A 55291-nucleotide genomic window follows, 5' to 3' on the forward strand; every position below is an offset into this window, starting at 1 on the left:
CCGAACCGCCGCACTGGGGGAGTTGGAAGCACCCGTGACCACCTGGACCGACGACACAGCCGACCGACCCATCTCGCTGACCGCCCCCGGCGGCATCGACCGCGCCGCCCACCACCGGCTGGACGAGGCCTGGCTCGCGGCGGCGTGGAGCCACCCCACGACCCGCTGTTTCGTGGTCTCCGGCGGCCAGGTCCTCATCGACGAGACGCCCGACGGCCGGACCGAACTCGTCATGACCCCCTCCTTCGAGGCCCCGCTCACCGAGGCGCACCGCTACTTCCTCGGCATCGACGAGGAGGGCGTGGCCTACTTCGCGCTCCAGAAGGACGCGCTGCCCGGCCGCATCGACCAGTCCGCGCGCCCGGCGGGCCTGCGCGAGGCGGGCCTGCTGCTGTCGGCGCGCGACACCGCGCTCATGGTGCACGCGGTCGGCCTGGAGAACTGGCAGCGCACCCACCGCTTCTGCTCCCGCTGCGGCGAGCGCACGGTGATCGCCGCCGCCGGTCACATCCGCCGCTGCCAGGCCTGCGGCGCGGAGCACTACCCGCGCACCGACCCGGCGGTGATCATGGCCGTCACCGACGCGGAGGACCGCATCCTGCTCGGCCGCCAGGTGCACTGGCCCGAGGGCCGCTTCTCCACGCTGGCCGGCTTCGTGGAGCCCGGCGAGTCCATCGAGCAGGCGGTGCGCCGCGAGGTCGCCGAGGAGGTCGGGGTCACCATCGGCGGCGTCGAGTACGTGGCGAGCCAGCCCTGGCCCTTCCCGTCCAGCCTGATGCTCGGCTTCATGGCCCGTGCCACCTCCACCGACATCCAGGTCGACGGCGACGAGATCTCCGAGGCCCGCTGGTTCTCCCGCCAGGAACTGCACGAGGCCTTCGAGTCCGGCCAGGTGCTGCCGCCCTACGGCATCTCCATCGCGGCCCGCCTGATCGAGATGTGGTACGGCAAGCCCCTCCCGACCCGGGCCTCCTTCTGAGGCACTCCCGGTGGCCCGGGACCCGTACTGGAACCACAACGTCCATTACCACCGGGCCGTGCTGGCCGCCGTCCCCCGCGGCTGCCGCACGGCCCTGGACGTCGGCTGCGGCGACGGCCTCCTCACCCGCAAGCTCGCCGGCCGCGCGGCCGAGGTCACGGGTGTGGACCGCGCGCCGGAGATGATCCGGCAGGCCCGCGCCGCCCGCCCGCCCGGGAACGTCACCTACCTGGAGGCCGACTACCTCGACGGCACCCCGCTGGGCGCCCACGACTTCGTGAGCGCGGTCGCCGTCGTCCACCACGCCCGCTTCGAGCAGGCCATCGCCGGCCTGACCCGGCTGGTGGCGCCCGGCGGCCGGCTGGTGATCGTCGGCCTGGCCCGCAACCACACCCCGCTGGACCGGGTGATCAGCGGATGCGGCGTGCCCGCGAGCCGGCTGTACGCCTGTCTGCGCGGCGGCAAGCGCGGCCCGGCCGGCATGCCGGTGCGGGACGCCTCCCTGTCCTGGGGCGAGGTCCGCGCGGCCGCCCGCCGTCTGCTGCCGGGCTGCCGCTTCCGGCGCCGGCTGCTGTGGCGGTACGTGCTGGTGTGGGACAAACCGGTGTCGTACGACACACGAAACGGCGGCCCCTGAGCCGCTTCGGACTCGGGAACCGCCGTTCGCGCAGCTCGGGCCGTTACGCGGCGAGCTTCTGCTTGACCTGGGCCAGCGACGGGTTCGTCATCGTGGTGCCGTCCGCGAAGAGCACGGTCGGGACCGTCTGGTTGCCGCCGTTCGCCTTCTCCACGAAGGCCGCGGACTCGGGGTCCTGCTCGATGTTGATCTCGGTGTAGGCGATGCCCTCCCGGTCCATCTGGCTCTTCAGCCGCCGGCAGTAGCCGCACCAAGTCGTGCTGTACATCGTCACAGTGCCCTGCATCTCTCGCGCTCCTCAGGCAGGTCGGGAAAACGTCGTCCGTGAAGTGAACGCGGGCGACCGGGCCGCCATTCCCGCGGGGGGTATGCCGCCGGGACCGGCCGCCTCCGCTGTGACACTCACCGCACCGGTACGACCATCCGACCCCGCCTGTGGACAACCGGCGCGGCCGTCCCGGGCGACCTGGCAGCATGGCTGGTGTGACAGCAGCAACGCACTCCCCTCTCTTCCCGCAGGTACCGGACGTCCCGGATTCCGCCGACGCGGTGCTCGAAGGGCTCGACCCCGAGCAGCGCGAGGTGGCCACCGCCCTGCGCGGCCCGGTGTGTGTGCTGGCCGGCGCGGGCACCGGCAAGACCCGGGCGATCACCCACCGCATCGCCTACGGGGTGCGCGCCGGAATCCTCCAGCCCACCACCGTCCTCGCCGTCACCTTCACCAACCGGGCCGCCGGAGAGATGCGCGGCCGGCTGCGCCAGCTCGGCGCCCAGGGCGTCCAGGCCCGCACCTTCCACTCCGCGGCGCTGCGCCAGCTCCAGTACTTCTGGCCGAAAGCCATCGGCGGCGCCATGCCCCGGCTGGTCGACCGCAAGATCCAGCTCGTCGCCGACGCGGCCGTCGGCCTCGGCACCCGGCTCGACCGCGGCGAGCTGCGCGACGTCACCAGCGAGATCGAGTGGTGCAAGGTCACCCAGACCATCCCCGCCGACTACCCGTACGCGGCAGCGAAGGCCGGCCGCGAGTCGCCCCGCGACCCCACCGAGATCTCCCACCTCTACGCGGCCTACGAGGACCTCAAACGCGACCGCGCGGTGATCGACTTCGAGGACGTGCTGCTGCTCACCGTCGCCATCCTCCAGGACCGGCACGACATCGCCGAACAGATCCGCGCCCAGTACCAGCACTTCGTGGTGGACGAGTACCAGGACGTCAGCCCCCTCCAGCAGCGGCTGCTGGACCTGTGGCTGGGCGAGCGCGACGACCTGTGCGTCGTCGGCGACGCCAGCCAGACCATCTACTCGTTCACCGGAGCAACGCCCGACCACCTCCTCGACTTCCGCGTCCGCCATCCCGGTGCCACCGTCGTCAAGCTCGTGCGCGACTACCGCTCCACCCCCCAGGTCGTCCGCCTGGCCAACGGCCTGCTCGCCCAGGCCCACGGCCGCGCCGCCGACCACCGGCTGGAACTCGTCTCCCAGCGCCCCTCCGGACCCGAACCCGTCTACACCGAGTACACCGACGAGCCGGCCGAGGCCGAGGGCGCGGCCCGCCGCATCCGCGAGCTGATCGACGCCGGTGTGCCGGCCGCCGAGATCGCCGTCCTGTTCCGCACCAACTCCCAGTCCGAGACCTACGAGCAGGCCCTCGCCGACGCCGGCGTCCCGTACCAGCTGCGCGGCGCCGAGCGCTTCTTCGACCGGCCCGAGGTGCGCAAGGCCGGCATCGCCCTGCGCGGCGCCGCCCGCTTCGGCGGCAACGACTCCCTGCTGGACGGCGCCGTGGACCTGCCCTCCCAGGTCCGCGCCGTGCTGTCCGGCGAGGGCGGCTGGACCCCCGTGCCCCCGGCCGGCTCCGGCGCCGTCAGGGAACGCTGGGAGTCCCTCGCCGCGCTGGTCAACCTCGCCCAGGACCTCGCCGTGGCCCGCCCCGGCGCCACCCTCGGCGACTTCGTGGCGGAACTGGACGAGCGGGCGAACGCCCAGCACGCCCCCACCGTCCAGGGCGTCACCCTCGCCTCCCTGCACGCCGCCAAGGGCCTGGAATGGGACGCCGTCTTCCTGGTGGGCGTCGCCGAGGGCATGCTGCCCATCACCTACGCGAAGACGGACGAGCAGATCGAGGAGGAGCGCCGTCTGCTCTACGTCGGCGTCACCCGCGCGCGTGAACGCCTCCACCTCTCCTGGTCCCTCTCCCGCTCGCCCGGCGGCCGCGCCACCCGCAGGCCCAGCCGCTTCCTCGACGGGCTGCGCCCCGGCACCACCCCCACCGTGGGCCGCGCCGCCGCGGGAGGAGCCGCCGGCGGTGTCGAGCGCGGCGTCCTGCCCGGGGCCGCGGCCGCGGTGCCCCGGCGCACCCAGCGCACCCCGGCCCGCTGCCGGGTCTGCGGCCGCACCCTCACCGACGCCGGCGAGATGAAGCTGATGCGCTGCGAGGACTGCCCCTCCGACATGGACGAGGGGCTCTACGAGCGGCTGCGCGAGTGGCGGGCGGCGCAGGCCGCGCACAGCGGGCAGCCGGACTTCTGCGTCTTCACCGACCGCACCCTGATGGCCATCGCGGAGGCCCGGCCGGACAGCGCCGCCGAACTCTCCCGCATCCCCGGCGTCCTCAGTCGCAAGCTGCGCAGCTACGGAGCCGATGTGCTGGCCATCTGCGCAGGTCAAGAGCTTGGGGGCGAGGGCACGGGCGGCTGATGCGAACTCGTCGAAAAAATAGTTTGCGCACGCGCCGCGAATCCCCATAGGTTCTAGGCACGGAAGCAGCGGCCTTCTCCAAGGCCCGGCCTCCGTGATGTACTTGCACATACGAAACGGACTGGTTCACCAGTCCCTGAGACGCCGAGAGGAGGCGAGTCCAGTGATCAGCATCAACTTCAGCACCACCAGCACGGCCAAACTGACCGATCGCTCGACCGTCTCCCTGTGCATGCTCGGCGCCTCCCACCAGGGCACCGGTCTGTCCGGCATTCGTGCCGTCCGTCCGGCCTCCGTCCTGGCTCCCGCGGGCCTCCCTGCCCGCGATGAGCGCAATGAGCGACCGACCAAGGCACTGGAAGCGGTAGTGGCACAGGCAGACGCCTATGCCTTTGCGGCGGCCGGTGCCGGATTCCGGAAGCAGACGACGCAGCACCACCAGATGTGGGCCTTCCGTGGGCCAAAACCCTGGAGCTATCCAGCCTGACCTGATCAGGCCGGCGCCTTCAGGGCCGCGGAACCCCATCCGGGATCCGCGGCCCTTCAGTTTTTCCCGAACGGGGAGGACACCGCGAAGGGGCCTCGGGACAAGAAAAGAACCCGGTACCAGCCGCCACCCGGTCAACCGGCCGGAACGACCAGACGAGGAAGACCAACCGTGCAACTCGAAGCGCACGCCCCGTCCGTACCGCCTTCGCAAACGATCCCCCCGCCCGGTCTCACGGAGGACCCCACCTTGATCCCGCTCACCACGCTCACCGCGCTCGACGACGCCATCGAGAACCTGGGCGTACCCGTCCCGTGCCGCTCCTACGACCCGGAGGTCTTCTTCGCCGAGTCGCCCGCGGACGTGGAGTACGCCAAGTCCCTGTGCCGCACCTGCCCGCTGATCGAGGCCTGCCTCGCCGGGGCCAAGGAGCGGCGCGAGCCCTGGGGCGTCTGGGGTGGCGAGCTGTTCGTGCAGGGTGTCGTCGTCGCCCGGAAGCGGCCGCGTGGCCGCCCGCGGAAGAACCCGGTCACGGCATGAACACCGCAGGAACAATCGACCGTCCCCTCACGCACGACCCCAAGAAGCAGGCCCCGATGAAGCCGTCCACCAGCGAGCCCGCAGGCTCCGCGACCCCAGACTCCCGCACCACCGGCGCCACCGAAGCGCGCCAGAACAGGACCCGAGAGATGCAACTCATGCAAGAAGCCTTGGCACGTGCGCATATGCACGACCGCCTGCATGACGCCCGCCGGGAACGCCAGGCCACGCGCCTGGCGGTCGCCCAGCGGATGCAGCGCCGCGCGGAGCGCGCCTCGCTGCGCGCCCGCCGGGCGCTCGCCATGGCGGTCATGCAGTAAGAGCCGCACCCGAACAGCGGTGGCCTCCCGGCGCGGACCGGGAGGCGAATGCTCCCCGCGGGGGCCGGTCCGGCCGAACGGACCGGCCCCCGCGGTGCGTTCTGCGCGCCGCCGGCCGCTCATGGAGTTATCGTCACCGGGTGACGAGTCTTCCCCCAGGAAGCGATCAGGGCGACTCCCCGGAGCACCCGGCACCCCTGCTGTGCGCCCGCTGCGGCATCCCCGCCCCCGGCCCCCACCCGGTCACCTGGACCTGCTCCGTGGAGAACGGCACCCCGGTCCACTTCTGCGACACCTGCTCCCGCGAGAACCTCCGCTCCATCGAGGGACGGCTGGACTCGGCGTGGTGGTGACGGCCGTCCCCCCAAGGTGCCCCGGCCGCTCCGGGGCGGCCCCGGGTCAGGCCTCCGCCGGCTCCTCCTCGGCCGGGTCGTCCTCCGGCAGGTCGTCGAGGGCGAAGCCCGGGAGCCAGGATTCGAGCTCGTCGCGCAGGCGGACCGTGGCGCCCAGCTGACACAGGACGCCGATCGTGCTCAGGGTCACCCGGTGGATCAGAAGGTACGCCGGGGGCAGGTTGAGCTGCTTGCCCAGCTGGTAGGCGGGTGAGCGGGGGTCGGCGATACGGGCGGCCTGGCTGCGCATCCAGGAGCGGGTGAAGGTGAACGCGTCGACACGGGCCGGCTCGATGATCGGCAGCAGGTAGTCGAGGACCGCGTCCGGGTCCAGCTCTATCGACTCCTTGACGAAGCCCTCCTCGCAGAGCAGCTCGTAGACCGTCTCGGCGTCGCCGTCCAGCGTCAGCCGCAGGGAGATCCCGATCGGGGCCGGCAGCCCCCCGGGGAGCCGGTCGACGGTGCCGAAGTCCAGAACCCCGAGGCGCCAGTCGTCCTCGCCGTCCGGGCCGCCGGGCAGCAGCCGGAAGTTGCCCGGATGCGGGTCCGCGTGCAGCAGCCCGGTGCGGGCGGGGCCCGAGAACAGGAAGCGGGCGAGCAGCTGGCCGGCCCGGTCCCGCTGCTCCGGGGTGCCGTCGGCGATGACCTCGGACAGCGGGACGCCGTCCATCCACTCCGTCACCAGCACCTGATCGCACTGGTGCACCACCGCCGGGACCACCACGTCCGGGTCGCCCGCGAACTCCTCCGCGTGGGCCGTCTGGGCCGCGGCCTCCAGCCCGTAGTCCAGCTCCTCGGAGACCCGGTCCCGCAACTCGGCGATCAGCGGCTTTATGTCCATGCCCGGGATGAGCGGCCCCAGCAACCGGGCGAACCTGCCCAGTTGGCCGAGGTCGGACAGCAGGGCCTCGCCGGCGCCCGGGTACTGCACCTTGACCGCCACCTCACGGCCGTCGTGCCACACCGCCCGGTGCACCTGGCCGATCGAGGCCGCGGCCGCCGGCTTGTCCTCGAACTCCTCGAACAGCTCGCGCCAGTCCGCGCCCAGCTGCTCCTCCAGCACCGCGTGCACGGTGCGGGTCGGCATCGGCGGTGCCGCCTCCTGGAGCTTGGTCAGGGCCGCCCGGTAGGGGCCCGCGACCTCCTCGGGCAGCGCGGACTCGAAGACGGACAGGGCCTGCCCGAACTTCATGGCCCCGCCCTTCAGCTCCCCGAGCACCTTGAAGAGCTGCTCCGCCGTGCGCTGTTGCAGCTCCCGGCCGACGATCTCCGCGGACTCGCCCACGATCCGCTTGCCCAGGCCCCAGGTCGCCCGGCCGGCGAAGCCGAGCGGGAGCGCGGCGAGCTTGGCGGTACGGGTGACCGCCTTGCGGGGAAGATCAGACATGCGCCCTCCAAGTCCCTGTCGGCCGTGCCGCGCCCGCTTCGCGTGCCCGCTCCGTCGACGGCCGTTGCACCGCCATTGTCGCGCGTGAGAGCCCGCGGGTCGGTGTGTGTTCCGCCTCTGCTTTCTTACCGGCCCGCTCCGCGGCGCCGCAGCGGCAGGCCGGATGCGGCCACAGAGGGCGGGCGTGCCAGGTCAGGCCGGGCAGGGACGCCTCCCAGCGGGCGCCAGTGCCGGACGGCGACGCGCCGTCGAGAAAGGCCAGGGCGTGGGCCGCGGCCAGCCCGGCGACCGCCGTGGCGAGAGCCAGGTCACAGGCCCCGGCGTGGCGGGGGCCGCCGGAGCGCCACTGGGCGAGCAGCCGGGGCCAGGCCGGGTCCCGGTCCGTGCGGTTCTCGTGCAGACAGCCGGCGCAGGCCGTCTCGCCGGGCAGCACCAGCGGGCCGACCACGCCCGTGCCCTCCACCACACCGGCGTACAGATGCGGGGTGCCCGAGGCCAGCAGCGGCTCGGCGGCGCGCGGGTCCGGGGCGTGCACGGCCACCTCGTCCCGCGGCGCGAGGATCACCAGGGAGAGCCCGGGCTCCGCGGCACCGGACCCGGGGGAGTGGGCGCGGCGGGGCGGGCGGTCCGGGGCGGCCCGGCGGACGGCGGCCGCCGCGGCCGTCCGGCGGGGCTCGCCGACCGATTCGGCGGGCAGCCCGCCGGGCGCCACGTCCTCCGGCCGCACCCGCCCCTCGTCGAGCACCTCCACCTCGCCGACGCCCGCGCCCGCGAGCACCGCCGCCAGCACCGCCCCGACCCGGCCCGCGCCGCGCACCCGGACCCGCAGCGCGCGCCGGGCGGCGAGCCGGGCGAGCGCGCCGCCCGGCTCGGTGGTGGTCAAGGAGAGCGAGGCCAGATCGGGGCGCAGCCGCCGCAGCACCTCCGTCTTCCCGCGCAGCGCGTCCGCGGCCTGCCCGCCGCCGCGCGCGTCGTCGACGAGGCCCGCGCGGGCCAGCCGGTCCACCAGGGCGTCGACCCGGCCGTCCGGAAGGTCGAGGCGGCGGGCCTCCGCGCGCAGCAGCGGCAGCCCCCGGGTGCCGTTGAGCAGGTCGAGGAGGCCGCCGGTGGCGGCGTCCATCGGACCCAGGGTCAGCGCGTGCGCGGGGGTCATCCCGAACTGCACCGTGCCGAGATCCCGCCAGCCGCGCCGCAGCGCGGGCTTCACCATCGGATGCATGACGGCCCCCGTATCCGTGTCTGTGTCCGTGTTTCTGGGCATTGGCCGAGACTCCGGCGGAATCGGTCGTGTTCCGCCGACATCTGCCAGCATGCCCGCCCGACCGACGAGGCGCGAAAAGTTATCCACAGGCGAGGGAATTCTTCATATGAACCGGCAGGGGTGACGGCGGGAGCGACGGCAAGTGGCGGGAGCGGAAGCGGAGATGATGGGAGCAAAGCTGTGTAAAAGGTGCAAATCGGATACTTGGGTCGTCGTGCAAATCAAACCCGCGGTGGGGGATCCGCACCGAACCGTCCTGGAGCCGGGACTTTGCCCGGGCCCAGCGGGTAACGTCGGGGCGTGCCCGCCGACCCACTGCACCGCGCCGGACAGACACAGCGCGGCACGACGAGCGCGATCGAGGTCCGCAGGAGCGCCCGGCGCCGCCGGACGGTCTCCGCGTACCGCGAGGGCGATCGCACTGTCGTGCTGATCCCCGCCCGGATGTCGAAGGCGGAGGAACAACGCTGGGTGACCGTCATGCTCGACAAACTCGCCGCCCAGGAGAGCCGGCGGGTGCTCGGCGACAGCGCGCTGACCGAGCGCGCCGAGCGGCTGTCGGCCCAGTTCTTCGACGGCCGCGCCCGCCCGGCCTCCGTGCGCTGGGTCACCAACCAGAACACCCGCTGGGGTTCGTGCACCCCCGCCGAGGGCAGCATCCGCCTCTCGCACCGGCTCCAGGGCATGCCCGAGTACGTCATCGACTACGTGCTCTGCCACGAACTGGCGCACCTTCTGGTACCCGGTCACGGGGCCGACTTCTGGCGGCTGCTGGAGGCCTATCCGCGCACCGAGCGAGCCCGGGGCTACCTGGAAGGGGTGGTCGCCGCCGAACGGCTGCCGCACGTCCCCGGCGCGCGGGGCGAGTGACGGGGTCCGCGGGTGTGTGACCGCCTCCCGAGGCCCTTCCGTGCGAGCGGCGGGCTCCGGTTGTGTACCGGGTCTGTACCGACGTGGACCGGCGGGGGCGGTTGTCGGTCACAGCCGTTAGCCTGGCGCGACGCACTCATATTCGGGATGGGGGACGGTCGTATCGCATGGCCAGGGACTTCCAACGCGGCCACAAGGCCAGGATCAGTGACCTCACCGCGGGCACCGATCTGTACGTAGGCGTGCAGATCGCCGGCCCCGGACTGACCTTCGACATCAGCTGCTTCGGGCTGGACGCCGACGAACGGCTTTCGGACGACCGGTATTTCATCTTCTTCAACCAGCCGAAGTCGCCGGAGGAGTCCCTCCAACTGCTCGGCGCCCAGGCGGGCGACACGGAGTCGTTCCGGGTCACGCTCGACCGGATCCCCCCGCACATCCGCAAGCTGTCCTTCACGGCGACCGTCGACGGCGCCGGGCAGATGTCGCAGATCGGCCCCGGCTATCTGCGGATCGTCGCGGGCGGCGAGGAGGTCGCCCGCTACTCCTTCGACGGTGCGGAGTTCTCCACCGAGCGTGCCGTCATGCTCGGTGACTTCTACTACAAGGACGGCTGGCGGTTCGCCGCGGTCGGACAGGGATTCGACGGCGGTCTGGAGGCGCTGCTGAGGAACTTCGGCGGCGAGGTGCTGGAGGAGCAGGAGGAGGCGCCCGCCGCCCCGCAGGGCGGCGCCGGAGTGGGGGCCGCGCTGCAGAAGTTCAAGGAGACGCCCACCGGGCAGCGCTGGACCCCGCAGAACAAGAAGCTCATGCGGGTCGACCTCGGCGTCGGCGGCCAGCCGGTGCTGGCCAAGCAGGGCAGCATGGTGCTCTACCAGGGCAAGGTCGACTTCGGTTACAAGGGCGCCGGTTTCGCCGGACGGATCGTCGGCAACGCCACCGGCCAGGAGATGCAGCTGATGCGCTGCAGCGGCCAGGGCCAGGTGTTCCTCGCCGAGAACGCCACCGACCTGCACCCCGTCGAACTGCAGGGCGACGCGATCTGTGTCTCCGCGGAGAACGTGCTCGCCTTCGACGAGGGCCTCCAGTACGAGGTCCGCCGCATCGAGGGCCACGGCATCCCGGGCGGCGCGCTGTTCACCATGCAGTTCCAGGGCACCGGCACCATCGTCGTCAAGACGCACGGCAAGCCCGTGGTGCTGCCGGTCACCCCGACCACCTTCGCCGACTGCAACGCGGTGGTGGCCTGGTCGGCGGCCTCCCAGGTGATCGTCTCCAGCCAGGTCCGCATGCGCCGCAACGCCTACCTGGGTGACACCGGCGAAAGCGTCAACCTGCAGTTCCGGGGCGCGCCCGGCAACTTCATCGTCGTCCAGCCGTACGAGGTCTGAGGGAGCCCGTCATGAACCAGCCGCTCGCGGGCTTCGCTCCCGCGCCCGTCACCGCCCGCATGGAGAACCACGGCGACCACATGCTCAAGGTCGCCATGCAGACCGGCAACGACCTCTTCGCGCGGGTCGGGTCGATGGTCGCCTACGAGGGCTTCGTCCAGTACGAGCCCAACCCGCCGGCCGTGCGCCAGATCGCCCGCGACTGGATCACCGGTGAGGGCGCTCCGCTGATGAAGTGCTCCGGGGACGGACTGCTCTACCTCGCCGACTACGGCGCCAACGTCGTCGTGATCAACCTCAACGGCGACGGCATCTCCGTCAACGCCACCAATCTGCTCGCCTTCGACGCCCACCTCAGCTGGGGCGTGGAGCGGGTCAAGGGGCTGGCCAAGTTCGCCGGGCAGGGCCTGTGGAACACGCGGATCACCGGGCAGGGCTGGGTCGCGCTGACCTCCCGGGGCACGCCGATCGTCGTCGACTGCGGCGGCGAGGACGAGACCTACGTCGACCCGGACGCGCTCGTCGCCTGGTCGCCGAACCTGAAGGTCAAGGGCAAGCGCAGCTTCAAGGCGCAGTCGCTGATCGGCCGGGGCAGCGGCGAGGCCTACCAGATGGCCTTCTCCGGACAGGGCATCGTCGTCGTCCAGCCCAGTGAGGACAGCACCGACCGCCTGCGGTTCCGGGGCTGAGGGGGAGTCAGAACACGCCATGCAGAGCCCGATCTTCGCCTACAACGACAACCAGACGCAGGAGCGCTGGAGCCTCCAGAACTCGCAGCTGCTCCGGGTCGTCCTGGAGGGCAACGACGACATCCTGGCCCGCAAGGGCACCATGGTCGCCTACCAGGGCCTGGTCGAGTTCGACGCCGAGTACCGCAGCGGCAACCAGCAGCGCGCGCGTGCGTACACCGGCGAGGGCCTGGACCTGATGCGCTGTCACGGACAGGGCACGGTCTACCTGGCCAACCTCGCCCAGCACGTGCACCTCATGGACGTCGAGCCGGAGGGGCTGACCGTCGACAGCTCCTACGTCCTCGCCATGGACTCCTCGCTGCACCACGAGGTCGTCGCCGTCGACAGCCTCTACGGCATCTCCGGCTCCGGGAAGTACCAGCTGAACATCACCGGGCGCGGCCGGGTCGCCCTGATGACCTCGGGCGCGCCGCTGCTGATGCAGGTCACCCCGGACCGGTACGTCAACTGCGACGCCGACGCGATCGTCGCCTGGTCGACCGGGCTGCGGGTGCAGATGCAGGCCCAGACGCACTCCTCCGGGGTGTGGCGCCGGCGCGGCAACACCGGGGAGGGCTGGGAGCTGAGCTTCATGGGCTCCGGGTTCGCCCTGGTGCAGCCCAGCGAGCTGCTGCCGCCGCAGAACGCGCAGATCCAGGGCATCGCCGGCCAGTGGGGGATGGGCCAGCAGGGCGCGCGGGGCCAGAACCGCGGCAACGTCTGGAGCTGACCGGGTGAACGGGTGAGGGGGCGACCGCCCGGCGGCCGCCCCTCCTCGCCTTCACCCGGTCACAGCCGTGCGCGGGTCGCTTCCAGCAGTTGGCGGACCGAGCCGTCGGCCACGCCCGCGACCTCCTCGTAGGAGAACCAGCGCAGGTCCAGGGACTCGTCGCTGATCGCCTCGACGGCGCCGGGCGGGGCCAGCGCCGCGTACTGGACGTCGTAGTGCGTGTGGCACGGCGGCGGGATGGGGTGCCGGTCCAGGCGCACCGGGCCGCCGGGCAGCAGGGTCAGCCCCGCCATGCCCGACTCCTCGGTCGCCTCGCGCAGCGCGGCCGCCGCCAGGGTGGCGTCGCCCGGCTCGCAGTGGCCGCCCATCTGCAGCCACATCCGCAGCTTCCGGTGCAGGGTGAGCAGCACCCGGCTGCGCTCCGGGTCGATCACCAGGGCGCTCGCCGTCACATGGCCCGAGTGGCAGGCCTTCCAGATGCCGTCCGGGTGGGCCGCCAGATGGTCCAGGTAGGACTGGCGCAGCTCGTCCTGGCCCTCGTGCCCCTTGAGGACGAGGACCGCGTCGTCGTACAGGCTCACTCGGCGTCGTCGCCCTTGGCCTCGCCGGGCTCGCCGTCGTCCTTCTTGCGCAGGTCGGGCTTGTCCGCCGCCTCGCCGAGGATCTTGTCCAGCTCGGAGAAGTCCAGCTGCTCGCGGTGGACGAAGCCGTCCGGGTCGTCCAGGTCGGTCGCCGTCGGCAGCATGTCCGGGTGGTGCCACAGGGCGTCCCGGCCGTCGGTGCCGCGCGCGTCCGCGAGCGAGGCCCACAGGCGCGAGGCGTCGCGCAGCCGGCGCGGGCGCAGCTCCAGGCCGATCAGCGTGGCGAACGTCTGCTCCGCCGGGCCGCCGGTCGCACGGCGGCGGCGCAGGGTCTCACGCAGCGCGTCGGCGGACGACAGACGCGGTTTCGCGGCCGCGTGGACCACCGCGTCCACCCAGCCCTCCACGAGCGCCAGAGCGGTCTCCAGGCGGGCCAGGGCGGCCTTCTGCTCGGGCGTGTCCTCGGGCTGGAACATGCCCTGCTGGAGCGCGTCCTGCAACTGCTCGGGGTTCTGCGGGTCGAACTGGCCGACCACGTCCTCCAGCTTCGCGGTGTCGACCTTGATGCCGCGGGCGTAGCCGTCGACCGCGCCGAACAGGTGCGAGCGCAGCCACGGCACGTGCGCGAACAGGCGCTGGTGGGCGGCCTCGCGCAGGGCCAGGTAGAGCCGTACCTCCTCCAGGGGCACGCTCAGGTCCTTGCCGAACGCCTCCACATTGGCCGGCAGCAGCGCGGCCTTGCGGGCCGGGCCGAGCGGCAGGCCGATGTCGGTGGAGCCGACGACCTCGCCCGCGAGCACGCCGACGGCCTGCCCGATCTGCGTGCCGAACATGGCGCCGCCCATGGAGCGCATCATGCCGATCAGCGGGCCCGCCATGGCCTGCATCTCCTCGGGCAGCACATCGCCCATGGCCGCGCCGACCCGCTCGGCGACCGGGTCGACCAGCTCCTGCCAGGCGGGCAGGGTCGCCTCGACCCACTCCGCGCGCGACCAGGCGACCGCGGAGGCGGAGCCGGACGGCAGGGACGTCACGTCGTCCAGCCACAGGTCCGCGAGGCGCACGGCGTCCTCGACCGCCTTGCGCTCGCTGGGGCCCACGCTGGCGTCCTTGGTGCCGTCCGCGGTGCCCTGGGCGACCGTCTGGCGGGCGATCTGCTTGGCCATGTCCCAGTTCACCGGGCCGCCCTCGTAGGAGAGCATCTGGCCCAGCTGCTGGAACGCGGCACCGAGATCGGTGGGGTTCAGCGAGCCGAACATGGCTGCGAGCGGATTGTCGGCGCCGGGGCCGCCAAAGCCACCGGCTCCGGGCATACCGCCGAAACCGAACGGGTTGGCCGGTCCCTGCCCACCACCGCTCTGCTGGTCCTTCTTCTTGCCCTCGTCGCCGTCCTCCGGCTCCTCCGGCGGAAGGCCGAAACCGAATGGGGTGTCACTCACGGGATTCCTCGGCTGGTAAGGCCACCGGTCTTCTCCGGCGGCGCGGCTGCCCGACAACACCACCCAGCGTAGACACCCGGACCCGATCGGGCCTCGGTGCTTCGCCCGCGGAAGGCCTGCGGCAGGATGGATGCACCTCGTACGCGCGCGTCACTCACGCCCGTACAGAAGACAACCGCTGGAGATGCCGGGTGAGTTCCCCAGATCCGCAGGTTCGCGCAGCGCGAAACCAGTCAGCCCCGTCCGCCGGGCACACTCCCGCCGTGCGCGGGCCCGTCGTCGCGGTCACGGGCGCCGCGACCGGCGTGGGCGCCCTGCTCACCGCGCGGCTCGCCGCGTCCAAGGAGGTCAGGCGGGTCATCGCGATCGACGAGCGGCGCGGGGAGTGCGCCGAGGCACAGTGGCATGTCCTGGACGTCCGCGATCCGGCCATCGCGGACCGGCTGCGCGGCGCCGACGTGGTCGTCCACCTCGCCCTCGACCTGGACCTGGGCAGCGACGCGGCCGCGCGGACCGCTTACAACGTCCGGGGGACGCAGACCGTGCTGACCGCCGCCGCGGCGGCCGGGGTGCACCGGGTGGTGCTGTGCACCTCCGCCATGGTCTACGGCGCGCTGCCGGACAACGAGCTGCCCCTGTCGGAGGACGCCGAGCTGCGGGCGACCGCCGAGGCCACCGGCGTCGGCGATCTGCTGGAGATCGAGCGCCTGGCGCGGCGCGCGCCCCGGGCGCACCCCGGCCTGAACGTCACCGTGGTGCGGCCCGCCCTGCTCGTCGGCGGCACGGACACCGCGCTGACCCGGTACTTCGAGTCGCCGCGGCTGCTGGTCGTGGCCGGATCGCGGCCCGCGTGGCAGTTCTGCCACGTCGAGGACCTGTGCGCCGCCCTGGAGTACGCCGTGCTGGAGAAGGTCGACGGGGAACTGGCCGTCGGCTGCGACGGCTGGCTGGAGCAGGAGGAGGTCGAGGAGCTCAGCGGCATCCGGCGGATGGAGCTGCCCTCGGCGGTCGCGCTCGGCGCGGCGGCCCGGCTGCACCGGATCGGGCTCACCCCGTCTCCGGCCGGGGACCTGGCGTACACGATGTACCCGTGGGTGGTCAGCGGCAGCCGGCTGCACGATGCCGGGTGGCGGCCGCGGTGGACCAACGAGCAGGTGCTCGCCGAGCTGCTGGAGGAGGTGGCCGGGCGGCACACGGTGGCCGGCCGGCGGCTGGGGCGCAAGGACGCGACGGCGGCGGGGGCCGCGGGCGCGACGGTGGCGCTGCTGGGCGCCGCGGCCGTGGTGCGCCGGGCCCGCAAGGCCCGGCGGCGCTGACGGCGGTGGCGGCCGGACCGCTGTAGGAGCGTCCAAAGCGGGCCGCGCCCGTGCCGGGCGAACCTCGTATTCCTCGCTGTCACACCCGTGCGGCACGATGGGGGCATGGCTGAGACGAGTGGGCATCGTGGGGAGTCGGCGGCGGCGGATCCCATCAGGCTGATCGCGGTGCGGGAGACCGCGCTCTCGGTGGACGAGGTGTTCGGCGCGGTCGGGGACGCGGCGGCCGGCGGGATAGCGCTGTTCGTGGGCACGGTGCGCAATCACGACGGCGGCGCCGACGTGGACGCGCTCGGGTACTCCTGCCACCCCAGTGCCGAGTCCGAGATGCGGCGGATCGCCGAGAAGGTCGCCGCCGACTACCCGGTGCGGGCCCTGGCCGCCGTGCACCGGGTCGGGGAGCTGGCGGTCGGGGACCTCGCGGTGGTCGTCGCCGTGGCCTGTCCGCACCGGGCGGAGGCCTTCGACGCCTGCCGCAAGCTGATCGACGACCTCAAGCACGAAGTGCCCATCTGGAAGCACCAGAAGTTCTCGGACGGGACCGAGGAATGGGTGGGGGCCTGCTGACGCCCCACCCGTTCGGCTCACCGAGCGGGCCCGTCACTCCCGGCCCACTGCTCTTTCCGGTTGCGTAACCGGCCCCCGCACGTGAGCGTTGTCGGTGCGGACGGTTAATCTGCTGATCAGTCAGTTGCGGACGCTCAGGGTTGGGAGGTCGGCATGGGCGCGCTTGTCTGGCTGTTGATTCCGCTGGTGGCCGCGGTCGGCGGCGGGCTGTGGGGCAGTTGGGCCAACCGGACGCGCAAGGTGCGCAGTGACGGCCCCGAGCTCGACGGGTACGCCCGGTTCCGGGCGGCGATGGAGAAGTCCCACTCGGGCGCGGGCGGCGCCTGAGGAGGGTGCCCTGACGGTGCGCCGACAGGGGCGTCACGTACTGTCGAGGCATGCCACGCCGCACCGCGACGATGCTCGCCTCGACCCTGATGCTGATCGCGCTCCTGTGCGCCGGGATGCTCATTCCCGCGCCGTACTCGGAGATGTCTCCCGGACCGACGGTGAACACGCTCGGGGAGCACCAGGGCGAGCCGGTGCTGCAGATCTCCGGGCGCAGGACGTATCCGACGGACGGCCATCTGAACATGACCACCGTGCGGGTGACCGGCGTGGACTTCCGGATGAACCTGGTGGAGGCCGTCTACGGCTGGCTGTCGCGCGACAGCAAGGTGGTGCCGCACGACACGCTCTACCCGAAGGGGACGACGGAGGAGCAGTCCTCCCAGCAGAACGCGGAGGAGTTCAGCCAGTCCCAGGAGAGCGCCAAGGTCGCCGCGCTCAAGCAGCTGAACGTCCCCGTGAAGTCCTGGGTGATCGTCTCCACCGTGGTCAAGGACTCCCCGGCCCAGGGCAGGCTGCACGCCGGTGATGTGATCAAGGCCGTCGACGGCGCCGAGGTCAAGCAGCCCTCCGACGTGGCCAAGCTGGTCACCAAGCACAAGCCGGGGCAGAAGGTCGTCTTCACCGTCGTGCCCGCCAAGGAGCAGGCCGCCGCCGAGAAGGCCCACAAGACGGCCACGACCACGCAGGACGTGACGATCACCACGGCCGCCTCCGACGACAGCGGCCCCAAGCGGGCCATCGTCGGGATCTCGGCCGGGACCGACCACACCTTCCCGTTCAGCATCGACATCAAGCTCGCCGACGTCGGCGGTCCGAGCGCCGGTCTGATGTTCGCGCTCGGCATCTACGACAAGCTCACCCCGGGCAGCCTGACCGGCGGCAAGTTCGTGGCCGGCACCGGCACCATCGACGACAGCGGCACGGTCGGCCCGATCGGCGGCGTCGACATGAAGACCCTTGGCGCGCGCGGCCAGGGCGCCCAGTACTTCCTGACGCCGGCCGACAACTGCGCGGAGGCCGCCGCGGACAAGCCGAGCGGGCTCACCCTGGTCAAGGTGAAGACGATCAAGGACGCGCTGGGCGCGCTCAAGGACATCCGCAGCGGGGACACCGCGGCGCTGCCCCTGTGCGGCGCCAAGGGCTGATTCGCGGGGCACGGCCGCACGGCCCCCGGCACGGCTGGGGGCGCCCGTCCGACCGGGGCGCCCCCACCGCCGTACCGCGGAACCGGATCAGTCGGCGAACGTCGCCGCCAGCGCCTCCGCGAGGCCCGGCACCAGGTCCGGGCCGGTCAGGACCTCCGTGGCGGAGTCCTTCTCGCGCAGCCGCAGCGCGGACTCGCGGGCGCCGTCGCGCAGCACCGCCACCGTCATCCGGACCTCCTGGCGCTCGGGGTGGTCGGCCACCCACTTGGCCAGCTTGGCCTCGCTGAGGTTCTGCGGGACCTGTGCCTCGGCGGACGGCGGCAGCATCAGCCGCTCCACCGCGAGCGCGCAGCCGACCACCGCGTCCGGCCAGGCGATGGTGGCGAGGAACTCGTCGAGCGGCTTGCCGGAGGGGATCTCGTCCTGCTCGATCGGGGTGAGACCGGTGGTCTCGGACTCGTCCTCGAGGCCCAGCTGGGCCGCGAGCGCGGGTTCCTGGCTGCGCAGCCGGGCGGTGTCGACGAGGGCGAAGAGGCGAGCGGGCTGGTCCCAGCCGAGGCCGGAGACGTACTCGTCGATCTCGAGTACGGCCCGGGTGAGCGGGCTCGCTGCCATGGGAGTGTTGGACATGGGCACAATCCTGCCTGGTTCCCCACCGGAATCGGGAACCGAGCAGGGTCTGGGTAAGTTGCATAGATGTCGGCCCGCGATCACGGGGGGCCACCAGGGGTCCGCGACCACGGGGACCTGATGGATCGAGAGCGAACTTCGAGGGGCGCACCTTGGCTTTCCAGATGCCGGACCGCGGCCAGGGTCCCAGGGGCCCACGGACCGGGACGGGCCGTCCGTCCCGGCGGGTCAGGGCCCTCATCCTGACGCTCGGTGTGCTCGCCGTCCTCGGCATGGCGTTCAGCATGTTCGCCGGCTTCTGGACGGACTGGCTGTGGTACCGGTCGGTGCACTACTCGTCCGTGTTCACCACCACGCTGTGGACCAAGATCGGCCTGTTCTTCGTCTTCGGTCTGCTCACCGCGTTCACGGTCGGCCTGAACATCTGGCTCGCGCACCGGCTGCGGCCCCCGCTGAGCGCCATGTCCATGGAGCAGCAGAACCTGGACCGCTACCGGATGGGCCTCGCGCCGTACAAGACCTGGCTGCTGGTCGCGATCAGCGCCCTGGTCGGGCTGATCGCGGGCGCCTCGGCCGCCGGCCAGTGGCGTACGTGGCTGATGTGGGTGAACGGCGTCCCCTTCCACCAGAAGGACCCCCAGTTCCACCTCGACATCTCCTTCTACGCCTTCGAGCTGCCCTGGTACCGGTTCCTGCTGGCCTTCGGCTTCGCCGCCGTGATCCTCGGCCTGATCGCCGCCGCCTTCACCCACTACCTGTACGGCGGGCTGCGCGTCACCAGCCCCGGCGCGCGCGCCACGGCCGCCGCGACCGGGCACCTCTCGGTGCTCCTCGGTCTCTTCGTCGCGCTGAAGGCGGTCGCCTACTGGCTCGACCGGTACGGCCTCGCGGTGAAGTCCAGCGGCTTCAGGTCCGGCGACTGGACCGGTCTGCGCTATGTCGACGCCAACGCCTATCTGCCGGCCAAGACGATCCTGTTCTGCATCGCCGTCATCTGCGCGCTGCTGTTCTTCGCGACCCTGTGGCGGCGCACCTGGCAGCTGTCCGTCATCGGCTTCGGCCTGATGGTGCTGTCGGCGATCCTGATCGGCGGGCTGTACCCGGCGATCGTGCAGAAGTTCCAGGTCCAGCCCAACGAGCAGGCCAAGGAAGCCCCGTACGTCCAGAAGAACATCGCGGCGACCCGCAAGGCGTACGGCATCGACGACACCCAGGTCGTCAAGTACGAGGGCAAGCCCGCCACCGAGGACGACGCCAAGCTGCGCGCGGACGCGGACGACGCGGCGAGCATCCGGATCATGGACCCGAACATCGTCTCGCCGACGTTCCAGCAGGCGCAGCAGGTGAAGGACTACTACGGGTTCCCGGCCAACCTGGACGTCGACCGGTACCCCACCAAGGACGGCAAGCTCCAGGACACCGTCATAGGCGTGCGCGAGCTGAACCTCAAGGGCAAGGGGATCAAGCACAACTGGATCAACGACCACTTCCGCTACACGCACGGGTACGGCGTGGTCGCCGCCAAGGGCACCGAGGCCGACGACGGCGAACCCGTCTTCACCGAGTACAACCTGCCGCCCGAGGGCGATCTGGGCACCTACCAGCCGCGGGTCTACTACGGAGAGAAGACCACCACCTACTCCATCGTCGGCGGTCCCCAGAAGGAGATCGACTACTCCACCGACGACCACGGCGAGAAGACCACCAGTTACACCGGCAAGAGCGGCGTCAACCTCGACAACCCGGTCAACCGGGCCGCGTACGCGGTGGCGTTCAACGAGCCGCAGATCCTCTACTCGGGCGCGATCGGCAAGGGCTCGCGGATCCTGTACAACCGCACGCCCAAGGAGCGCGTCGAGGCGGTCGCCCCCTGGCTGACCATCGACGGCGACACCTACCCGGCCGTCGTCGACGGCCGCATACAGTGGATCGTCGACGCCTACACGACGTCGAACGCCTACCCGTACTCCTCCCGTACCACCCTCGGCGACACCACGGCCGACTCGCTGACCACCGGCAGGGACGACCGCAGCGTGGTCGCCCAGCAGAACCGGGTCAACTACATCCGCAACTCGGTGAAGGCGACCGTCGACGCGTACACCGGCGAGGTCAAGCTCTACCAGTGGGACACCCAGGACCCGGTGCTGAAGACCTGGATGAAGGCGTTCCCCGGCACGGTGCAGCCGAAGAGCGCCATCTCGCCGGAGCTGCTGTCCCATCTGCGGTACCCGCAGGACCTGTTCAAGGTCCAGCGCGAACTGCTCACCCGCTACCACGTGACGGACGCGCAGACCTTCCTCACCGGCAGCGAGGTGTGGCAGGTGCCGGCCGACCCGACCAACAAGTCGGGCGACGCGGTGCCGCCGTACTACCTGAGCATGAAGATGCCCGGCCAGAGCGGCCAGGCGTTCTCGCTGTCGACCACGTTCACGCCGGCCGGCCGGTACAGCCTCAGCGCCTTCATGTCGGTCGACTCCGAGGCGGACAGCGGCGATTACGGCAAGATCAGAATCCTGAAGCTGCCCACCAGCCAGACGGTCGACGGACCCAAGCAGGTGCAGAGCCAGTTCAACTCCGAACAGGACATCGCCGCCGCCATCAAACTCCTCAAGGGCGGCGACTCGGAGGTGGAGTACGGCAATCTGCTGACCGTGCCGCTGGACGGCGGACTGCTCTATGTGGAGCCGGTCTACGTACGCGGCGGTGGACTCAAACTCCCGTTGCAGCGCAAGGTGTTGGTGACCTACGCGGGCAAGCCCCCCGCGTTCGAGAACACGCTCGGCGAGGCACTGGACAAGATCTTCGGCAAGCAGGGCGACACGACCGCGCCGCCGGACACCGGCGCCGCCGCCCCGCCCGCGTCCGCCGACCCGACGGTCCAGCAGGCTCTGGCCGACGCCCAGAAGGCCTTCGACGCGGGACAGAAGGCGCTGAAGCAGCCGGACGGCCCGGACTGGGGCGCCTACGCCAAGGCGCAGAAGGACCTCAAGTCCGCGCTGGAGCGCGCCGAGAAGGCGGAGCACGAGGCCGCGGGCACGAAGGGCGGGAAGAAGGGCTGATCGAGGCCGCCTCGCGTCGTGATACGGTTGAGGAACAACGACGCGGGGTGGAGCAGCTCGGTAGCTCGCTGGGCTCATAACCCAGAGGTCGCAGGTTCAAATCCTGTCCCCGCTACTGCAATCGAAGGCCCGGATCCTCAAGGGATCCGGGCCTTCGTGGTGTGCGGACACGTATCGGGGCGGGATCGGGGAAGGCGTTACGGCCGCGCCGCCGTGAGGAGTTGGGCGGTGTGTGTTTGACTTGTCGTCCTGTGGGCATGTCGACAAAACGCTGAAGTGACCTCACGGGGTGGGGTATACCGGGTGTACCCAGGTTGCGGGTGGTGCGACGATGGACGTTATGGGGGACAAGGCAACTCTGTTCGAGTCAGGGCGATTTGTACAGAATTTCGGTGAGGGGCCGGCCCGCGACGAGGTGGGTGACATGGCCGACGCCGCCGACGAGGTGCGCCTCGCGCTCGCCGCACGCGGCGGTGACGCGGAGGCCGCCAGCGTCCTCGGCGCCATGCTGCTGCGCCGCGGCGACCTCGAAGGAGCCGAACCCCATCTGCGGGCCGCCACCGCGGCCGGTGACCGGGCCGCCGCCAACAACCTGGGCGTCCTGCTGCACCAGCGCGGCTACCCCGACGAGGCCGCCGGCTGGTGGCGCATCGCCGCCGTCGCCGGTTCCGCCGCCGCCGGGCACGCGCTCGGCCGCTACCACCGCGAACGCGGCGACGAGCCCGCCGCCGAGTACTGGCTGCGCCAGTCCGCCGAGCAGGGCCACGTCCTCGGCATCTACGCCCTCGCCGACCTGCTGGAGCACCGCGGGGACGCCACCGCCGGGCGCTGGATGCGGCTCGCCGCCGAGCGCGGGCACCGGGAGGCCGCCTACCGGGTGGCGCGCGCCCTCGACCGCGGGACCGGACGCTTCGCCGACGAGCACGAGACCGGGCGCCGGGACGGGAGCGGGAGCGACGAGGCCGCGGAGGAGGCCGAGGAGGCCGAGCAGTGGTACCGGCAGGCCGCCGCGCGCGGTCACCGGCGGGCCGCCCTGCAGCTCGGGGCGATCCTGGAGCAGCGCGGCGAGCTGAAGGAGGCCGGGCGCTGGTACCTGACCGCCGCCAAGGACGGCGAGCCGCGTGCCGCCTGCGCCCTCGGCTTCCTGCTGCGGGACGCCGGGGACACCGAGAGCGCGGCCGTGTGGTGGCTGCGCGCGGCCCAGGAGGGCGACGGCAACGCGGCCAACGCGCTCGGCGCGCTGCACGCCGAGCGCGGCGAGACGCAGACCGCCGAGCGCTGGTACCGGGCCGCGCTGGACGCGGGCGACGACAACGGCGCCTACAACCTCGCCCTGCTCTGCGTCGAGCAGGGGCGCACCGCGCAGGCCGAGCAGTGGTACCGGCGCGCCGCCTACGCCGGGCACCGGGAGGCCGCCAACGCGCTGGCCATCCTGCTGCTCCAGGTCGGCGACACCTCCGGCGCCGAGCCCTGGTTCTCCAAGGCGGCCGAGGCCGGCAGCGTGGACGCGGCCTTCAACCTCGGCATCCTGTACGCCGGGCGCGGCGAGGAGGCGATGGCGCTGCGCTGGTACGAGCGGGCGGCCGCCGCCGGGCACACCGAGGCCGCGCTCCAGGTCGGCATGGCCCGGCTGCGCGAGGGCGACGAGCGGGCGGCGGAACGGCATCTGCGCTGCGCCGCGGGGGGCGGCAGCGCGGAGGCGGCATACCGGCTGGCCGCCCTGCTGGACGCCCGCCGGCCGCCGCGGCCCGCGCACGAGCTGGGGGAGAGCGCGCACGAGAAGGCCGAGTGCGAGGAGTGGTACGAGCGGGCCGCGCAGCAGGGGCACCGGCGTGCCCAGGTGCGGGTCGGCATGCTCGCCTCCGCGCGGGGCGACGTGGTGGAGGCGGCGCGCTGGTACCGGGCGGCGGCCGAGGCCGGGTCGCGCAACGGCGCCTTCAACCTCGGGCTGCTGCTGGCGCGGGAGGGGAGCGAGCCGGAGGCCGTGGTGTGGTGGACGCGGGCGGCGGACGACGGGCACGGGCGCGCGGCGCTGCGGCTCGCGCTCGTCTGCGCGCGCCGGGGCGAGCTGGCGGAGGGGCAGCGCTGGGCGGCCCGGGCGGCGGAGCTGGGCCCGGCGGAGGTCACGGAGCGGGCGGGGCGGCTGCGGGACGCGCTGCGGGAGGAACTGTCGGCGTGAGTGGCCCTGGTCACTCGCCCCCGAATGGATTTGCTTCCGTCGGCTTCCCTCGCGTAATGTCGAGTTCATCGACGCGGGGTGGAGCAGCTCGGTAGCTCGCTGGGCTCATAACCCAGAGGTCGCAGGTTCAAATCCTGTCCCCGCTACTGAAGGCTGAGGGCCGGAATCCAGAAATGGGTTCCGGCCCTCAGTCGTATGCGGGCAGCCGCAGGCGGCCTTGAGCGGGCGGCCGTCCGCGGGTGCGGCCCTGGGCGGGCGCCAAAACGGGTGCGGCCCTGCGCGGGCGCAAAAAAAAGAGGGGGCTCGCGGCCCCCTCGATCACTCCCCGAGTGCTTGCGTCATGCGCCGGCGCACTCCGGGCACAGCCCCCGGTACGTCACCTCGACGTCCGACACCGTGAAGCCGAAGCGCTCGGTGTCGGGGAGGTCGGCGAGCGGATTGCCCGTCGGGTGGACGTCCCGGATCGCGCCGCAGTGGGCGCAGACCAGGTGGTGGTGCGGCCGGTGCGCGTTCGGGTCGTACCGCTTGGCGCGCTTGTCCGTCGTGACTTCCAGCACCTCGCCGAGGGTGACCAGCTCACCGAGGGTGTTGTAGACGGTCGCCCGGGAGATCTCCGGGAGCTTCGCGACAGCCCGCGCATGGACCTCGTCGGCTGTCAGATGGACGTGCTCGCCGTCGAGGACCTCGGCCACCACGCGTCGCTGCGCGGTCATCCGCCATCCGCGTCCACGCAGTCGTTCCAGAAGGTCGCTCATGGCTACCAGCCTAACAGCAAGGTGGACCAGGACGGGAATAGGTGTGAGTTTGGAATCCTATTTGACTTGGACTGAGTCCAATGTAGGATCGGACTCGGCTTTGGCCAAGGGACAGGATTGGCCGGCGATGACGCAGGAGGCGCACGTGACGCAGGGACCGCTCACCACGGAGGCCGGTGCTCCGGTGGCCGACAACCAGAACAGCGAGACGGCGGGCGTCGGCGGCCCCGTCCTGGTCCAGGACCAGCTGCTGCTGGAGAAGTTGGCGCACTTCAACCGCGAGCGCATCCCGGAGCGGGTCGTGCACGCGCGCGGCGCCGGGGCCTACGGCACCTTCACCGTGACCGCCGACGTGACGCCGTACACCCGCGCCGCCTTCCTCTCGGAGATCGGCAAGGAGACCGAGGTCTTCCTGCGCTTCTCCACCGTGGCCGGGAACCTGGGCGCGGCGGACGCCGTGCGCGACCCGCGCGGTTTCGCGCTGAAGTTCTACACCGAGGAGGGCAACTACGACCTCGTCGGCAACAACACCCCGGTCTTCTTCATCCGGGACGCGATCAAGTTCCCCGACTTCATCCACACCCAGAAGCGCGACCCCTACACCGGCAGCACGGAGGCCGACAACGTCTGGGACTTCTGGAGCCTGTCGCCCGAGTCGACGCACCAGGTGACCTGGCTGTTCGGCGACCGCGGCATCCCGGCGTCGTACCGGCACATGGACGGCTTCGGCTCGCACACCTTCCAGTGGAACAACGAGGCCGGCGAGGTCTTCTGGGTCAAGTACCACTTCAAGACCGACCAGGGGATCAAGAACCTCACCGCCGAGGAGGCGGCCGTCCTCGCCGGCCGGGACCCCGACTCGCACCAGCGCGACCTGCGGGAGGCGATCGAGCGGGGCGAGTTCCCGAGCTGGACCGTGGGTGTGCAGATCATGCCGGCGGCGGACGCGGCGACCTACCGCTTCAACCCCTTCGACCTGACCAAGGTGTGGCCGCACGCGGACTACCCGGTCATCGAGATCGGCAAGCTGGAGCTGAACCGCAACCCGCAGAACGTCTTCGCCGAGGTCGAGCAGTCGATCTTCAGCCCCTCGCACTTCGTGCCGGGCATCGGCCCCTCGCCGGACAAGATGCTCCAGGGCCGGCTCTTCGCCTACGGCGACGCGCACCGCTACCGCGTCGGCATCAACGCCGACCACCTGCCGGTCAACCGTCCGCACGCCACCGAGGCGCGCACCCACTCCCGCGACGGCCACCTCTACGACGGCCGGCACGGCGGCGCCAAGAACTACGAGCCCAACAGCTTCGGCGGGCCGCAGCAGACCGGGCGGGCGCTGTGGGCGTCGTACGACGGTTTCACCGCCGGCACCGGTGACCACCCGACTCCGCGGCACGCCGAGGACGACGACTTCGTGCAGGCCGGCAACCTCTACCGGCTGATGACGGAGGAGGAGAAGGAGCGCCTGATCGGCAACCTGGCCGGGGCGATCTCCCAGGTCTCCCGCGAGGACATCGCGGAGCGCGCGATCGGCAACTTCGCGGCCGCGGACGCCGACTTCGGCAAGCGGCTGGAGGCGGCGGTGCGCGCGCTGCGCGGCTGAGCCGGCGGCACACACCCGTCTGCCGGGCGGGCCGGATCCCCAGGTGCTCGGGGTCCGGCCCGCTTCGCGTGCGCGGGATCGCGGCCGGCTCGTCGGAGCCGGGCCGCGGCCGGACGACCCCGGGAGCCGGACCTCGGCCGGGTGCGGCCCCGGAGCCGGGCCGCGGAGGCGGAGCCGGGCCTCAGAAGCGGGTCCGGGCCAGTCCGGCGGGCTCCCGGTCCGGCATCCAGCAGCGGATGATGTCCCGGACCGAGACGATTCCGGCGACCTCGCCGTGGTCCAGGACGATCAGATGCCGGAAGCCTCCGTGGGCCATGGCCCTGGCGGCCTCCTCCAGCGTCCAGGTCGGCGCGGCGAAGACGACGTCGGTGGTGGTGTGCGCGTGGACGCGCTCGGTGTCGGGGTTCTGGCCGAGGCCGACGGAGTCGAGGACGTCGCGCTCGGTGAGGATGCCGATGCCGCCGGCGTCCGGATCGAGGACGACGGCGGCACCGATGCGCCGGGCGGACATCAACGTGGCTGCTTCACGGAGGGTGTGGGCGGGGCCGAGGGTGAGGATCACCGTGCTCATGGCGTCGCGGACCAGCATGGGTGGGGCCACCTCCTGGGGGGAACCGGGAACCTTGTCCCCGAATTCACAAATTCACAAGTGGGGGTGGTCTCAGAGTCTCAGGTCAAGGCCAGGCCAACAAGAGGGCGCACGCGGACCGCCGGGGGGCGTGCGCAAGCGCCCCGTTCGTCTCACTGGCGCCGGTTGAGGTACCCCAGCATCTCGTCGTGCAGCAGGCCGTTGGAGGCCGCCGCGTTGCCGCTGTGCGGGCCCGGGCGGCCGTCGAGCCCGGTGAAGGTGCCGCCGGCCTCCGTGACGACGATGGCGTTGGCGGCCATGTCCCACAGCGACAGCTCCGGCTCCGCGCAGAGGTCCACGGAGCCCTCGGCGACCATCATGTACGGCCAGAAGTCCCCGTACCCCCGGGTGCGCCAGACCTGGCGGGTCAGGTCGAGGAAGCCGTCGAGCCGGTCCTGCTCCTCCCAGCCCGACAGGGACGAGTAGGCGAAGGAGGCGTCCGCGAGGGTGTTGACGCCGGAGACGTGGATGCGGGTGGCGGAGGTCAGGTTGCGGCCGGTGAAGGCGCCGTGCCCCTTCGCGGCCCACCAGCGGCGGCCGAGGGCGGGGGCGGAGACGAGACCGACGACGGGCTGGTAACCGCCCTCACCGGCCTCCATCAGCGAGATCAGGGTGGCCCAGACGGGGACGCCGCGCACGTAGTTCTTGGTGCCGTCGATCGGGTCGATCACCCAGCGGCGGGGGCCGGAGCCCTCGATGCCGAACTCCTCGCCGAGGATCGCGTCTCTGGGCCGGGCGCGCTGGAGCTGGCCGCGGATGAGTTCTTCGGCCGCCTTGTCCGCCTCGCTCACCGGGGTCATGTCCGGCTTCGTCTCCACCTTGAGGTCGAGGGCCTTGAAGCGGTCCATCGTGGTGGCGTCGGCCGCGTCGGCGAGGACATGGGCGAGACGGAGGTCGTCGAGGTAGTCCGGCATGTACGTCACGCTATCGGTCGGGGTCGGCGCGGGGCCAGCGAGGGGGCTTTCCGGGCGGTTCGCGGCCGCGGCCGACGGCATCGCGACCGCCAGGGGCCCGCGAAACCGCGCGAGCGGGCACGCGGTGGCCCCTCCCGCCCCCCTTGACACCTCCCGAAAGCCCGTCAAATCTGGCCGGAACGCCCTTCGGTCCAGGGAGGCGAGGATGGCTGCTGCCCGGGAGTCCCTGCTGGACGCCGCTCTCACGGCGCTCGACCGCCGGCCCTGGCCGACGGTGCGGATGGTGGAGGTGGCCGCCGCGGCGGGCGTGTCCCGGCAGACGCTCTACAACGAGTTCGGCGGCAAGGACGGCCTCGCGCGGGCGCTGGTGCGCCGGGCGGCCGACGGGTATCTCGCCGGGGTGGAGCGGGCCCTCGCCGGCACCGGCGGCACCTGGGAGCGGCTCACCGCGACCGCCGAGTGGACGACCACGGCGGCCCAGGGCAACGCGCTGGTCCGGGCGTTGCTCACCGGCTGCTGGAACGAGCGGCTGCCGAGACCGCGGCCCGACGCCCCCCGGGTCCCGGCGCCGCGCCGGGCGGAGCGGCCGCTGCCCACGCCCCCGGAACTGGTCCGGATGGTCCGCGACCGCGCCGTCACCGCGCTCGCCGCACCCGGCACCGGCCGCGCCGCCACCGCCGAACTCGCCCGTTCCTGCGAACTCGTCGTGCGCCTCGCCCTCTCCTGCGTGGCGGCACCACCGGCCGAGGGCGGGGTCGCCGAACTGGTCCGGGCCGTGGCGCCCCGCTCCCCGCGCTGACCCGGGCCCGCCACCCCCCGCGGCGGAACGGCGGTCGGCCCGGGCCGACGCTCACCGCCGAACCGGCGCCCGCGGACCCGGCGCGCCGAATCAGGGCCTCTCGTTCGGATCAGGCCGGACTCGCGGGGCCCGGCACGCGCACCTGCCGCGTTGTCGTCGGTCGCCGACTCCCCCACGCTCGGCTTCGCTCGCGCGGGGGCACCCCCATCGCGTCGACTCCCTCCTCCGCCTCGCATCCGCACGCACCGGACCCCGCTCCCTGATCCGGCCTGATCCGAACGGAAAACCTTAGTGCGCCGAGCCCGACAACTGGAGGCCGACGATGCCCACGATCACGAAGCCGATGGAGACGAGCTTCAGGGTGGAGACCACGTCGCCGAGGAAGACCATGCCGTAGATCGCGGTACCGGTCGCGCCGATGCCGGTCCACACCGCGTAGGCCGGGCCGACGTCGAGCTTGCGCAGGGAGAGGGTCAGCAGACCGAAGCTGCCGAGGGCGAAGGACGCGAAGGCGATCGTCGGCCACAGCCGGGTGAAGCCGTGGGAGAGCTTGAGGCACACGGCGAAGCCGGTCTCCAGCATTCCGGCCACGATGACCAGCAGCCACGCCATGCGCTGTCCTCCCGTTGCTCCGGATCTCCGACCCGGTGTGATTATGCACGCGCGACACCCCCGACCGGGCGAACAACGCGAAGGTCAGTCGCCTTCCGTGCGCTCCCGCGTCGCCAGCAGCCGCCGCAGCGAGTACAGCCGCGCCGGGTCCGCGTGCCCCGCCTGGACCCACGCGTCCAGCGCGCAGTCCGGCTCGTCGTGGCTGCACGCGCGCGGGCAGTCCGCGGTGCCCGGCTCCAGGTCCGGGAAGGCGTGGATGACCCGGGACGGATCGATGTGCGCCAGGCCGAAGGACCGCACCCCCGGGGTGTCGATCACCCAGCCGTCCGCCTCCGCCAGCGGCAGCGCCAGCGCCGACGTGGTGGTGTGCCGGCCGCGCCCCGTCACCGCGTTGACGTGTCCCGTCGTACGCCGCCGCTCCTCGGGCACCAGCGCGTTCACCAGCGTCGTCTTGCCCACGCCGGAGTGGCCCACGAACGCGGTGATCCGGCCCCCCAGATGCTCGCGCACCCGGTCCGCCGCGTCCCCGTTCTCCAGTTCGTCGCGGCTGGTGACCACGTAGGGGATGTCCAGATCGCCGTACAGCTCCAGGAGTTTGTCCGGCGGGGCCAGGTCCGACTTGGTCAGCACCAGCAGCGGTTCGAGTCCGCCGTCGTAGGCCGCGACCAGACAGCGGTCGATCAGCCGGGGCCGGGGCTCGGGGTCCGCGAGGGCGGTGACGATCGCCAGCTGGTCGGCGTTGGCGACCACCACGCGCTCGAACGGGTCGTCGTCGTCCGCCGTGCGCCGCAGCACCGAGGCGCGCGCCTCGATCCGCACGATCCGCGCGAGCGTGTCCTTCCTGCCGGACAGATCGCCGACCAGCGCCACCCGGTCGCCGACCACCGCGGCCTTGCGGCCCAGCTCCCGCGCCTTCATCGCCATCACGACCCGGTCCTCGACCAGGCAGGTCAGCCGCCCGCGGTCCACGGTGAGGACCAGTCCCTCGGCCGCGTCCTCGTGCTTGGGCCGGATGTTGGTCCGCGGCCGGTTGCCCTTGCGGTTGGGGCGCGTGCGGATGTCGTCCTCGTCGGTGTGCTTGCCGTAGCGGCGCATGACGTGTCCCTACTGCCCGAGCATCCCGGTCCACAGCTCGGGGAAGTCCGGCAGGGTCTTCGCCGTCGTCGCGATGTTCTCGATCCGAACGCCCTCGACCGCCAGGCCGATGATCGCGCCTGCGGTGGCCATGCGGTGGTCCTCGTAGGTGTGGAAGGTGCCGCCGTGCAACGGGCGCGGGCGGATGTGCAGACCGTCGGCCGTCTCCGTGACGTCGCCGCCGAGCTCGTTGATCTCCTTGGTGAGCGCGGCCAGCCGGTCCGTCTCGTGCAGCCGCAGATGGGCCACGTTGCGCAGGGTCGAGGGGGAGTCGGCGAGCGCGGCGACGGCCGCGATGCCCGGGGTCAGCTCGCCCACGTCACCGAGGTCGACGTCGATGCCGTGGACCGCCCCGGAACCCGTGAACACCAGCCCGTACTCGGTCAGTTCGCAGGAGCCGCCCATCTCGGTGAAGATCTCGCGCAACCGGTCGCCCGGCTGCGTGGTGCGCTCCGGCCAGTCCGGGATCAGCACCTTGCCGCCCGTCACCAGCGCCGCCGCCAGGAACGGCTGCGCGTTGGAGAGGTCCGGCTCGATCGTCAGGTCCCGGCCGAGCAGCGCGCCCGGCGTCACCCGCCACACGTTCGGCTCGCCGCCCGACTCCGGGGTGTCCACCTGGGCGCCGACCGCGCGCAGCATGTCCACCGTCATCCGGATGTGCGGCATGGACGGCAGCGTCGCGCCCGTGTGCCGGACCTCCACGCCCTGGTTGAAGCGCGGGGCGGACAGCAGCAGCGCGGAGACGAACTGCGAGGAGGAGGACGCGTCGATGGAGACCGGGCCGCCGTCCAGCGCCCCGCCGCCGTGCACGGTCAGCGGCAGCGCGCCCCGGCCGTCGTCGTCGATCCGGGCGCCCAGCGCGCGCAGCGCGTCGATCACGCCGTGCAGGGGACGCTCGTACGACCGCGGGTCGCCGTCGAACCGGACCGGGCCGTCGGCCAGCGCGGCCACCGGGGGCAGGAAGCGCATCACGGTGCCGGCGTTGCCGACGTCCACCCTGGCCGGGCCGTGCAGCCCGGTCGGCAGCACCCGCCAGGCCTCGCCGGCGGCGTCGGAGCCGGCCGCGACGGAGGAGCTGGACGACACCGTCTCCTCGATCTCCACGCCCATGGCCCGCAGCGCGTCCGCCATCAGCAGGGTGTCGCGGGAGCGCAGCGGGCGGCGCAGCCAGCCGGGCTCGGAGGCGAGGGCGGCCAGCACCAGGGCGCGGTTGGTGACCGACTTGGACCCCGGCACGTGGACCGTGGCGTCGACGGCTCCGCTCGCGTGCGGGGCGGGCCAGAGGGCGGAGGAGGCGGTGTTCGGGGCCATGGGCCCACTTTATAAGGCTTTATAGGAAGGGCCGCCGGTCGTCCGCGCCGGGCGGTCTCAGACCTCCAGCAGCCAGCGGCCCCCGCCGATCAGCGAGCACAGCGACACCGCGTGGAACAGGAAGAGCCACAGGCCCGCCGGAACGTGCGTCAGCCGCGCCAGCTGGTCCGCGTCCGAGTCCCCGGCCTCGCCGCGTCCGCGCTTGCGCTGGAGCTCGAACGGCGGCCGTACGCCCCCGAGCAGCAGGAACCACACCACGGCGTACGCGAACGCCGCCTGCACCTGCGGCCCCGTGAGCCAGGACACCAGCAGGAACGCACCGCCCGCGAGCACCACGGTCAGTACGCCGTACGCGTTGCGGATCATCACCAGCATCAGCGCGAGCAGCGCCGTGGCCACCCACAGCAGCAGCGTGATGCGGCCCGTGGCCAGTAGCGCGGCGCCGCCGAGGCCCAGCAGCGAGGGAGCGGTGTAGCCCGCCGCCGCGGTGAGGATCATGCCGAGCCCGTACGGCTTGCCGCGGCTCACCGTGAGCCCGCTGGTGTCCGAGTGCAGCCGGATGCCGGTGAGCTGCCGGCCGGTGAGCAGGGCGATCAGCCCGTGGCCGCCCTCGTGCGCGATGGTGATCGCGTTGCGCGATATCAGCCACAGCGCGCGCGGGGCGATCACCACCAGCGCGGCGGCCAGGGTGGCGAGCACCACCCACAGGGCGGGGTCGGGCTGGGTGCCGGTGAGCCGGTCCCAGAGGCCGGGGAGCGCGGTGGCGGCGAGGTCGTTCATGTCTCGGAGTGGCTCCCTGGGTCGGTGCGGAGTCTGGCAGTGTGGCACGTATGTGCGGACGGTATGCAGCCAGTCGTAGGCCCGAGGACCTCGCCGGAGCGTTCGGGATCGAGAAGTGGGAGCCCGAGGAGGCCCTGGAGCCGGACTACAACGTGGCCCCCACCAAGGAGGTCCACGCCGTGCTCGACCGCCCTCTGAAAGACGCCGACTCGCCGCGCCCGGTTCGCCAGCTGCGCCGGCTGCGGTGGGGGCTCGTGCCGTCCTGGGCCAAGACCCCCGAGGGCGGCGCCCGGATGATCAACGCCCGCGCGGAGACCGTGCACGAGAAGCCCGCCTACCGCCGCGCCTTCGCCGCCCGCCGGTGCATCCTGCCCGCCGACGGTTACTACGAATGGGTGACCGGGCAGCAGGAGCGGGACCTGGAGGTCGAGGGGAAGAAGAAGCGGCCCCGCAAACAGCCGTACTTCGTGCTGCCCGCCGACGGCTCGGTGTTCGCGATGGCCGGCCTCTACGAGTTCTGGCGCGACCGCACGCTGCCCGACGACCACCCCCAGGCCTGGTGGGTCACCTGCTCGGTGATCACCACGGAGGCCGAGCGGACCCCGCTGGCCGTCGCCCCGGCCGAGGGCCCCCGCTCGCTCGCGGACATCCACCCCCGGATGCCGCTGATGCTCACCCCGGACCGCTGGGACGCCTGGCTGGACCCCTCCCGCACCGACCCGGAGGAGCTGCGCGCCCTGCTCGCCCCGCCCCCGCCGGGACTGATGCGCGCCTACCCGGTCGCCACCGCCGTCAGCAACGTCCGCAACAACGGACCGGAGCTGCTGAAGGAGCTGGAGGGCCCGGAAGAGGGCACACTCTTCTAGCGTGATCGAGATTGTCGAGACCGACACCGGAACCGCCCGCATCACCTGGCACCGGGCGACGGACCCCAGGGCCGTCCTCGCGCTGAGCCACGGCGCCGGCGGCGGCATCGAGGCCCGCGACCTCCAGGCCCTCGCGGGTGCCCTGCCCGCGCGCGGCGTGACCGTCGCCCTCGTGGAACAGCCCTGGCGGGTGGCGGGCAAGAAGGTGGCGCCCGCCCCGAAGACGCTGGACGCCGGGTGGCGGGGGATCTGGCCCTCGCTGTCCGGGATGGAGCTGCCGGTGATCTCCGGGGGCCGCAGCGCCGGCGCCCGCGTCGCCTGCCGCACGGCCACGGAGCTGGGCGCCCGCGCGGTGCTCGCGCTGAGCTTCCCGCTGCACCCGCCGGGCAAGCCGGAGAAGTCCCGGGCGGACGAGCTGCTGGGCACCGGCCGGCCCACCCTCGTCGTCCAGGGCGGAGGCGACCCCTTCGGCAGGCCCGCCGAGTTCCCGAAGGGCGACTTCCGGATGGTCGAGGTGCCGTACGGCGATCACGGCTTCGCGGTGCCCAAGCGCGCGGACATCACCCAGGAACGGGCCCTTGAGATCCTCACCGAGGGGGTCGCCGAGTGGACCGCGTCACTCGGGTGACGGCCGGGAATGCCGCGCGGGGCGGCGCTGTTGAGGCGGACAGAAGTGCTGAGGCCTCGGCACCGACCTCGTGGAAAGGAAGTCCGCCGCATGGGTTCGACCATCTGCCCGGCCCGGCAGTCCAGTACCGACCTGGACTGGACGGTGTTCCACGCGCCCAAGGCCGGTCCTATTCGAGGGGCGGCGGGCGAGGGTCGTGTTCTATCCTCCGAAACGAGTGGGACCGGTTTCGGTGCCACCCGGGATCTTGAGGAGGTGGGTCCGGTCACTGGGACCGACGCGGGGACCGACAACGGCGGCCAGGCGGAGCAGCCCGAGGGCCGGGGCACGAGCGCGGAGACGTTCTCCGAGTCGACCGCTGAGCGCAGCGCGCGCTTCGAGCGGGACGCACTCGAATTCCTCGACCAGATGTACTCGGCCGCCCTGCGCATGACGCGCAACCCGGCCGACGCCGAGGACCTCGTGCAGGAGACGTACGCCAAGGCGTACGCGTCCTTCCACCAGTTCCGCGAGGGCACCAACCTCAAGGCGTGGCTGTACCGGATCCTCACCAACACGTTCATCAACTCCTACCGCAAGAAGCAGCGCGAGCCGCAGCGTTCGGCGGCGGAGGAGATCGAGGACTGGCAGCTCGCCCGCGCCGAGTCGCACATGTCGACGGGCCTGCGCTCCGCCGAGTCGCAGGCGCTCGACCACCTGCCCGACTCGGACGTGAAGGAAGCGCTCCAGGCGATCCCCGAGGAGTTCCGCATCGCCGTGTATCTCGCCGATGTCGAGGGGTTTGCCTACAAGGAGATCGCGGACATCATGGGGACACCCATCGGTACGGTGATGTCCCGGCTGCACCGGGGCCGCCGTCAGCTGCGCGGCATGCTGGAGGACTACGCCCGTGAGCGCGGGCTGGTCCCGGCGGGCGCCGGAGAGTCGAACGAAGCGAAAGGCTCGGGCTCATGAGCTGCGGAGAGCCGCACGAGACGGACTGCGGTGAGGTCCTGGACCATCTGTACGAGTTCCTCGACAGCGAGATGCCGGACGTCGATCGCGACAAGTTCCGGCACCACTTCGAGGAGTGCTCGCCCTGCCTGGAGAAGTACGGCCTGGAGCAGGCCGTGAAGAAGCTGGTCAAGCGGTGCTGCGGCCATGACGACGTGCCCGCCGACCTGCGGGCCAAGGTGATGGGGCGGCTCGACCTGCTCCGCTCCGGCCAGCCCGCGCCCGACCACGACATCACGACCGCCCAGGACGGCTGAGCCGGACCCGGTTCCCGCCCCCGCCCGCACGCGCCGGCTCCCGGAACATCCGGCCGGCGAGACGTACGGCACTGTCTGATCCCGTCCGCGTCTGGGTAACCCATGGGTAATGAGCGCCGTCCCCGCCGCACGTGGTTGGATGCGAGGGAGAGGGCGCCCGGGGGCACAGCCAGCCCACGGTGCGGAACTGGAACCGGCAGGCGGGAATCGTGAGGATCTTCGGCAAGGGACGGCACCGGCCCTCCGCCTCCTGGCGGCAGGCCACCGACCGCGCGTTCACGCTCATCGGCGACGGCCGGTACGAGGACGCGGGCGAACTGCTGACCCGCGCCGCCGACCTGGAACCCTGGCTGTCCGAGTCCTGGTTCAACCTGGCCCTGCTGCACAAGTTCCGGCACGACTGGGAGCAGGCCCGCGCCGCCGGGCTGCGCGCCGTCGCCCTGCTCGAGCGGGAGTCCGGCGCGCCCGACTGGTGGAACGTGGGCATCGCCGCCACCGCCCTCCAGGACTGGCCGCTGGCCCGCCGCGCCTGGCAGGCGTACGGGCTCAAGGTGCCCGGGGGCGTCGCGGCCGCCGGGGAACCGCTCGGCATGGAGCTGGGCAGCGCCGCCGTACGGCTCTCCCCGGAGGGTGAGGCCGAAGTGGTGTGGGGCCGCCGCCTGGACCCCGCGCGGATCGAGGTGCTCTCCATCCCGCTGCCGTCTTCCGGTCGGCGCTGGGGCGAGGTCGTGCTGCACGACGGCGTCCCGCACGGTGAGCGCACCACCTCCGCCGGGCACAGCTACCCGGTCTTCGACGAGATCGAGCTGTGGGCGCCCTCGCCCGTGCCCACCTGGGTGGTGCTGCTGGAGGCGGCCACCGAGGCGGACCGGGACGCGCTGGAGCAGCTGGCCGCCGACGCCGGGTTCGCGGCGGAGGACTGGTCGTCCTCGGTGCGGCTGCTGTGCCGGATGTGCAGCGAGTCCCGGATGCCGTCGGACGAGGGCGACGGGGTGCACCTCGACCCGCACGACCACAGCGAACCCGGTCATCCGGGCCCGCTGGGTCATCGCACCGACGGCCAGCTGTGGGTCCCCGAGCGCGAGTGCGGGGTGGCCGCGCCGCCCTCGCTGGTGCGGGGGCTGCTGGACGGCTGGGTGGCCGACAGCCCCGATTCGAGGGACTGGCGGGACTTGGAAGAGGTTTGCTGAGCAGCCGGTGACCGGCCACCTTTAGGCTGTACACGCAGAATTTTCTAGGCTTGCAGGAAGGCGTACGTCGGTCATGGCGCAGCAGGACACCGATCAGCAGCACGCGGGCGTGCTCCCCGTCGACGACGAGGGCTATGTCGTGGACACGGAGGACTGCGAGGGGCGCGAGAAGGCCTGGCGGGAGAGCGGGACCTCGCGCCCGATCACGGTCGTCGGCAACCCGGTGCTGCACAAGGAGTGCAGGGACGTCACCGAGTTCGGCGAGGAGCTGCGGCAGCTGGTCGCCGACATGTTCGCCAGCCAGCGCACCGCCGAGGGCGTGGGGCTGGCCGCCAACCAGATCGGCGTCGATCGGAAGGTCTTCGTCTACGACTGCCAGGACGACGAGGGCGTCCGGCACGTCGGCGTGGTGTGCAACCCGAAGCTCGTCGAGCTGCCCGCGGACAAGCGCCGGCTGGACGACAACAACGAGGGCTGCCTGTCCGTGCCCGGCGCCTACGCCGCGCTCGCGCGTCCCGACTACGCCGAGGTGACCGGCCAGGACGAGCAGGGCAACCCGATCAAGGTCCGCGGCACCGGGTACTTCGCACGGTGTTTGCAGCACGAGACCGACCACCTCTACGGCTACCTCTACATCGACCGGCTGTCCAAGCGGGACCGCAAGGACGCGCTGCGGCAGATGGCCGAGAACGAGCCGCGCTACCCCGTGGTCGCCAACGACTAGCCTTCATCGGGTGGTTGGGCGCCCGGCCGGGATCACCCCGGCCGGGCGCCCTTCTTCTTGCCCTCCGCTTCTCCTCTTTCGCTCATCACTGCGCCGTACAACTGGTCGCTTCCTTGGTTGCCGATGATCATCTCTCGGTCACACAAGAGGGGCTTCTCGGCACCATGGGGTAGTGAGTGAAGCAAATCCGTTCCCATAGTGGTCAGTTGTGGTGCTGAATGGGGAGTGGGGACAGGCAACGGCGCACGCCCGGCACCACCCGGGGCGTGCGTATCCGGCGGCTGAGAGGGGTTTGTTCTGTGCAAGCTTTCCCACGCAGCACCACAGAGTCACCGACGGCGGTCGTGGTACCACCCTCACTGGCACTCTCGGTGATCGAGTCACGTTTTCCCCGGCGACTGCACCCGTATTGGCCCCGGCTCCAGGAGAAGACCCGGCGGTGGCTGATGGAAAAACGGCTGATGCCGGCGGAGAAGGTACGCGAGTACGCGGACGATCTGCGCTACACCGACCTGATGGCGGGCTACTACACGGACGCCGCCGACGACGTGCTCCAGGCCATTGCGGACTACAGCGCCTGGTTCTTCGTCTGGGACGACCGTCACGACCGCGACATCGTGCACGGCCGGGTGGGCGACTGGCGGCGGCTGCGGCACCGGCTGCACGCGGCACTCGATGCTCCCCGGCACCACCTGCACCATCCGGACCCGCTGGTCGCGGGCTTCGCCGACAGCGTGCTGCGACTGAACGGGTTCCTGCCGGGCACCTGGAACCAGCGGTTCGCCCGGCACTTCCACGCGGTCATCGAGGCCTACGACCGTGAATTCCGCAATCGCCTCCGGGGGTACATACCCGGTGTCCGGGAATACCTGGCACTGCGCCGGCTGACCTTCGCGCACTGGATCTGGACGGACCTGCTGGAACCCAGCGCCGGATGCGAACTCCCGGACGTCGTCCGCAGGCACCCGGCCTATCGCCGTGCCGCCCTGCTCAGTCAGGAATTCGCCGCCTGGTACAACGACCTCTGTTCCCTTCCCAAGGAAATAGCGGGCGACGAGGTCCACAATCTCGGAATCAGTCTCATCACCCATGAGGGGCTGACTCTGAAAGAGGCGGTGGACGATCTCAGGCGGCGCGTCGAGGTGTGCGTTCACGAATTCCTCGACGCCGAGCGCGAGGCCCTTGAATTCGCGGACGCACTTGCCGACGGCACGGTCCGCGGGAAGGAATTGAGCACCGCCGTCCGCTCCTGCGTCGGCAATATGCGCAACTGGTTCAGCTCCGTCTACTGGTTCCACCACGAGTCCGGCCGGTACATGGTGGACAGCTGGGACGACCGCTCCACGCCCCCGTACGTCACGAACGAAGCGGCAGGTGAGTCATGACCGTCGAGTCTGTGCAGCCCCAGACCTCCGGCACCCCGGCGCAGTTGCGCGAACCACCCCTGGCCGGGGGCGCCGTCCCCGTGTTCGGGCACGGTCTGCAACTGGTCCGCGACCCGCTGGACTTCATGTCCCGGCTGCGCGACCACGGCGACATCGTGCGCCTCAGGCTCGGCCCCAAGACCGTGTACGCGGTCACCACCCCCGAGCTCACCGGCGCGCTCGCCCTCAGCCCCGACTTCAAGATCGACGGCCCGGTCTGGGAGTCCCTGGTGGGCCTGCTCGGCAAGGAGGGCGTGGCCACCGCCAACGGCCCCGTGCACCGGCGCCAGCGGCGCACCATCCAGCCGGCGTTCCGGATGGACGCGATCCCGGCCTACGGTCCGATCATGGAGGAGGAGGCGCACGCCCTGACCGAGCGCTGGCGCCCCGGCGAGACCGTCGACTGCACCTCGGAGTCCTTCCGGGTGGCCGTCCGCATGGCCGCCCGCTGTCTGCTGCGCGGCGCCTTCATGGACGAGCGCGCGGAGCGGCTGAGCACCGACCTGGCCACCGTTTTCCGTGGTATGTACCGGCGGATGGTGGTCCCGCTGGGGCCGCTGTACCGGCTGCCGTTTCCGGCCAACCGCGAATTCAACCGCGCCCTGGCCGATTTGCATCTGCTGGTGGACGAGATCGTCGCCGAGCGGAGGGCATCCGGTCAAAAGCCGGACGATTTGCTGACGGCATTGCTGGAGGCGAAGGACGACAATGGTGAGCCCATCGGGGAACAGGAGATCCACGATCAGGTCGTGGCGATAATCACCCCCGGTGCCGAAACGATCGCGTCCACGATCATGTGGCTGCTCCAGGCGCTCGCGGAACACCCGGAGCACGCGGAGAAGGTGCGCGCCGAGGTCGAATCCGTGACCGGCGGCCGGCCTGTGGGATTCGAGCACGTCCGCTCCCTCAGGCACACCAACAATCTCATCCTGGAGGCCATCCGGCTGCGTCCCGCCGTATGGATTCTGACGCGCCGGGCGACCGCCGACACCGCGCTCGGCGACTATCGCATTCCGGCCGGGGCGGACATCATCTACAGCCCGTACGCCATTCAGCGCGACCCCCGCTCGTACGACCGCCACCTCGACTTCGACCCGGACCGGTGGCTGCCGGAGCGGGCCAAGGAGGTGCCGAAGTACGCCATGAGCCCCTTCAGCGTCGGCAACCGCAAGTGCCCCAGCGACCACTTCTCGATGGCCCAGCTGAGCCTGATCACCGCGGCGGTCACGGCCAGGTACCGCTTCGAACCGGCCGCCGATTCTCGAGACACGGTCCGTGTGGGCATCACCCTGCGCCCGGACAACCTGCGGCTGCGGCCGCTGCCCTGGTAGTAGGGCCGGGGCGTCGCCTGCCGGCGCGCGTTCAGGCGGCCTGCGGGCCCCGGAACGCGCGCCGGTAGGCGTTCGGGGTGGTGCCGAGCGCCCGGACGAACTGATGGCGCAGCGCGGCCGCCGTGCCGAACCCGGTGCGGGCGGCGATCGCGTCCACGGTCTCGTCCGTGCCCTCCAGCAACTCCTGGGCGCACAGCACCCGTTGGCGCAGAATCCAGCGGTAGGGGGTGGTCCCGGTCTCCTGCTGGAAGCGGCGGGCGAAGGTGCGCGGGGCCATGTGGGCGCGGGCGGCGAGCTGCTCCACGGTCACCTCCGTGTCCAGGTGCTCCCCCATCCACACCAGCACCTCGCCGACGGTGTCGCAGGGGGCTTTGGGCAGCGGCCGCTCGATGTACTGGGCCTGGCCGCCGTCCCGGTGCGGGGGTACCACCATCCGCCGGGCGATCTTGTTGGCGACCTCCGGGCCCTGCTCCTTGCGCACCAGGTGCAGACAGGCGTCGATGCCGGCCGCGGTGCCGGCGGAGGTGATCACCGGGTCCTCGTCCACGTACAGCACGTCCGGTTCCACGGCGAGCCGGGGATAGCGCCGGGCCAGCTGCTCGGCATGGTGCCAGTGCACCGCGCACCGCCGTCCGTCCAGCAGCCCCGCGGCGGCCAGCACGAACACCCCCGAGCAGACGCTCAGCACCCGGCAGCCGCGCTCGACCGCCCGGCGCAGCGCGTCCAGGAGCTCCGGCGGATAGTCCCGCTCCACATAGCTCTCGCCGGCGGGCACGGCGATCAGATCGGCCTCCTCCAGCCGCTCCAGGCCGTGCGGGGTGGAGACGGTGAACCCGCAGTGGGTGGCGAGGTCGGGGCCCTCGGCCGAGACCACGGCGAAGTCGTACACCGGCAGTCCCTCGTCGCTGCGGTCGATGCCGAACACCTCGCAGACGACGCCCAGCTCGAAGGGGTGCACTCCGTTCAGCAGCACGGCGGCCACGTTCTTCAGCATGACCCCAGTGTGCCGCAGCACTGGCAGTAATTCGAGGGTGTACGGCAGTCCTGCCACTCCCGGTCAGCAGTGTCCGGCAGGACAGTAGTGGCATGACTGGAAACCAGATCCAAGGCCTGATCGGAATGACCGCCACTCTCGGCATCCTGGTCCTCCTGGTCCTCCCCTCCGTGCTCGGCATCCTGCGCGACAGGCGCATCGACCGGCAGATCAGGAAGGCCCAGGAGGCCCACCGGGAGCAGGAGGCTCAGAAGTCCTCGTCCAGATCGACGGTGCCCTCCACCGCCACCTGGTACGCCGACGGGCGGCGCTCGAAGAAGTTGGTCAGCTCCTGAACGCCCTGGAGCTCCATGAAGGAGAAGGGGTTCTCGGAGCCGTAGACCGGCGCGAAGCCCAGCCGGGTCAGCCGCTGGTCGGCCACGCACTCCAGGTACTGCCGCATCGACTCGGTGTTCATGCCCGGGAGGCCGTCACCGCACAGGTCGCGCGCGAACTGCAGCTCGGCCTCGACGGCCTCCCGCAGCATGTCGGTGACCTCCTGCCGGAGCCGGTCGTCGAACAGCTCCGGCTCCTCCTTGCGGACGGTGTCGACCACGTCGAAGGCGAAGGACATGTGCATCGTCTCGTCGCGGAACACCCAGTTGGTGCCGGTCGCCAGGCCGTGCAGCAGGCCCCGGCTGCGGAACCAGTAGACGTACGCGAAGGCGCCGTAGAAGAACAGGCCCTCGATGCACGCGGCGAAGCAGATCAGGTTGAGCAGGAAGCGCCGGCGGTCCGCCTGCGTCTCCAGGCGGTCGATCTTGTCCACCGAGTCGATCCACTTGAAGCAGAACTCGGCCTTCTCGCGGATCGAGGGGATGTTCTCGACGGCCGCGAACGCCGCCGTCCGGTCGTCCGGGTCGGGCAGGTAGGTGTCCAGGAGCGTCAGATAGAACTGGACGTGCACGGCCTCCTCGAACAGCTGGCGGCTCAGGTAGAGCCGCGCCTCGGGGGAGTTGATGTGCTTGTACAGCGTGAGCACCAGGTTGTTGGCGACGATCGAGTCACCCGTCGCGAAGAACGCGACCAGGCGGCCGATCAGATGCTGCTCGGCCGGGCTGAGCTTCGCGAGGTCGGCGACGTCCGAGTGGAGGTCGACCTCCTCCACGGTCCAGGTGTTCTTGATGGCGTCCCGGTAGCGCTCGTAGAAGTCGGGGTAGCGCATGGGGCGCAGGGTCAGTTCGAAGCCCGGGTCGAGCAGGTTGGTGTGTCGTTCGGTCTTCACTGGCAGGCCTCGCAGGACTCGGGGTTTTCCAGGGAGCAGGCGACGGCGTCGGGGTCGGCGACCTGCTGGACGGGGATGGTCTGCTGCGCCCGGGCGGCACGGGCGATCCGGGTCGCCGGGCGCGAGCGCAGGTAGTACGTCGTCTTCAGCCCGGACTTCCAGGCGTACGCGTACATCGAGGAGAGCTTGCCGATGGTCGGCGTCTCCATGAACAGGTTCAGGGACTGCGCCTGGTCGAGGAAGGGGGTGCGCGCCGCCGCCATGTCGATCAGACCGCGCTGCGGGATCTCCCAGGCCGTGCGGTACAGCGCCCGCACCTCCTCGGGGATCCACGCGAAGCCCTGCACCGAGCCGTTGGACTCGCGCAGCGCCTCCCGGGTGCGCGCGTCCCAGACGCCCAGCTCCTTCAGGTCCTGCACCAGGTAGGAGTTGACCTGGAGGAACTCCCCGGACAGCGTCTCGCGCTTGAACAGGTTGGACACCTGCGGCTCGATGCACTCGTACACGCCCGCGATGGAGGCGATGGTGGCCGTCGGCGCGATCGCCAGCAGCAGCGAGTTGCGCAGGCCGACCGCGGCGATCCGCGTGCGCAGCGCCGCCCAGCGCTCGGGCCAGGTCTCCTGGACGCCGTAGTGGTCGGGGTGCAGCACCCCGCGCGCGGTACGGGTCCGCTCCCAGGCCGGCAGCGGGCCGTTGCGCTCGGCGAGGTCGGCGGACGCCTCGTACGCGGCGAGCATGATCCGCTCGGCGATCCGGGTGGACAGTGCCTTCGCCTCGGGGGAGTCGAAGGGCAGCCGCAGCTTGAAGAAGACGTCCTGGAGACCCATCGCGCCGAGGCCCACCGGACGCCACTTGGCGTTGGAGCGGCCGGCCTGCTCGGTCGGGTAGAAGTTGATGTCCACGACGCGGTCGAGGAAGGTGACGGCCGTGCGGACGGTCTCGTCGAGCCGCTCCCAGTCGATGTCCTGCGCCGCCGTGTCGACGAACGCGCCCAGGTTGACGGAGCCCAGGTTGCAGACCGCCGTCTCGCCGTCGTCGGTGACCTCCAGGATCTCCGTGCAGAGGTTGGAGGAGTGGATGACCTGGCCCGGCTCGGCGGTCTGGTTGGCGGTGCGGTTGGCGGCGTCCTTGAAGGTCATCCAGCCCTGGCCGGTCTGCGCGAGGGTGCGCATCATCCGGCCGTACAGCTCACGGGCGGGCATGGTCTTCTTCGCCAGCCCCTTGCGCTCCGCCGCGCGGTAGGCGGCGTCGAACGCGTCGCCCCACAGGTCCACCAGCTCCGGCACGTCCGACGGGGAGAACAGCGACCATTGCTCGTCGGCGTCCACCCGGCGCATGAACTCGTCCGGCACCCAGTGCGCGAGGTTCAGGTTGTGCGTGCGGCGGGCGTCCTCACCGGTGTTGTCCCGCAGCTCCAGGAACTCCTCGATGTCGGAGTGCCAGGTCTCCAGGTACACCGCGGCCGCGCCCTTGCGCCGGCCGCCCTGGTTCACCGCGGCCACCGAGGCGTCCAGGGTCTTCAGGAACGGCACGATGCCGTTGGAGTGCCCGTTGGTGCCCCGGATCAGCGAACCGCGGGCCCGGATGCGGGAGTACGACAGCCCGATGCCGCCCGCGTGCTTGGAGAGCCGGGCGACCTGGTGGTAGCGGTCGTAGATGGAGTCCAGCTCGTCCAGCGGGGAGTCGAGGAGGTAGCAGGACGACATCTGGGGGTGCCGGGTGCCGGAGTTGAACAGCGTGGGGGAGGAGGGCAGGTAGTCGAGCCGGCTCATGAGCCCGTAGAGCGCGGCGACCTCGTCCACCGAGCGGACGGAGTCGTCCTCGGCCAGCCCCGCGGCGACCCGCAGCATGAAGTGCTGGGGCGTCTCGACGACCTTGCGGGTGATCGGGTGGCGCAGCAGGTAGCGGCTGTACAGGGTGCGCAGGCCGAAGTAGCCGAAGCGGTCGTCGGCGCCCGTGTCCACCAGCGCGTCCAGCCGGGCGGCGTGGATCCGCGCGAACTCGGCGGTGCGGTCGGCGATGAGGCCTTCGCGGTGTCCGACGGCGACCGACTCGGTGAACGAGGTCACGCCCTGCGAGGCGGCCTCGGCCCGGATGGAGACGGTCAGCAGCCGGGCGGCGAGCCGCGAGTACGCGGGGTCCTCGGAGATCAGGCCGGCCGCGGCCTCGGTCGCGAGCTCGCGCAGCTCCGCCTCGTCGGCGTGGGCCGACCGGCCGCGCAGCGTGGCGGCGGCGACCCGGCCGGGGTCGGCGTCGGGGAGGTCTGCGGTCAGCTCGGTCAGGGTCCGCAGCAGCGCGGCACCGGGACCGTCGTTCTCCAGACCCGGAATTGATGCCGGGTCGGCTGGCGCGATGGTCACGTGGGGCTCTCCCTCGCTCGGCACGGGGGCCTGGCGGAGGGCAGGGGGCAGCCACGAGCGCACACGGCGTCGCGTCCACCGGCCCACTCCACGAGGCCCGGACGTCTCAGGGCACCCGGACCGGACGGCCGGGTGCGCTGTCGGCAGGTCCTCGGACTGACTCCTGTGCGCGGATACGCGCAAGTACACCGTTGCGGGACAGTTCCGGATTCGCACCGGATTCCCCTGCGGCGACAGCGAGCATGAGCATACATCTAGTGCCGGGCTGCCGTGTCACCCCCAGATGTTGTGTCGCCGTGGTATCAGAGCGTCAGCTCGTCAGCGGGGAGAGTGACGTCGTCCGGCTCCGGCGGGCGATTCCCGTCCCGGTCGGGCGTGCGGACGGAACCCGGCCGTTCGCGGAGCCGGTGGGCGCCGCGCGGGCAGAGCGCGCACGACGACGGGCCGCCGGAGCATGTGCTCTCCGGCGGCCCGTGCGAACGAAAGACCCTAGTGGGTGCTCCCCGCCGTGGCGGGCGGCAGTTCCGCCTCGACGCCCGGGTCGCCCACGTCCGCCGTGTAGTCCCCGGGGCTCGTCTCGTCCACGCCCTCGGGCGCCTTCACGGCCTTCAGGACGACGGTGAGGACGACGGTCACCACGACGTTCAGCACGAACGCCGTCATGCCGATGTAGCCGATCTGGCCGATGCCCGGGATCTCGTCGGCCGAGCCGCCGAAGTGCTTCTGGGTCGGCGAGGCGACGCCGTACGCGGCGAGGGTGCCGTAGACCATGCCGACCGCCCAGCCGGCGAGCAGCGCCCAGCGGTGGAACCAGCGGGTGAACAGGCCGCCGACCAGCGCCGGGAACGTCTGGAGGATCCAGATGCCGCCCAGCAGCTGGAAGTTGATCGCGACCGTCTTGTCCATGCCGAGCACGAAGACCAGCGCGCCCACCTTCACCAGCAGCGACACGAACTTGGAGACCTGGGCCTCCTGCTTCGGCGTGGCGTCCGGCTTGATGAAGTCCTTGTAGATGTTGCGGGTGAAGAGGTTCGCCGCCGCGATGGACATGATCGCCGCCGGAACCAGCGCGCCGATGCCGATGGCCGCGAAGGCCACACCCGTGAACCAGTCCGGGAACATGTCCTCGAACAGCTGCGGGATCGCCAGCTGCCCGTTGTCCACCTTGACCCCGGCCGCGATCGCCATGAAGCCCAGCAGCGCCAGCAGGCCGAGCATCAGGGAGTACAGCGGCAGGATCGTGGTGTTGCGCCGGATCACCTCACGGCTGCGGGAGGAGAGCGTCGCGGTGATCGAGTGCGGGTACATGAACAGCGCGAGCGCCGAGCCCAGCGCCAGGGTGGCGTACGACCACTGGCCCGCCGCCGGTGGCGCGAGCGCCCCGCGCGGCTTGCCGGTCTTCGGGCTGATCTGGCTGAAGGCGTGGCCCGCCTTGGCGAAGATGTCGTCGAACCCGCCCAGCTTGATCGGGATGTAGATGATCGCCACCAGGATCACGATGTAGATCAGCGCGTCCTTGACGAAGGCGATCAGCGCGGGCGCCCGCAGGCCCGAGGAGTACGTGTACGCCGCCAGCACCGCGAAGGCGATCAGCAGCGGCAGGTCCTTCACGAACTCGTTGGTGTTGTCGCCGCCGCCGACGCCCATCACGTCCAGCACCGCCTGGATGCCGACGAGTTGCAGCGCGATGTACGGCATCGTCGCGAGGATGCCGGTCAGCGCCACCGCGAGCGACAGCCCCTTCGAACCGAACCGGCCGCGCACGAAGTCGGAGGTGGTGACGTACCCGTGGCGGTGCGAGACCGACCACAGGCGCGGCAGGAACGTGAAGATCAGCGGGTACACCAGGATCGTGTACGGCACCGCGAAGAAGCCGGACGCGCCCGCCGCGTAGATCGCCGCCGGCACGGCGACGAAGGTGTACGCCGTGTACAGGTCGCCGCCGAGCAGGAACCATGTGATCCAGGTGCCGAACGACCGTCCGCCCAGGCCCCATTCGTCCAGCGAGTGCTCGTTCTCGGCCCGCCGCCAGCGTGCGGCGAGGAAGCCCATGACCGTGACGGCCAGGAAGAAGAAGATGAAGACGCCGAGCGCGACGCCGTTGACGCCGTCCTTCACCGCGCCGCACCCCCCTGAGCGTCCTTGCGGGAGCGCTGGTCGTGCTGCCACAGCTTGTACGCGATCATGGTGAGCGCGGTGGAGATCAGCACCCAGACCATCTGGTACCAGTAGAAGAACGGGATCCCGATGAAGGCGGGGTCCGTCTTCGCGTACGAGCCGACCCACAGCATCGCCACGAAAGGCGCGACGAGACACAGGCCGATGATCACCCTCACCGGTGTCACGACCGGTGGTCTCACTTCAGGTGTTTCGGACATGTCACGGCTCCGTCCCTCGCTGATCACCTGTAATGCGCAGGCAATCTAGGTGACGGTGTCGTGGCAGGGAAGACCCTGTCCGCAGGTCGGTATATCGATTCGGCGAAGGCGCGGCCCGGCCCTAGTCCAGGGGGCGCTTGAGGCGGGCGACGAACTTGTACCGGTCGCCCCGGTAGACCGAGCGCACCCACTCCACCGGCTGGCCGGCGCGGTCCACGGAGTGCCGGGACAGCATCAGCATCGGCAGACCCACGTCGGTGCCCAGCAGGCTCGCCTCGCGCGGGGTGGCCAGGGAGGTCTCGATGGTCTCCTCGGCCTCGGCGAGATGGACGTCGTAGACCTCGGCGAGCGCGGTGTAAAGGGAGGTGTACTTGACCAGCGAGCGGCGCAGCGCCGGGAAGCGCTTGGCGGACAGGTGCGTGGTCTCTATCGCCATGGGCTCGCCGTTGGCCATGCGCAGCCGCTCGATGCGCAGCACGCGTCCCCCGGCGGTGATGTCCAGCAGCCCGGCGAGCCGGTCGTCGGCGGTGATGTAGCCGATGTCCAGCAGCTGGGAGGTCGGTTCCAGGCCCTGGGCGCGCATGTCCTCGGTGTAGGAGGTGAGCTGGAGCGCCTGGGAGACCTTGGGCTTGGCGACGAAGGTGCCCTTGCCCTGGATGCGCTCCAGCCGGCCCTCGACGACCAGCTCCTGCAGTGCCTGGCGGACCGTGGTGCGGGAGGTGTCGAACTCCGCGGCCAGCGTGCGCTCCGGCGGGACCGGCGTGCCCGGTGCCTGCGTCTCCGTCATGTCGAGCAGGTGCTTCTTCAAACGGTAGTACTTCGGCACGCGCGCGGTGCGGACGGTCGTGCCGGCCTCGGTCTCCGCGCTGCTGACATCGGTGCTCATGCTCTGCCTTCCCGGCTCCGGATGCCGAAAGCGACCGACATCCCATCGGCCACGGCTCACATCGTGGCACGGCTCGCTGTGTCAGGACTCCACCCGCACGCTCCGTGATCTCCTCTATATACCGTTGCGGCCCTGGTTGGTCTAGTCCAGCAGGGGCGGCGGGTGCGGTCGCCGCCCCTGCCGCAGCACTAGATTCCCTGCCACTCCGGCTTGTTGGCGTAGGTGTGCCGGAAGTAGTCGGCCAGCTTCAGCTTGCCGGCGGCCGCCTCGTCCACCACCACCGTGGCGTGCGGGTGCAGCTGGAGCGCGGAGGCCGGGCAGACGGCGGCGACCGGGCCCTCGACGGTCGCCGCGACCGCGTCCGCCTTGTTCTCGCCGGTCGCCAGCAGCACCAGGTGGCGGGCCTCCAGGATGGTGCCGATCCCCTGGGTGACGACGTGGTGCGGGACCTGCTCGATGTCGCCGTCGAAGAAGCGCGCGTTGTCGACGCGGGTCTGCTCGGTCAGGGTCTTGATCCGGGTGCGGGAGGCCAGCGAGGAGCAGGGCTCGTTGAACCCGATGTGCCCGTCGGTGCCGATCCCGAGGAGCTGGAGGTCCACCCCGCCGGCCGCCGCGAGCGTGCGGTCGTACGCCTCGCACGCCGCCTGGATGTCCTCGGCCGTGCCGTCGGGGCCGAGGAAGGCGTCCATGCCGATGCCGAGCGGCTCCAGCACCTCCCGGCGCAGCACCGAGCGGTAGGACTCGGGGTGGTCGGCGGGCAGCCCCACGTACTCGTCGAGCTGGGCTATGCGGGCCCGCGAGGTGTCCACGGCGCCGGCGCGCACCTTGGCGGCGAGCGCCTGGTAGACGGGCAGCGGGGTGGAGCCGGTGGCGACGCCGAGCAGGGCGTCGGGCTTGCGTCGCAGCAGCTGCGCCATGGCCTCGGCGATCAGCTCGCCACCCGCCGCGGCGTCCGGAACGATGACAACTTCCACGCTGGGCCTGCCGTTCTGGAGAGGGCTCTGTGCGTCTATGTGGTTTAGACCAATCTAACAGAACGGGCCCCCGCTGCCGATGGCTCGCGGCCGGGGTCGCGGAAATTGCCGTCGCCGTGTGTCCCCATGGCCGGCCGGGGCGGGCTAGGCTGCGCGTGGCATCGAGTGCCAGGGGCGCGGACGGCCGCTCGACGGCGCCGTGCGTGCCCGCAAGGGCATGGACATGCCTCATGGTCCAGTCCACAATCGAAGAGAACTGTTCGAACCGTTCGAAGAGGTTCGGAGTTCGAAGAGAACAAACAAGCCTCCGTCTTCCCCGCACAGGAAGGCGGATCGAGGAACCGGCGCTCTCTGCCCTGACTGCCCCGGCTCCTCGGCCTTCGGCCGGCCGGGACCGCACACCCCGCGGCCGATGATGCTCCGGGCTGCGGTGCCGGGAGGGTTGAGGGTCCCTTCCAGGCGCCGCGGCCCGCGGGTGTTTTCCGGCCGGCTCAACGGCCCCGGTACGCTCGCAGGGTGCCCTCCATGAACGAGCTGGTCCGCCAGCACACCGCCCTCGACGACTCCGATCTGGAGTGGCTGCACCTGCTGGTCTCGGAGTGGCAGCTGCTGTCCGACCTCTCCTTCGCCGACCTGGTGCTCTGGGTCCCCACCCGGGACGGCACCCGGTACGTCTCGGTCGCCCAGATGCGCCCCAACACCGGCCCCACCTCCTACCAGGACGACATGGTCGGCCACCTGGTCCCGCGCGGCCGGCGGCCCATGCTGGACGCGGCCCTGGACGAGGGCCGGATCGTGCGCGAGGGCGACCCGGAGTGGCGCGAAGAGGTCCCCGTACGGGTGGAGTCCATCCCCGTGCGGCGCGAGGGCCGGGTCCTCGGGGTGATCGCGCGCAACACCAACCTGCTCACCGTCCGCACCCCGAGCCGGCTGGAGCTGACCTACCTCCAGAGCGCCTCCGACCTCGCCCAGATGATCGCGGCCGGCTCCTTCCCCTTCCCCGGGCAGCAGGTCGACATGGACGCCTCCCCGCGCGTCGGCGACGGCCTGATCCGGCTCGACGCCGACGGCATCGTCCAGTACGCCTCCCCGAACGCCCTGTCCGCCTACCACCGCCTCGGCCTCGCCGCCGACCTGGTCGGGCACCACCTCGGGCAGACCACCGCCGAGCTGGCCCCCACCCGGGGCCCGGTGGACGAGGCGCTGGCGAAGGTGGCCAGCGGCTGGGCGCCGCGCGAGTTCGAGATCGAGTCGGCGGACGGGGTGATCCAGTTCCGGTCCATCCCGCTCAAGCCCAAGGGCACCCGGATCGGGGCGCTGGTGCTGTGCCGGGACGTCACCGAACTGCGGCGGCGCGAGCGCGAGTTGATCACCAAGGACGCGACCATCCGGGAGATCCACCACCGGGTGAAGAACAACCTCCAGACGGTGGCCGCCCTGCTGCGGCTCCAGGCCCGGCGCATCGACTCGGAGAGCGGTCGCGCGGCCCTGGAGGAGGCGGTGCGTCGGGTCGGCTCCATCGCCATCGTGCACGAGACGCTGTCCCAGAACCTGGACGAGCGGGTGGAGTTCGACGACATCGCCGACCGGGTGCTCGCGATGGTCGCCGAGATCTCGCCGGGCAAGGTGACCGGCCGGCGCAGCGGGCGGTTCGGGATACTCGACGCCGAGGTGGCCACCCCGCTGTCCATGGTCCTCACCGAGGTGCTGCAGAACGCCCTGGAGCACGGCTTCGGCGAGGGCGAGACCGGCACGGTGGAGGTCGCGGCGGTGCGCGGCGGCACGACCAAGGAGGCCCGCCTGCTGGTCACGGTCCAGGACGACGGCGTCGGCCTGCCCGAGGGCTTCGACCCGCACCGCTCGGGCAACCTGGGCCTGCAGATCGTACGGACCCTGGTCGAGGGCGAACTGGGTGGCAGCTTCGACATGGTCCCGGCCCCGCGGCGGGGGACCAGGGTGCTGCTGGACATCCCGGTGCGCGCCGAGAAGTAGCGGCGAAGCGGCGGGAAGCAGCCGATGGGCCCGGCCAACGGGCCCGGTCCGGAAGGCCGTTGGAGCCGGCGGGCAGCCGACGGCCGCACGGCGCGGGGGCGCCGGGGAAGCGCCTGGGTGAGCACAGCAAAAAGCCCCGGACCGTCGTTGGTCCGAGGCTTGTGCTCGTTGCTGCGCTGCTGTTCGCTGGCGGCATCGGGGGATACTGCGCGCTGCTGCTCGGGGGCGGGAGATGCGTACGCGATGCACGCGCCGCCAAGCTCAGGCTGTCACCTGGGGTGGGTGTGTCAGGCGGAGGCCTGACGGGCCCGGTTGCGGGCGGCACGGCGCTTCATCGCGCGACGCTCGTCCTCGCTGAGGCCACCCCAGACGCCGGAGTCCTGGCCGGACTCAAGCGCCCACTGCAGACACTGCTCGATCACCGGGCAGCGGCGGCAGACGGCCTTGGCTTCCTCGATCTGCAGCAGCGCGGGACCGGTGTTGCCGATGGGGAAGAAGAGCTCGGGGTCTTCCTCGCGGCAAACGGCGTTGTGACGCCAGTCCATGGCTGCTACCTCTCCTTGGTATTACGTGCAAGTTGCTTGTGAATGTGAACGCTTTCACGAATCCCTCGACAAGTGAAGGGCCGACCGCCGGGTCTTCCCCGGCGTGGTCCTTGGTATGAAGAGGGGTTCCGGTGATCAGTGGAGGCCGGTCTTGCGGGCCGTCCCGATCGCCACGTAGAGACTCGCAAACCTCAGCGGCGGATACAACCCCTTCCGGAAAGTTTTTTTTGATTCCTCGGTGTCGACTGGGTCACAGCCGTACTTCCATGGGGTGGACCCTGGCCTAAACGTTCGAGTGAAAGGACTTTCGCCTCTTCCACTCACACAATCACACGCAGTGCGCGGCGTACGCCTGTGAACGTCACGCTTCGGCGCAGCCCCAGGTGGTCACCGTCCATCTGGAGGGGCAGGGGCGCCTTCGAATGCAAGGTGAAGCGGTCCAGATCATGGAGTGAGACGGCATGCCTGCCATGGGGTCCGCGCTCGGGGGACGAAGTGAGCAACTGGGTGCCATACCGGGCAACCGCGGCCGTCGACAGGCGGCTCAGGCCGAGCACGTCGATGCCCGTGTCGAACGAGGCCTTAGGTGACGTGTACATCGGGCGATTGCCGAGATACGTCCAAGGGGACGTGTTCGAGACTATGGCGACAACCAGGTCCTCGATCGGGTCCTCGCCGGGCCGCTCCAGGGTGATCGTGCCCCGGCGGCGGTTGGCCTCGCCGAGGAACTGCCGGAGCACCTGGCGGACGTACAGGGCGTGCGTCGACTTCTTGCCCCGCTCGCGCTGCTGCTCGACCCGGCCGACCACGCCCGCGTCGAAGCCCAGCCCCGCGTTGAAGGTGAACCAGCGGCTCGGCACGCCCTCGTCCTCGGTGCCGGGCGGTCCCGAGGTCAGGCCGAGGCCCACCAGCCGCTCCCGGCCCTCGCGCAGGGCGTCCAGCAGGGCGCCGGTGGCCTCGACGGGATCGTTGGGCAGCCCGAGCGCGCGGGCGAAGACATTGGTGGAGCCGCCGGGCACCACGGCCAGTCCGGGCAGCCGGTCGGGGTCCGGGCCGGCGTGCAGCAGCCCGTTGACCACCTCGTTGACGGTGCCGTCGCCGCCGAGCGCCACGACCATGTCGATGTCGTCGCTCTCCGCGGCCTGCCGCCCCAGGTCCCGGGCGTGCCCCCGGTACTCGGTGGTCACCGCCTCCAGCTTCATCTCGCTGGCGAGCGCGTGGATCAGCACATCACGCCTGCGTGCGCTTGTGGTGGTAGCCGCCGGATTGACCACGAGAAGAGCACGCATGCAAGGCAGCGTACCTACTGGGTGGTACTCGACCCAGCCCGAGGTGTGGAACGGGTAAGAGGCGGGGGCGTGACCCTGGACACGTACCGGGCGCCGCGAGGGGCGAGGGGGAGCCGTGCGCGGCGCGGTTGCGGGACGGGTTCTTGGCGCGGCGGCGGCGAGTGTCCCCGTCCCCGTCCGCGACCCGCCGACGGCTACCCTGCTGGGGTGAGCAGTGAGCAGACTTCCCCGCAGGAGACCGCCGAGGGCGCCGGCACCCGGCCCCGCCGGCTGACGTACGCCGCCGTCCTCGCCGCCCTGGAGGGCGTCGCCCTGCTCGCCGGCGGACTGTGGGTGCTCGTGCTCGGCGTCACCGGCACGCCGGACGACCGGCAGCAGGCGGTGACCCTGGGCATCACCCTGGCCGTGCTCGCGCTGCTGCCGCTGCTCGCCGCCCGGGGCCTGCTGCTGCGCCGCGGCTGGAGCCGGGGACCCGCCGTGATCACGCAGCTCATCGCCCTCCCCGTGGCCTACAACCTGCTCAAGGCCGACAGCATGGCGGTGCCCGCGGGAATCGTGCTCGCGGCGGTCGCCGTGGCGGCGCTCGTGCTCCTCGTCAACCGGGAGACGACCCAGGCCCTCGGCATCAAGGGACCGGGCCGCGCCGAGTAGGGCAGGCGCTCTACTCCTCCACCAGCAGCTTCTCCCGCAGCTGCGCCAGCGTGCGGGCCAGCAGCCGGGAGACGTGCATCTGGGAGATCCCGACCTCCTGCGCGATCTGCGACTGGGTCATGTTCCCGAAGAAGCGCAGCAGCAGAATCCGCTTCTCCCGCGGCGGCAGGTCCTCCAGCAGCGGCTTGAGGGACTCCCGGTACTCGACCCCCTCCAGCGCCTCGTCCTCCGCGCCGAGCGTGTCGGCGACCGCCGGGGACTCGTCGTCGGTGTCGGGGACGTCCAGGGACAGCGTGGAGTACGCGTTCGCGGACTCCAGGCCCTCCAGGACCTCCTCCTCGGAGATGGCCAGCTTCTCGGCCAGCTCGTGCACCGTGGGGGAGCGGCCGTGCAACTGGGACAGCTCCGCCGTCGCCGTGGTCAGCGAGAGCCGCAGCTCCTGGAGCCGGCGCGGCACGCGTACCGCCCAGCCCTTGTCCCGGAAGTGCCGCTTGATCTCGCCGACGACGGTCGGGGTGGCGTACGTGGAGAACTCCACGCCCCGCTCCGGGTCGAACCGGTCCACGGACTTGATCAGCCCGATGGTGGCGACCTGGGTGAGGTCGTCCAGCGGCTCGCCGCGGTTGCGGAACCGGCGGGCCAGGTGCTCCACGAGCGGCAGATGCATACGGACCAGCTGGTTGCGCAGCTCCGCGTACTCCGCGCTGCCCGCGTCGAGCCCGCGCAGCTCGACGAACATCGCGCGGGCCCCGCTGCGGTCGTGCGGGTCGTGCGCCGCGGCCTGCACGGCCTCCGCGCCCGGCGCGTCGTCGTCCGCGTATCGCTCGTGCTCGCTCATCGTCCCGCCCGTAGCCCTTCCCCGAGCCCTCGCCCCCGCGCGGTCGGCGGAACCGGCTCCGCCGCGGGCCTTCGGCGGGGTGCCGGGGCCGGTGCCCGCACCGCCGGGCCGCGCGGAGTGGTCCTCCGGGTGGGGCCTGGCCTGCTCGGGGATGCCGTCGATGCCGTCCGCCGTGAGCCGGGAACCGTCGCGGGGGCCGTCCCCGGACGTCTCGGCCGCACTCGACCAGGGGGCACCCCCGTCCCCGGTCGGCAGCTCCCGCGTGCCGCGCTCTTCGTCCCGCACCGGACCGTCCCCGTTCTCCCTCACGCCGGCCCGGGACCCGCGCCGCGCTGTTTGTAGAGGCTGATGGACACCGTCTTGTCGTCGTCGACGGCTGACGAGACCTTCCCCGCGAGGGCCGACAGCACGGTCCAGGCGAAGGTGTCCCGTGAAGGGGCATGGCCGTCCGTGGTCGGCGCCGAGACGGTGACTTCCAGCGAGTCGTCCACGAGCCGGAAGACGCAGCTGAGCACCGAGCCGGGTACGGCCTGCTGGAGCAGGATCGCGCAGGCCTCGTCCACGGCGATGCGCAGGTCCTCGATCTCGTCCAGGGTGAAGTCCAAGCGCGCCGCCAGCCCGGCCGTGGCCGTCCGCAGCACCGACAGGTAGGCACCCGCGGCCGGCAGCCGGACCTCCACGAAATCCTGGTTCGCCGCGGGTTCGCCTGCGATCTGGGACACCCTCACCTCCATGGTGGTACAAGCTTTACGGGGCCGAGGGTCGCCCCCCGGGGCTAACGCGTAGGTGGTTCAAGCGGTGACGCTATCGCGCGCCGAATGTTCCCGTCCCGGGGCCCCAACCCCCTGGCGTCACTCACAGTAAAGCTGTGGATACGCTCCGTGTCTAGGGGGTGTGCGGCCCCAAATCGGAAGAGCGCGCGCCGGGTTGACGTACCCAGACGTCAGACGCCCGAACCGTCGTACATCCGCCGCCGCATGCAGTGTCACACGAGAAGGTGGCCGGACGGGAACACGATCAGCGATCGGATGCCGATCGTGAGAATCGGGCGGCCCGTTCGCGGCTCAGACCAGGACGTGGTCGACGAAGCACCACCGCCAGTCCTCGCCCGGCTCGAAGGTCCGCATCACCGGGTGACCGGACGTCTCGTGGTGCCCGGTGGCGTGCCGGCCCTGCGAGGAGTCGCAGCAGCCGACGTGCCCACAGGTCAGGCAGAGCCGCAGCTGCACCGGGTGCGTCCCGTCCGCCAGGCACTGCGGACAGGTCGCGGTCAGCGGTTCGGGTTCGGGGTGCGGCAGCGCGTCGGCGTGCGTGCACTGTTTCATGATTGCCAGATTACGACGGGTGTGCGGGTGGCCGCGCGGAAGAAGAGGGTGGGCGGGAACCATGAACGTGATGCCGCTGCTGTTGCTGGTGGCGGGCAGTGCCGCGGTGGCGGGGGCGGCCCGGCGCACCCCGGTGCCGGCCCCGCTGCTGCTGGTCGCGGTGGGCCTGGCGGTGTCGTAC

Annotated in this window: 56 protein-coding genes, 2 tRNA genes and 1 riboswitch (1 of these 59 cut by a window edge); of the genes, 33 read left to right on the forward strand and 25 right to left on the reverse strand. The window is 71.5% G+C overall.

Annotation, left to right across the window (positions count from 1 at the left end):
* Positions 1-34 precede the first annotated feature (34 nt).
* Together nudC and FRZ03_RS14750 are read left to right on the forward strand one after the other, a co-directional pair.
* Entirely contained in the window at positions 35-979 is a 945-nt protein-coding gene (gene nudC / locus FRZ03_RS14745) for an NAD(+) diphosphatase (RefSeq protein ID WP_146465611.1), read from the forward strand.
* A gap of 10 nt (positions 980-989) precedes the next feature.
* Complete coding sequence (locus FRZ03_RS14750; protein ID WP_146465612.1) at positions 990-1616, forward strand: class I SAM-dependent methyltransferase; 627 nt, start codon at positions 990-992, stop codon at positions 1614-1616.
* Between the two features lie 43 nt (positions 1617-1659).
* On the opposite strand, the gene FRZ03_RS14755 is transcribed toward FRZ03_RS14750, so the two are convergent.
* Positions 1660-1902 carry a mycoredoxin gene (locus FRZ03_RS14755; RefSeq protein ID WP_074993197.1) on the reverse strand — a complete coding sequence of 81 codons (243 nt, stop codon included), beginning with the start codon at positions 1900-1902 and terminating at the stop codon, positions 1660-1662.
* 197 nt (positions 1903-2099) lie between these two features.
* Here FRZ03_RS14755 and FRZ03_RS14760 point away from each other — a divergent pair, with 197 nt between their 5' ends.
* From FRZ03_RS14760 to FRZ03_RS14780, 5 genes are all read left to right on the forward strand, one after another.
* The gene (locus FRZ03_RS14760; protein ID WP_261399053.1) at positions 2100-4313 is read left to right on the forward strand and encodes an ATP-dependent DNA helicase UvrD2; all 2214 of its coding nucleotides are present in this window, start codon (positions 2100-2102) and stop codon (positions 4311-4313) included.
* Between the two features lie 163 nt (positions 4314-4476).
* Entirely contained in the window at positions 4477-4800 is a 324-nt protein-coding gene (locus FRZ03_RS14765) for a hypothetical protein (RefSeq protein WP_186785428.1), read from the forward strand.
* A 171-nt stretch (positions 4801-4971) separates the two neighbouring features.
* The gene (locus FRZ03_RS14770; protein ID WP_146465614.1) at positions 4972-5340 is read left to right on the forward strand and encodes a WhiB family transcriptional regulator; all 369 of its coding nucleotides are present in this window, start codon (positions 4972-4974) and stop codon (positions 5338-5340) included.
* A complete protein-coding gene (locus FRZ03_RS14775; protein ID WP_146465615.1) occupies positions 5337-5660 on the forward strand; it encodes a hypothetical protein in 324 nt (107 codons plus the stop codon). Before FRZ03_RS14770 ends, FRZ03_RS14775 begins: the two co-directional genes overlap by 4 nt.
* Before the next feature lie 140 nt (positions 5661-5800).
* Entirely contained in the window at positions 5801-6013 is a 213-nt protein-coding gene (locus FRZ03_RS14780) for a hypothetical protein (protein ID WP_146465616.1), read from the forward strand.
* Between the two features lie 46 nt (positions 6014-6059).
* Here the strand turns inward: FRZ03_RS14780 and FRZ03_RS14785 are convergent, their stop codons facing one another.
* Both FRZ03_RS14785 and FRZ03_RS14790 read right to left on the reverse strand, forming a co-directional pair.
* Entirely contained in the window at positions 6060-7439 is a 1380-nt protein-coding gene (locus FRZ03_RS14785; protein ID WP_146465617.1) for an ABC1 kinase family protein, read from the reverse strand.
* On the reverse strand, positions 7432-8658 hold the full coding sequence (locus FRZ03_RS14790) for a TOMM precursor leader peptide-binding protein (protein WP_146465618.1): 1227 nt from the start codon (positions 8656-8658) through the stop codon (positions 7432-7434). The genes FRZ03_RS14785 and FRZ03_RS14790 overlap by 8 nt, the downstream gene beginning before the upstream one ends.
* 342 nt (positions 8659-9000) lie before the next feature.
* Between FRZ03_RS14790 and FRZ03_RS14795 the strand changes: the two genes are divergently transcribed.
* The 4 genes from FRZ03_RS14795 to FRZ03_RS14810 all read left to right on the forward strand — a co-directional run bounded on the left by FRZ03_RS14795 (position 9001) and on the right by FRZ03_RS14810 (position 12422).
* Entirely contained in the window at positions 9001-9570 is a 570-nt protein-coding gene (locus tag FRZ03_RS14795) for a M48 metallopeptidase family protein (RefSeq protein ID WP_146465619.1), read from the forward strand.
* Between the two features lie 167 nt (positions 9571-9737).
* Entirely contained in the window at positions 9738-10961 is a 1224-nt protein-coding gene (locus FRZ03_RS14800) for a TerD family protein (protein ID WP_146465620.1), read from the forward strand.
* A gap of 11 nt (positions 10962-10972) precedes the next feature.
* Positions 10973-11650 (forward strand): AIM24 family protein, encoded by a 678-nt coding sequence (locus FRZ03_RS14805; RefSeq protein ID WP_146465621.1) that lies wholly within the window; start codon positions 10973-10975, stop codon positions 11648-11650.
* Between the two features lie 19 nt (positions 11651-11669).
* Positions 11670-12422: an AIM24 family protein gene (locus FRZ03_RS14810; protein ID WP_146465622.1), complete on the forward strand. Its 753-nt coding sequence runs from the start codon at positions 11670-11672 to the stop codon at positions 12420-12422.
* Between the two features lie 59 nt (positions 12423-12481).
* On the opposite strand, the gene FRZ03_RS14815 is transcribed toward FRZ03_RS14810, so the two are convergent.
* Both FRZ03_RS14815 and FRZ03_RS14820 read right to left on the reverse strand, forming a co-directional pair.
* Positions 12482-13003, reverse strand: coding sequence for an NUDIX hydrolase (locus FRZ03_RS14815; RefSeq protein WP_146465623.1), 522 nt, complete (start codon positions 13001-13003; stop codon positions 12482-12484).
* Positions 13000-14442 (reverse strand): zinc-dependent metalloprotease, encoded by a 1443-nt coding sequence (locus FRZ03_RS14820; RefSeq protein ID WP_146465624.1) that lies wholly within the window; start codon positions 14440-14442, stop codon positions 13000-13002. Before FRZ03_RS14820 ends, FRZ03_RS14815 begins: the two co-directional genes overlap by 4 nt.
* A 191-nt stretch (positions 14443-14633) precedes the next feature.
* Here FRZ03_RS14820 and FRZ03_RS14825 point away from each other — a divergent pair, with 191 nt between their 5' ends.
* The 4 genes from FRZ03_RS14825 (at position 14634) to FRZ03_RS14835 (ending at position 17800) form a co-directional block, all read left to right on the forward strand.
* A complete protein-coding gene (locus FRZ03_RS14825) occupies positions 14634-15758 on the forward strand; it encodes an SDR family oxidoreductase (RefSeq protein ID WP_146465625.1) in 1125 nt (374 codons plus the stop codon).
* 105 nt (positions 15759-15863) lie between these two features.
* Positions 15864-16325 carry a molybdenum cofactor biosynthesis protein MoaE gene (locus FRZ03_RS14830; protein WP_146465626.1) on the forward strand — a complete coding sequence of 154 codons (462 nt, stop codon included), beginning with the start codon at positions 15864-15866 and terminating at the stop codon, positions 16323-16325.
* A 153-nt stretch (positions 16326-16478) separates the two neighbouring features.
* Complete coding sequence (locus FRZ03_RS39110; RefSeq protein ID WP_186785429.1) at positions 16479-16652, forward strand: hypothetical protein; 174 nt, start codon at positions 16479-16481, stop codon at positions 16650-16652.
* Positions 16653-16702: 50 nt separating this feature from the next.
* Positions 16703-17800: a YlbL family protein gene (locus FRZ03_RS14835; protein ID WP_186785430.1), complete on the forward strand. Its 1098-nt coding sequence runs from the start codon at positions 16703-16705 to the stop codon at positions 17798-17800.
* An 87-nt stretch (positions 17801-17887) separates the two neighbouring features.
* Here the strand turns inward: FRZ03_RS14835 and FRZ03_RS14840 are convergent, their stop codons facing one another.
* Positions 17888-18430, reverse strand: coding sequence for a PPA1309 family protein (locus tag FRZ03_RS14840; protein WP_146465627.1), 543 nt, complete (start codon positions 18428-18430; stop codon positions 17888-17890).
* A 164-nt stretch (positions 18431-18594) separates the two neighbouring features.
* Here FRZ03_RS14840 and FRZ03_RS14845 point away from each other — a divergent pair, with 164 nt between their 5' ends.
* The 4 genes from FRZ03_RS14845 (at position 18595) to FRZ03_RS14860 (ending at position 23814) form a co-directional block, all read left to right on the forward strand.
* Positions 18595-21489, forward strand: a complete 2895-nt coding sequence (locus tag FRZ03_RS14845) for a UPF0182 family membrane protein (protein WP_146465815.1) — start codon at positions 18595-18597, stop codon at positions 21487-21489.
* Positions 21490-21530: 41 nt separating this feature from the next.
* Positions 21531-21604 (forward strand) — tRNA-Met (locus FRZ03_RS14850).
* A gap of 216 nt (positions 21605-21820) precedes the next feature.
* Positions 21821-23668, forward strand: coding sequence for a tetratricopeptide repeat protein (locus FRZ03_RS14855; RefSeq protein WP_146465628.1), 1848 nt, complete (start codon positions 21821-21823; stop codon positions 23666-23668).
* 72 nt (positions 23669-23740) lie between these two features.
* Positions 23741-23814, forward strand: a tRNA-Met gene (locus tag FRZ03_RS14860).
* A 192-nt stretch (positions 23815-24006) separates the two neighbouring features.
* On the opposite strand, the gene FRZ03_RS14865 is transcribed toward FRZ03_RS14860, so the two are convergent.
* Positions 24007-24423: a Fur family transcriptional regulator gene (locus tag FRZ03_RS14865; RefSeq protein WP_146465629.1), complete on the reverse strand. Its 417-nt coding sequence runs from the start codon at positions 24421-24423 to the stop codon at positions 24007-24009.
* A gap of 145 nt (positions 24424-24568) precedes the next feature.
* Here FRZ03_RS14865 and FRZ03_RS14870 point away from each other — a divergent pair, with 145 nt between their 5' ends.
* A complete protein-coding gene (locus tag FRZ03_RS14870) occupies positions 24569-26023 on the forward strand; it encodes a catalase (RefSeq protein WP_146465630.1) in 1455 nt (484 codons plus the stop codon).
* Positions 26024-26204: 181 nt separating this feature from the next.
* Here the strand turns inward: FRZ03_RS14870 and FRZ03_RS14875 are convergent, their stop codons facing one another.
* Together FRZ03_RS14875 and hisN are read right to left on the reverse strand one after the other, a co-directional pair.
* Positions 26205-26612, reverse strand: a complete 408-nt coding sequence (locus FRZ03_RS14875; RefSeq protein ID WP_146465631.1) for a CBS domain-containing protein — start codon at positions 26610-26612, stop codon at positions 26205-26207.
* Positions 26613-26764: 152 nt separating this feature from the next.
* Positions 26765-27565 (reverse strand): histidinol-phosphatase, encoded by an 801-nt coding sequence (gene hisN, locus FRZ03_RS14880; RefSeq protein ID WP_146465632.1) that lies wholly within the window; start codon positions 27563-27565, stop codon positions 26765-26767.
* Positions 27566-27770: 205 nt separating this feature from the next.
* On the opposite strand from hisN, the gene FRZ03_RS14885 reads away from it, so the two are divergent.
* Positions 27771-28364, forward strand: coding sequence for a TetR/AcrR family transcriptional regulator (locus FRZ03_RS14885; protein WP_146465633.1), 594 nt, complete (start codon positions 27771-27773; stop codon positions 28362-28364).
* A 288-nt stretch (positions 28365-28652) separates the two neighbouring features.
* Here the strand turns inward: FRZ03_RS14885 and FRZ03_RS14890 are convergent, their stop codons facing one another.
* The 4 genes from FRZ03_RS14890 to FRZ03_RS14905 all read right to left on the reverse strand — a co-directional run bounded on the left by FRZ03_RS14890 (position 28653) and on the right by FRZ03_RS14905 (position 32201).
* Positions 28653-28976, reverse strand: a complete 324-nt coding sequence (locus FRZ03_RS14890; protein WP_146465634.1) for a DMT family transporter — start codon at positions 28974-28976, stop codon at positions 28653-28655.
* A gap of 84 nt (positions 28977-29060) precedes the next feature.
* Entirely contained in the window at positions 29061-30071 is a 1011-nt protein-coding gene (gene rsgA / locus FRZ03_RS14895) for a ribosome small subunit-dependent GTPase A (RefSeq protein WP_146465635.1), read from the reverse strand.
* A 9-nt stretch (positions 30072-30080) separates the two neighbouring features.
* Positions 30081-31421: a 3-phosphoshikimate 1-carboxyvinyltransferase gene (gene aroA, locus FRZ03_RS14900; RefSeq protein ID WP_146465636.1), complete on the reverse strand. Its 1341-nt coding sequence runs from the start codon at positions 31419-31421 to the stop codon at positions 30081-30083.
* A 57-nt stretch (positions 31422-31478) separates the two neighbouring features.
* The gene (locus FRZ03_RS14905; protein ID WP_146465637.1) at positions 31479-32201 is read right to left on the reverse strand and encodes a M50 family metallopeptidase; all 723 of its coding nucleotides are present in this window, start codon (positions 32199-32201) and stop codon (positions 31479-31481) included.
* A 50-nt stretch (positions 32202-32251) separates the two neighbouring features.
* Between FRZ03_RS14905 and FRZ03_RS14910 the strand changes: the two genes are divergently transcribed.
* The 8 genes from FRZ03_RS14910 to FRZ03_RS14945 all read left to right on the forward strand — a co-directional run bounded on the left by FRZ03_RS14910 (position 32252) and on the right by FRZ03_RS14945 (position 39614).
* Positions 32252-33067 carry an SOS response-associated peptidase gene (locus FRZ03_RS14910; RefSeq protein ID WP_146465638.1) on the forward strand — a complete coding sequence of 272 codons (816 nt, stop codon included), beginning with the start codon at positions 32252-32254 and terminating at the stop codon, positions 33065-33067.
* Position 33068: 1 nt separating this feature from the next.
* Positions 33069-33695 (forward strand): alpha/beta hydrolase family protein, encoded by a 627-nt coding sequence (locus FRZ03_RS14915; protein ID WP_146465639.1) that lies wholly within the window; start codon positions 33069-33071, stop codon positions 33693-33695.
* A gap of 255 nt (positions 33696-33950) precedes the next feature.
* Positions 33951-34649, forward strand: coding sequence for an RNA polymerase sigma factor SigR (gene sigR / locus FRZ03_RS14920; RefSeq protein ID WP_146465640.1), 699 nt, complete (start codon positions 33951-33953; stop codon positions 34647-34649).
* On the forward strand, positions 34646-34945 hold the full coding sequence (gene rsrA / locus FRZ03_RS14925) for a mycothiol system anti-sigma-R factor (RefSeq protein ID WP_146465641.1): 300 nt from the start codon (positions 34646-34648) through the stop codon (positions 34943-34945). Before sigR ends, rsrA begins: the two co-directional genes overlap by 4 nt.
* Positions 34946-35154: 209 nt before the next feature.
* Positions 35155-36135: a tetratricopeptide repeat protein gene (locus FRZ03_RS14930; RefSeq protein WP_146465642.1), complete on the forward strand. Its 981-nt coding sequence runs from the start codon at positions 35155-35157 to the stop codon at positions 36133-36135.
* Between the two features lie 73 nt (positions 36136-36208).
* Positions 36209-36859: a peptide deformylase gene (gene def / locus FRZ03_RS14935; protein ID WP_146465643.1), complete on the forward strand. Its 651-nt coding sequence runs from the start codon at positions 36209-36211 to the stop codon at positions 36857-36859.
* A 299-nt stretch (positions 36860-37158) separates the two neighbouring features.
* On the forward strand, positions 37159-38244 hold the full coding sequence (cyc1, locus tag FRZ03_RS14940) for an epi-isozizaene synthase (protein WP_146465816.1): 1086 nt from the start codon (positions 37159-37161) through the stop codon (positions 38242-38244).
* On the forward strand, positions 38241-39614 hold the full coding sequence (locus FRZ03_RS14945; protein WP_146465644.1) for a bifunctional albaflavenone monooxygenase/terpene synthase: 1374 nt from the start codon (positions 38241-38243) through the stop codon (positions 39612-39614). The genes cyc1 and FRZ03_RS14945 overlap by 4 nt, the downstream gene beginning before the upstream one ends.
* Positions 39615-39645: 31 nt before the next feature.
* On the opposite strand, the gene FRZ03_RS14950 is transcribed toward FRZ03_RS14945, so the two are convergent.
* Positions 39646-40608: a GlxA family transcriptional regulator gene (locus FRZ03_RS14950; protein ID WP_146465645.1), complete on the reverse strand. Its 963-nt coding sequence runs from the start codon at positions 40606-40608 to the stop codon at positions 39646-39648.
* Positions 40609-40700: 92 nt separating this feature from the next.
* Here FRZ03_RS14950 and FRZ03_RS14955 point away from each other — a divergent pair, with 92 nt between their 5' ends.
* The gene (locus FRZ03_RS14955) at positions 40701-40943 is read left to right on the forward strand and encodes a hypothetical protein (RefSeq protein ID WP_146465646.1); all 243 of its coding nucleotides are present in this window, start codon (positions 40701-40703) and stop codon (positions 40941-40943) included.
* Here the strand turns inward: FRZ03_RS14955 and FRZ03_RS14960 are convergent.
* The 6 genes from FRZ03_RS14960 to nagB all read right to left on the reverse strand — a co-directional run bounded on the left by FRZ03_RS14960 (position 40856) and on the right by nagB (position 48470).
* Positions 40856-41812: a ribonucleotide-diphosphate reductase subunit beta gene (locus FRZ03_RS14960; RefSeq protein ID WP_261399122.1), complete on the reverse strand. Its 957-nt coding sequence runs from the start codon at positions 41810-41812 to the stop codon at positions 40856-40858. The two genes, FRZ03_RS14955 and FRZ03_RS14960, sit on opposite strands and share 88 nt — an antisense overlap.
* A 56-nt stretch (positions 41813-41868) precedes the next feature.
* Complete coding sequence (locus tag FRZ03_RS14965; protein ID WP_146465647.1) at positions 41869-44232, reverse strand: ribonucleoside-diphosphate reductase subunit alpha; 2364 nt, start codon at positions 44230-44232, stop codon at positions 41869-41871.
* A gap of 125 nt (positions 44233-44357) precedes the next feature.
* A riboswitch (cobalamin riboswitch) is annotated at positions 44358-44482 on the reverse strand.
* A 239-nt stretch (positions 44483-44721) separates the two neighbouring features.
* Positions 44722-46350 carry a monocarboxylate uptake permease MctP gene (gene mctP / locus FRZ03_RS14970; protein WP_146465648.1) on the reverse strand — a complete coding sequence of 543 codons (1629 nt, stop codon included), beginning with the start codon at positions 46348-46350 and terminating at the stop codon, positions 44722-44724.
* The gene (locus tag FRZ03_RS14975) at positions 46347-46610 is read right to left on the reverse strand and encodes a DUF3311 domain-containing protein (RefSeq protein ID WP_070026806.1); all 264 of its coding nucleotides are present in this window, start codon (positions 46608-46610) and stop codon (positions 46347-46349) included. Before FRZ03_RS14975 ends, mctP begins: the two co-directional genes overlap by 4 nt.
* Positions 46611-46731: 121 nt before the next feature.
* On the reverse strand, positions 46732-47496 hold the full coding sequence (locus tag FRZ03_RS14980; protein WP_146465649.1) for a GntR family transcriptional regulator: 765 nt from the start codon (positions 47494-47496) through the stop codon (positions 46732-46734).
* Between the two features lie 188 nt (positions 47497-47684).
* Complete coding sequence (gene nagB / locus FRZ03_RS14985) at positions 47685-48470, reverse strand: glucosamine-6-phosphate deaminase (RefSeq protein ID WP_146465650.1); 786 nt, start codon at positions 48468-48470, stop codon at positions 47685-47687.
* A 525-nt stretch (positions 48471-48995) separates the two neighbouring features.
* Between nagB and FRZ03_RS14990 the strand changes: the two genes are divergently transcribed.
* Positions 48996-50462, forward strand: a complete 1467-nt coding sequence (locus tag FRZ03_RS14990) for a sensor histidine kinase (RefSeq protein WP_146465651.1) — start codon at positions 48996-48998, stop codon at positions 50460-50462.
* Between the two features lie 287 nt (positions 50463-50749).
* On the opposite strand, the gene FRZ03_RS14995 is transcribed toward FRZ03_RS14990, so the two are convergent.
* Together FRZ03_RS14995 and FRZ03_RS15000 are read right to left on the reverse strand one after the other, a co-directional pair.
* A complete protein-coding gene (locus FRZ03_RS14995; protein ID WP_003992873.1) occupies positions 50750-51007 on the reverse strand; it encodes a WhiB family transcriptional regulator in 258 nt (85 codons plus the stop codon).
* A gap of 320 nt (positions 51008-51327) precedes the next feature.
* Entirely contained in the window at positions 51328-52296 is a 969-nt protein-coding gene (locus tag FRZ03_RS15000) for a diacylglycerol/lipid kinase family protein (protein WP_146465652.1), read from the reverse strand.
* A gap of 207 nt (positions 52297-52503) precedes the next feature.
* Here FRZ03_RS15000 and FRZ03_RS15005 point away from each other — a divergent pair, with 207 nt between their 5' ends.
* Entirely contained in the window at positions 52504-52947 is a 444-nt protein-coding gene (locus FRZ03_RS15005) for a hypothetical protein (RefSeq protein ID WP_146465653.1), read from the forward strand.
* Between the two features lie 10 nt (positions 52948-52957).
* On the opposite strand, the gene FRZ03_RS15010 is transcribed toward FRZ03_RS15005, so the two are convergent.
* The 3 genes from FRZ03_RS15010 to FRZ03_RS15020 all read right to left on the reverse strand — a co-directional run bounded on the left by FRZ03_RS15010 (position 52958) and on the right by FRZ03_RS15020 (position 55110).
* Entirely contained in the window at positions 52958-54070 is a 1113-nt protein-coding gene (locus FRZ03_RS15010) for an RNA polymerase sigma factor SigF (protein WP_186785432.1), read from the reverse strand.
* Between the two features lie 20 nt (positions 54071-54090).
* On the reverse strand, positions 54091-54507 hold the full coding sequence (locus FRZ03_RS15015; RefSeq protein ID WP_146465655.1) for an ATP-binding protein: 417 nt from the start codon (positions 54505-54507) through the stop codon (positions 54091-54093).
* 342 nt (positions 54508-54849) lie between these two features.
* The gene (locus FRZ03_RS15020) at positions 54850-55110 is read right to left on the reverse strand and encodes a UBP-type zinc finger domain-containing protein (protein ID WP_146465656.1); all 261 of its coding nucleotides are present in this window, start codon (positions 55108-55110) and stop codon (positions 54850-54852) included.
* A gap of 61 nt (positions 55111-55171) precedes the next feature.
* Here FRZ03_RS15020 and FRZ03_RS15025 point away from each other — a divergent pair, with 61 nt between their 5' ends.
* Positions 55172-55291 carry the 5' end (the start) of a Na+/H+ antiporter gene (locus tag FRZ03_RS15025; RefSeq protein ID WP_146465657.1) on the forward strand. Its footprint extends 1476 nt past the window's final position, so the window shows 120 of its 1596 coding nt (coding positions 1-120); its start codon is at positions 55172-55174; its stop codon lies off the right edge, out of view.

The organism is Streptomyces misionensis, from assembly GCF_007896895.1.
Taxonomy (GTDB): domain Bacteria; phylum Actinomycetota; class Actinomycetes; order Streptomycetales; family Streptomycetaceae; genus Streptomyces; species Streptomyces misionensis_A.

Bases quoted from the DNA above. Each gene is read 5' to 3' on its own strand.
- rsrA (WP_146465641.1), top strand. From the start codon at position 34,646: ATGAGCTGCGGAGAGCCGCACGAGACGGACTGCGGTGAGGTCCTGGAC.
- FRZ03_RS14800 (WP_146465620.1), top strand. From the start codon at position 9,738: ATGGCCAGGGACTTCCAACGCGGCCACAAGGCCAGGATCAGTGACCTC.
- FRZ03_RS14885 (WP_146465633.1), top strand. From the start codon at position 27,771: ATGGCTGCTGCCCGGGAGTCCCTGCTGGACGCCGCTCTCACGGCGCTC.
- FRZ03_RS14805 (WP_146465621.1), top strand. From the start codon at position 10,973: ATGAACCAGCCGCTCGCGGGCTTCGCTCCCGCGCCCGTCACCGCCCGC.
- FRZ03_RS14950 (WP_146465645.1), bottom strand. From the start codon at position 40,608: ATGCTGAAGAACGTGGCCGCCGTGCTGCTGAACGGAGTGCACCCCTTC.
- FRZ03_RS14875 (WP_146465631.1), bottom strand. From the start codon at position 26,612: ATGCTGGTCCGCGACGCCATGAGCACGGTGATCCTCACCCTCGGCCCC.
- FRZ03_RS14830 (WP_146465626.1), top strand. From the start codon at position 15,864: ATGGCTGAGACGAGTGGGCATCGTGGGGAGTCGGCGGCGGCGGATCCC.
- FRZ03_RS14910 (WP_146465638.1), top strand. From the start codon at position 32,252: ATGTGCGGACGGTATGCAGCCAGTCGTAGGCCCGAGGACCTCGCCGGA.
- FRZ03_RS14975 (WP_070026806.1), bottom strand. From the start codon at position 46,610: ATGTCCGAAACACCTGAAGTGAGACCACCGGTCGTGACACCGGTGAGG.
- FRZ03_RS14810 (WP_146465622.1), top strand. From the start codon at position 11,670: ATGCAGAGCCCGATCTTCGCCTACAACGACAACCAGACGCAGGAGCGC.
- FRZ03_RS14865 (WP_146465629.1), bottom strand. From the start codon at position 24,423: ATGAGCGACCTTCTGGAACGACTGCGTGGACGCGGATGGCGGATGACC.
- FRZ03_RS39110 (WP_186785429.1), top strand. From the start codon at position 16,479: ATGGGCGCGCTTGTCTGGCTGTTGATTCCGCTGGTGGCCGCGGTCGGC.
- rsgA (WP_146465635.1), bottom strand. From the start codon at position 30,071: ATGCGCCGCTACGGCAAGCACACCGACGAGGACGACATCCGCACGCGC.
- FRZ03_RS14980 (WP_146465649.1), bottom strand. From the start codon at position 47,496: ATGAGCACCGATGTCAGCAGCGCGGAGACCGAGGCCGGCACGACCGTC.
- FRZ03_RS14755 (WP_074993197.1), bottom strand. From the start codon at position 1,902: ATGCAGGGCACTGTGACGATGTACAGCACGACTTGGTGCGGCTACTGC.
- FRZ03_RS14855 (WP_146465628.1), top strand. From the start codon at position 21,821: ATGGACGTTATGGGGGACAAGGCAACTCTGTTCGAGTCAGGGCGATTT.
- FRZ03_RS14990 (WP_146465651.1), top strand. From the start codon at position 48,996: ATGAACGAGCTGGTCCGCCAGCACACCGCCCTCGACGACTCCGATCTG.
- FRZ03_RS14835 (WP_186785430.1), top strand. From the start codon at position 16,703: ATGCCACGCCGCACCGCGACGATGCTCGCCTCGACCCTGATGCTGATC.
- hisN (WP_146465632.1), bottom strand. From the start codon at position 27,565: ATGCCGGACTACCTCGACGACCTCCGTCTCGCCCATGTCCTCGCCGAC.
- def (WP_146465643.1), top strand. From the start codon at position 36,209: ATGGCGCAGCAGGACACCGATCAGCAGCACGCGGGCGTGCTCCCCGTC.
- FRZ03_RS15000 (WP_146465652.1), bottom strand. From the start codon at position 52,296: ATGCGTGCTCTTCTCGTGGTCAATCCGGCGGCTACCACCACAAGCGCA.
- FRZ03_RS14890 (WP_146465634.1), bottom strand. From the start codon at position 28,976: ATGGCGTGGCTGCTGGTCATCGTGGCCGGAATGCTGGAGACCGGCTTC.
- FRZ03_RS14995 (WP_003992873.1), bottom strand. From the start codon at position 51,007: ATGGACTGGCGTCACAACGCCGTTTGCCGCGAGGAAGACCCCGAGCTC.
- FRZ03_RS14955 (WP_146465646.1), top strand. From the start codon at position 40,701: ATGACTGGAAACCAGATCCAAGGCCTGATCGGAATGACCGCCACTCTC.
- aroA (WP_146465636.1), bottom strand. From the start codon at position 31,421: ATGGCCCCGAACACCGCCTCCTCCGCCCTCTGGCCCGCCCCGCACGCG.
- FRZ03_RS14845 (WP_146465815.1), top strand. From the start codon at position 18,595: ATGCCGGACCGCGGCCAGGGTCCCAGGGGCCCACGGACCGGGACGGGC.
- FRZ03_RS14840 (WP_146465627.1), bottom strand. From the start codon at position 18,430: ATGTCCAACACTCCCATGGCAGCGAGCCCGCTCACCCGGGCCGTACTC.
- FRZ03_RS14905 (WP_146465637.1), bottom strand. From the start codon at position 32,201: ATGAACGACCTCGCCGCCACCGCGCTCCCCGGCCTCTGGGACCGGCTC.
- FRZ03_RS14960 (WP_261399122.1), bottom strand. From the start codon at position 41,812: ATGCGCTACCCCGACTTCTACGAGCGCTACCGGGACGCCATCAAGAAC.
- FRZ03_RS15020 (WP_146465656.1), bottom strand. From the start codon at position 55,110: ATGAAACAGTGCACGCACGCCGACGCGCTGCCGCACCCCGAACCCGAA.
- FRZ03_RS14790 (WP_146465618.1), bottom strand. From the start codon at position 8,658: ATGCATCCGATGGTGAAGCCCGCGCTGCGGCGCGGCTGGCGGGATCTC.
- FRZ03_RS14785 (WP_146465617.1), bottom strand. From the start codon at position 7,439: ATGTCTGATCTTCCCCGCAAGGCGGTCACCCGTACCGCCAAGCTCGCC.
- FRZ03_RS14775 (WP_146465615.1), top strand. From the start codon at position 5,337: ATGAACACCGCAGGAACAATCGACCGTCCCCTCACGCACGACCCCAAG.
- FRZ03_RS14945 (WP_146465644.1), top strand. From the start codon at position 38,241: ATGACCGTCGAGTCTGTGCAGCCCCAGACCTCCGGCACCCCGGCGCAG.